Origin of the sequence: Nocardia sp. NPDC051911 (genome assembly GCF_040681035.1) — a bacterium.
Taxonomy (GTDB): Bacteria; Actinomycetota; Actinomycetes; order Mycobacteriales; family Mycobacteriaceae; genus Nocardia; species Nocardia sichangensis.
The window spans coordinates 1-56,633 of the sequence record NZ_JBFAXY010000019.1; the positions used below are offsets into that span (position 1 = coordinate 1).

At 68.4% G+C, this 56,633-nt stretch carries 55 protein-coding genes and 1 pseudogene (1 of these 56 running past the window's edge); 33 read left to right on the forward strand and 23 right to left on the reverse strand.

The features are described 5' to 3' along the window. Positions 1-149 precede the first annotated feature (149 nt). Positions 150-1,070 carry a DUF5926 family protein gene (locus tag AB0L97_RS22740; protein ID WP_355073295.1) on the forward strand — a complete coding sequence of 307 codons (921 nt, stop codon included), beginning with the start codon at positions 150-152 and terminating at the stop codon, positions 1,068-1,070. 230 nt (positions 1,071-1,300) lie between these two features. Here the strand turns inward: AB0L97_RS22740 and AB0L97_RS22745 are convergent, their stop codons facing one another. The 4 genes from AB0L97_RS22745 to AB0L97_RS22760 form a co-directional block, all read right to left on the reverse strand. Further along, complete coding sequence (locus tag AB0L97_RS22745) at positions 1,301-1,849, reverse strand: ferritin (RefSeq protein WP_355073293.1); 549 nt, start codon at positions 1,847-1,849, stop codon at positions 1,301-1,303. Positions 1,850-1,920: 71 nt separating this feature from the next. Further along, complete coding sequence (locus AB0L97_RS22750; RefSeq protein ID WP_355073291.1) at positions 1,921-2,472, reverse strand: ferritin-like domain-containing protein; 552 nt, start codon at positions 2,470-2,472, stop codon at positions 1,921-1,923. Between the two features lie 10 nt (positions 2,473-2,482). Continuing rightward, a complete protein-coding gene (locus AB0L97_RS22755) occupies positions 2,483-3,850 on the reverse strand; it encodes an LCP family protein (protein ID WP_364432720.1) in 1,368 nt (455 codons plus the stop codon). 127 nt (positions 3,851-3,977) lie between these two features. Then, positions 3,978-4,772, reverse strand: coding sequence for a CPBP family intramembrane glutamic endopeptidase (locus AB0L97_RS22760; RefSeq protein ID WP_355073288.1), 795 nt, complete (start codon positions 4,770-4,772; stop codon positions 3,978-3,980). A 458-nt stretch (positions 4,773-5,230) separates the two neighbouring features. On the opposite strand from AB0L97_RS22760, the pseudogene AB0L97_RS22765 reads away from it, so the two are divergent. Next, positions 5,231-5,335 (forward strand): annotated as a pseudogene (locus AB0L97_RS22765) (3-hydroxyacyl-CoA dehydrogenase); the annotation flags it as partial. A 136-nt stretch (positions 5,336-5,471) separates the two neighbouring features. Here AB0L97_RS22765 and AB0L97_RS22770 read toward each other — a convergent pair. Continuing rightward, entirely contained in the window at positions 5,472-6,239 is a 768-nt protein-coding gene (locus AB0L97_RS22770) for a DUF2470 domain-containing protein (protein WP_355073287.1), read from the reverse strand. A gap of 147 nt (positions 6,240-6,386) precedes the next feature. On the opposite strand from AB0L97_RS22770, the gene AB0L97_RS22775 reads away from it, so the two are divergent. The 3 genes from AB0L97_RS22775 (at position 6,387) to AB0L97_RS22785 (ending at position 8,474) form a co-directional block, all read left to right on the forward strand. Further along, positions 6,387-6,800 (forward strand): hypothetical protein, encoded by a 414-nt coding sequence (locus AB0L97_RS22775; RefSeq protein ID WP_364432725.1) that lies wholly within the window; start codon positions 6,387-6,389, stop codon positions 6,798-6,800. Positions 6,801-6,894: 94 nt separating this feature from the next. After that, positions 6,895-7,809 (forward strand): prephenate dehydratase, encoded by a 915-nt coding sequence (pheA, locus tag AB0L97_RS22780; RefSeq protein WP_355073283.1) that lies wholly within the window; start codon positions 6,895-6,897, stop codon positions 7,807-7,809. Continuing rightward, entirely contained in the window at positions 7,806-8,474 is a 669-nt protein-coding gene (locus tag AB0L97_RS22785; protein ID WP_364432729.1) for a histidine phosphatase family protein, read from the forward strand. Before pheA ends, AB0L97_RS22785 begins: the two co-directional genes overlap by 4 nt. A gap of 18 nt (positions 8,475-8,492) precedes the next feature. On the opposite strand, the gene AB0L97_RS22790 is transcribed toward AB0L97_RS22785, so the two are convergent. The 6 genes from AB0L97_RS22790 to AB0L97_RS22815 form a co-directional block, all read right to left on the reverse strand. After that, complete coding sequence (locus tag AB0L97_RS22790) at positions 8,493-9,320, reverse strand: ESX secretion-associated protein EspG (protein WP_364432732.1); 828 nt, start codon at positions 9,318-9,320, stop codon at positions 8,493-8,495. Continuing rightward, the gene (locus AB0L97_RS22795; protein ID WP_355073278.1) at positions 9,317-10,489 is read right to left on the reverse strand and encodes a PPE family protein; all 1,173 of its coding nucleotides are present in this window, start codon (positions 10,487-10,489) and stop codon (positions 9,317-9,319) included. The genes AB0L97_RS22790 and AB0L97_RS22795 overlap by 4 nt, the downstream gene beginning before the upstream one ends. Before the next feature lie 52 nt (positions 10,490-10,541). Next, positions 10,542-10,853: a PE domain-containing protein gene (locus AB0L97_RS22800; RefSeq protein WP_159849106.1), complete on the reverse strand. Its 312-nt coding sequence runs from the start codon at positions 10,851-10,853 to the stop codon at positions 10,542-10,544. A 164-nt stretch (positions 10,854-11,017) separates the two neighbouring features. Further along, positions 11,018-11,368, reverse strand: a complete 351-nt coding sequence (locus tag AB0L97_RS22805) for a metallopeptidase family protein (RefSeq protein WP_355073276.1) — start codon at positions 11,366-11,368, stop codon at positions 11,018-11,020. Between the two features lie 10 nt (positions 11,369-11,378). Further along, positions 11,379-12,518 carry a septum formation family protein gene (locus tag AB0L97_RS22810; protein WP_364432738.1) on the reverse strand — a complete coding sequence of 380 codons (1,140 nt, stop codon included), beginning with the start codon at positions 12,516-12,518 and terminating at the stop codon, positions 11,379-11,381. A 76-nt stretch (positions 12,519-12,594) separates the two neighbouring features. Beyond that, entirely contained in the window at positions 12,595-14,295 is a 1,701-nt protein-coding gene (locus AB0L97_RS22815; RefSeq protein ID WP_364432741.1) for an aldehyde dehydrogenase family protein, read from the reverse strand. Between the two features lie 92 nt (positions 14,296-14,387). On the opposite strand from AB0L97_RS22815, the gene serS reads away from it, so the two are divergent. The 6 genes from serS to AB0L97_RS22845 all read left to right on the forward strand — a co-directional run bounded on the left by serS (position 14,388) and on the right by AB0L97_RS22845 (position 21,751). Next, entirely contained in the window at positions 14,388-15,650 is a 1,263-nt protein-coding gene (gene serS, locus AB0L97_RS22820) for a serine--tRNA ligase (RefSeq protein WP_355073272.1), read from the forward strand. A gap of 175 nt (positions 15,651-15,825) precedes the next feature. Continuing rightward, positions 15,826-17,613 (forward strand): bifunctional diguanylate cyclase/phosphodiesterase, encoded by a 1,788-nt coding sequence (locus tag AB0L97_RS22825; protein ID WP_355073270.1) that lies wholly within the window; start codon positions 15,826-15,828, stop codon positions 17,611-17,613. Between the two features lie 185 nt (positions 17,614-17,798). Next, entirely contained in the window at positions 17,799-19,142 is a 1,344-nt protein-coding gene (locus tag AB0L97_RS22830) for an MFS transporter (protein ID WP_364432746.1), read from the forward strand. Between the two features lie 81 nt (positions 19,143-19,223). After that, positions 19,224-20,165, forward strand: coding sequence for a DMT family transporter (locus tag AB0L97_RS22835; protein ID WP_355073267.1), 942 nt, complete (start codon positions 19,224-19,226; stop codon positions 20,163-20,165). 54 nt (positions 20,166-20,219) lie between these two features. After that, positions 20,220-21,245, forward strand: coding sequence for a MauE/DoxX family redox-associated membrane protein (locus AB0L97_RS22840; RefSeq protein ID WP_364432750.1), 1,026 nt, complete (start codon positions 20,220-20,222; stop codon positions 21,243-21,245). A gap of 164 nt (positions 21,246-21,409) precedes the next feature. Next, a complete protein-coding gene (locus tag AB0L97_RS22845; protein WP_039794242.1) occupies positions 21,410-21,751 on the forward strand; it encodes a hypothetical protein in 342 nt (113 codons plus the stop codon). Between the two features lie 54 nt (positions 21,752-21,805). Here AB0L97_RS22845 and AB0L97_RS22850 read toward each other — a convergent pair whose 3' ends face one another. Next, positions 21,806-23,344 carry a Rieske 2Fe-2S domain-containing protein gene (locus AB0L97_RS22850; protein WP_364432754.1) on the reverse strand — a complete coding sequence of 513 codons (1,539 nt, stop codon included), beginning with the start codon at positions 23,342-23,344 and terminating at the stop codon, positions 21,806-21,808. A 42-nt stretch (positions 23,345-23,386) separates the two neighbouring features. Beyond that, on the reverse strand, positions 23,387-24,349 hold the full coding sequence (locus tag AB0L97_RS22855; protein WP_364432757.1) for a hypothetical protein: 963 nt from the start codon (positions 24,347-24,349) through the stop codon (positions 23,387-23,389). A 76-nt stretch (positions 24,350-24,425) separates the two neighbouring features. On the opposite strand from AB0L97_RS22855, the gene AB0L97_RS22860 reads away from it, so the two are divergent. After that, positions 24,426-25,175: a lysophospholipid acyltransferase family protein gene (locus AB0L97_RS22860; RefSeq protein ID WP_364432980.1), complete on the forward strand. Its 750-nt coding sequence runs from the start codon at positions 24,426-24,428 to the stop codon at positions 25,173-25,175. Positions 25,176-25,186: 11 nt separating this feature from the next. Continuing rightward, positions 25,187-25,930 (forward strand): lysophospholipid acyltransferase family protein, encoded by a 744-nt coding sequence (locus AB0L97_RS22865; RefSeq protein WP_364432760.1) that lies wholly within the window; start codon positions 25,187-25,189, stop codon positions 25,928-25,930. A gap of 31 nt (positions 25,931-25,961) precedes the next feature. Here AB0L97_RS22865 and AB0L97_RS22870 read toward each other — a convergent pair whose 3' ends face one another. The 3 genes from AB0L97_RS22870 to AB0L97_RS22880 all read right to left on the reverse strand — a co-directional run bounded on the left by AB0L97_RS22870 (position 25,962) and on the right by AB0L97_RS22880 (position 28,926). After that, the gene (locus tag AB0L97_RS22870) at positions 25,962-26,369 is read right to left on the reverse strand and encodes a hypothetical protein (protein ID WP_364432763.1); all 408 of its coding nucleotides are present in this window, start codon (positions 26,367-26,369) and stop codon (positions 25,962-25,964) included. A 41-nt stretch (positions 26,370-26,410) separates the two neighbouring features. Then, the gene (locus tag AB0L97_RS22875; RefSeq protein WP_364432766.1) at positions 26,411-27,238 is read right to left on the reverse strand and encodes an alpha/beta hydrolase; all 828 of its coding nucleotides are present in this window, start codon (positions 27,236-27,238) and stop codon (positions 26,411-26,413) included. 170 nt (positions 27,239-27,408) lie between these two features. Beyond that, positions 27,409-28,926 (reverse strand): sugar transferase, encoded by a 1,518-nt coding sequence (locus AB0L97_RS22880; RefSeq protein ID WP_355073254.1) that lies wholly within the window; start codon positions 28,924-28,926, stop codon positions 27,409-27,411. Positions 28,927-29,377: 451 nt separating this feature from the next. Here AB0L97_RS22880 and AB0L97_RS22885 point away from each other — a divergent pair, with 451 nt between their 5' ends. From AB0L97_RS22885 to AB0L97_RS22900, 4 genes are read left to right on the forward strand one after another with little or no spacing between them, the layout of a single operon-like run. Next, positions 29,378-30,661 (forward strand): class I SAM-dependent methyltransferase, encoded by a 1,284-nt coding sequence (locus tag AB0L97_RS22885; protein WP_364432770.1) that lies wholly within the window; start codon positions 29,378-29,380, stop codon positions 30,659-30,661. Continuing rightward, a complete protein-coding gene (locus tag AB0L97_RS22890; RefSeq protein WP_355073250.1) occupies positions 30,658-31,431 on the forward strand; it encodes a glucose-1-phosphate cytidylyltransferase in 774 nt (257 codons plus the stop codon). Before AB0L97_RS22885 ends, AB0L97_RS22890 begins: the two co-directional genes overlap by 4 nt. After that, positions 31,410-32,078: a PIG-L family deacetylase gene (locus tag AB0L97_RS22895; protein WP_364432774.1), complete on the forward strand. Its 669-nt coding sequence runs from the start codon at positions 31,410-31,412 to the stop codon at positions 32,076-32,078. Before AB0L97_RS22890 ends, AB0L97_RS22895 begins: the two co-directional genes overlap by 22 nt. 5 nt (positions 32,079-32,083) lie before the next feature. Then, positions 32,084-33,118: an SDR family oxidoreductase gene (locus AB0L97_RS22900; RefSeq protein ID WP_364432983.1), complete on the forward strand. Its 1,035-nt coding sequence runs from the start codon at positions 32,084-32,086 to the stop codon at positions 33,116-33,118. On the opposite strand, the gene rfbC is transcribed toward AB0L97_RS22900, so the two are convergent. After that, positions 33,096-33,659: a dTDP-4-dehydrorhamnose 3,5-epimerase gene (gene rfbC / locus AB0L97_RS22905; protein ID WP_364432777.1), complete on the reverse strand. Its 564-nt coding sequence runs from the start codon at positions 33,657-33,659 to the stop codon at positions 33,096-33,098. The two genes, AB0L97_RS22900 and rfbC, sit on opposite strands and share 23 nt — an antisense overlap. A 14-nt stretch (positions 33,660-33,673) precedes the next feature. Here rfbC and AB0L97_RS22910 point away from each other — a divergent pair, with 14 nt between their 5' ends. Continuing rightward, positions 33,674-34,840: a class I SAM-dependent methyltransferase gene (locus AB0L97_RS22910; protein WP_364432780.1), complete on the forward strand. Its 1,167-nt coding sequence runs from the start codon at positions 33,674-33,676 to the stop codon at positions 34,838-34,840. 182 nt (positions 34,841-35,022) lie between these two features. Here AB0L97_RS22910 and AB0L97_RS22915 read toward each other — a convergent pair whose 3' ends face one another. Continuing rightward, complete coding sequence (locus AB0L97_RS22915; protein ID WP_355073243.1) at positions 35,023-35,841, reverse strand: glycosyltransferase family 2 protein; 819 nt, start codon at positions 35,839-35,841, stop codon at positions 35,023-35,025. Between the two features lie 260 nt (positions 35,842-36,101). Between AB0L97_RS22915 and AB0L97_RS22920 the strand changes: the two genes are divergently transcribed. From AB0L97_RS22920 to AB0L97_RS22975, 12 genes are all read left to right on the forward strand, one after another. Then, the gene (locus AB0L97_RS22920; RefSeq protein ID WP_364432986.1) at positions 36,102-37,178 is read left to right on the forward strand and encodes a glycosyltransferase family 4 protein; all 1,077 of its coding nucleotides are present in this window, start codon (positions 36,102-36,104) and stop codon (positions 37,176-37,178) included. Continuing rightward, positions 37,175-38,305: a glycosyltransferase family 4 protein gene (locus AB0L97_RS22925; RefSeq protein ID WP_364432784.1), complete on the forward strand. Its 1,131-nt coding sequence runs from the start codon at positions 37,175-37,177 to the stop codon at positions 38,303-38,305. Before AB0L97_RS22920 ends, AB0L97_RS22925 begins: the two co-directional genes overlap by 4 nt. A 146-nt stretch (positions 38,306-38,451) precedes the next feature. Further along, positions 38,452-39,723 carry a lipopolysaccharide biosynthesis protein gene (locus tag AB0L97_RS22930; RefSeq protein ID WP_356963501.1) on the forward strand — a complete coding sequence of 424 codons (1,272 nt, stop codon included), beginning with the start codon at positions 38,452-38,454 and terminating at the stop codon, positions 39,721-39,723. Further along, a complete protein-coding gene (locus AB0L97_RS22935) occupies positions 39,720-40,736 on the forward strand; it encodes a glycosyltransferase (RefSeq protein ID WP_364432787.1) in 1,017 nt (338 codons plus the stop codon). Before AB0L97_RS22930 ends, AB0L97_RS22935 begins: the two co-directional genes overlap by 4 nt. A gap of 83 nt (positions 40,737-40,819) precedes the next feature. After that, complete coding sequence (locus AB0L97_RS22940; RefSeq protein WP_364432790.1) at positions 40,820-42,085, forward strand: hypothetical protein; 1,266 nt, start codon at positions 40,820-40,822, stop codon at positions 42,083-42,085. Positions 42,086-42,096: 11 nt separating this feature from the next. Further along, positions 42,097-43,362, forward strand: a complete 1,266-nt coding sequence (locus AB0L97_RS22945) for a Wzz/FepE/Etk N-terminal domain-containing protein (protein ID WP_356963309.1) — start codon at positions 42,097-42,099, stop codon at positions 43,360-43,362. Next, complete coding sequence (locus AB0L97_RS22950) at positions 43,359-44,717, forward strand: glycosyl hydrolase family 28-related protein (RefSeq protein ID WP_364432793.1); 1,359 nt, start codon at positions 43,359-43,361, stop codon at positions 44,715-44,717. Before AB0L97_RS22945 ends, AB0L97_RS22950 begins: the two co-directional genes overlap by 4 nt. Continuing rightward, on the forward strand, positions 44,714-46,078 hold the full coding sequence (locus AB0L97_RS22955) for a GNAT family protein (protein WP_364432796.1): 1,365 nt from the start codon (positions 44,714-44,716) through the stop codon (positions 46,076-46,078). The genes AB0L97_RS22950 and AB0L97_RS22955 overlap by 4 nt, the downstream gene beginning before the upstream one ends. Next, positions 46,075-46,242, forward strand: a complete 168-nt coding sequence (locus tag AB0L97_RS22960; RefSeq protein WP_364432799.1) for a hypothetical protein — start codon at positions 46,075-46,077, stop codon at positions 46,240-46,242. Before AB0L97_RS22955 ends, AB0L97_RS22960 begins: the two co-directional genes overlap by 4 nt. Next, complete coding sequence (locus tag AB0L97_RS22965) at positions 46,239-47,606, forward strand: glutamate-1-semialdehyde 2,1-aminomutase (protein ID WP_364432802.1); 1,368 nt, start codon at positions 46,239-46,241, stop codon at positions 47,604-47,606. Before AB0L97_RS22960 ends, AB0L97_RS22965 begins: the two co-directional genes overlap by 4 nt. Beyond that, complete coding sequence (locus tag AB0L97_RS22970; protein ID WP_355073231.1) at positions 47,603-48,697, forward strand: glycosyltransferase; 1,095 nt, start codon at positions 47,603-47,605, stop codon at positions 48,695-48,697. Before AB0L97_RS22965 ends, AB0L97_RS22970 begins: the two co-directional genes overlap by 4 nt. Before the next feature lie 541 nt (positions 48,698-49,238). Beyond that, positions 49,239-50,150, forward strand: a complete 912-nt coding sequence (locus AB0L97_RS22975) for a nucleotide disphospho-sugar-binding domain-containing protein (RefSeq protein ID WP_364432807.1) — start codon at positions 49,239-49,241, stop codon at positions 50,148-50,150. A gap of 39 nt (positions 50,151-50,189) precedes the next feature. Here the strand turns inward: AB0L97_RS22975 and AB0L97_RS22980 are convergent, their stop codons facing one another. Beyond that, entirely contained in the window at positions 50,190-51,302 is a 1,113-nt protein-coding gene (locus AB0L97_RS22980; protein WP_364432810.1) for a helix-turn-helix transcriptional regulator, read from the reverse strand. Between the two features lie 157 nt (positions 51,303-51,459). On the opposite strand from AB0L97_RS22980, the gene AB0L97_RS22985 reads away from it, so the two are divergent. Beyond that, on the forward strand, positions 51,460-51,924 hold the full coding sequence (locus AB0L97_RS22985; protein ID WP_364432813.1) for a DNA-directed RNA polymerase subunit beta: 465 nt from the start codon (positions 51,460-51,462) through the stop codon (positions 51,922-51,924). A gap of 520 nt (positions 51,925-52,444) precedes the next feature. On the opposite strand, the gene AB0L97_RS22990 is transcribed toward AB0L97_RS22985, so the two are convergent. The 3 genes from AB0L97_RS22990 to AB0L97_RS23000 form a co-directional block, all read right to left on the reverse strand. Next, positions 52,445-53,017, reverse strand: a complete 573-nt coding sequence (locus tag AB0L97_RS22990; RefSeq protein WP_364432816.1) for a PIN domain-containing protein — start codon at positions 53,015-53,017, stop codon at positions 52,445-52,447. A 12-nt stretch (positions 53,018-53,029) separates the two neighbouring features. Then, the gene (locus AB0L97_RS22995) at positions 53,030-53,554 is read right to left on the reverse strand and encodes a helix-turn-helix domain-containing protein (protein ID WP_364432819.1); all 525 of its coding nucleotides are present in this window, start codon (positions 53,552-53,554) and stop codon (positions 53,030-53,032) included. A gap of 150 nt (positions 53,555-53,704) precedes the next feature. Continuing rightward, positions 53,705-54,526: a helix-turn-helix domain-containing protein gene (locus AB0L97_RS23000; protein ID WP_364432822.1), complete on the reverse strand. Its 822-nt coding sequence runs from the start codon at positions 54,524-54,526 to the stop codon at positions 53,705-53,707. Between the two features lie 85 nt (positions 54,527-54,611). On the opposite strand from AB0L97_RS23000, the gene AB0L97_RS23005 reads away from it, so the two are divergent. Together AB0L97_RS23005 and AB0L97_RS23010 are read left to right on the forward strand one after the other, a co-directional pair. Further along, complete coding sequence (locus AB0L97_RS23005) at positions 54,612-55,475, forward strand: NAD(P)H-binding protein (RefSeq protein WP_364432825.1); 864 nt, start codon at positions 54,612-54,614, stop codon at positions 55,473-55,475. Positions 55,476-55,580: 105 nt separating this feature from the next. Further along, positions 55,581-55,925 (forward strand): hypothetical protein, encoded by a 345-nt coding sequence (locus AB0L97_RS23010; protein WP_355073219.1) that lies wholly within the window; start codon positions 55,581-55,583, stop codon positions 55,923-55,925. A gap of 124 nt (positions 55,926-56,049) precedes the next feature. Here the strand turns inward: AB0L97_RS23010 and AB0L97_RS23015 are convergent, their stop codons facing one another. Further along, a protein-coding gene (locus AB0L97_RS23015; protein WP_364432830.1) for a low specificity L-threonine aldolase crosses the window boundary here: on the reverse strand, positions 56,050-56,633 show its 3' portion. 523 nt of this gene lie beyond the right edge of the window; only the last 584 of its 1,107 coding nucleotides appear in the window; the start codon falls outside the window, past its right edge; it ends in the stop codon at positions 56,050-56,052.

Sequence of the window (56,633 nt, forward strand, 5' to 3'; positions counted from 1 at the left end):
GGGAGGCCGGTCCGGCGGAGCTGGCCGCACTGCCCTACCTCGATGCCGTCTGCCAGCTCGGACGCGAGCCATAAAGGGGCCGCGAACACCCAGCGCCGCAGGCGCTGGAAAAACAAACACAGCCAAGAAACACGGTAGGTTGACCCCTCGTGGGTAAAAGCAAGCGCAACAGTCCTAAGCCCGGTGGGAACCGGGCGCAGCGTCTCGCCGAGCGGCGAGCGGCGCAGGAGCAGGCGGCACAAGTCGTCACCCGTCCGTTCGAGGGCCTGGCCGCGGAGTGCGATCTGGTCGCGCTGCGCGAATTCGTTCCTTCGGCCACCGCCCGGTTGACGCTGGCGGCCGAGGTCGCGGCGGAGCGGCCGGTCGTGCTCGCAACGGTGCTGCCCGGCGCGGTGGCCGCGTTGGTGCGCGCCGGTGACGAGCCCAGCGGTTACGTCGGCGCGCAGGTGCAGTTCCAGGGCGCGGATCCGGCCGCCGATCTGGCCGCGGCGATCCTATGGACCCAGTCCGCCGAGCCCGGTGATTCGCTGACCTCGGTGGAAAGCGTCGCGGGAGGCCCGCGGCTGGCCGATGTCATCGATCCCGCCGCGAGCCTGGACTTGACCGTGCACCAGGACTTCGACTGGTGGGTGCCCGCAGGGGTCGAGCCCGACCCGCAGGTCGCCGCCACCATCGAGCAGGCCAAGCAGGCGATCATGCCCTCGGCGCGGCTCGGGCTCGCCGCCGACACGATCGGTGCCGCCTGGTGGGTGGACGCGGGCGAGAAGGCGCACATCCGCTGGGTGCGGCCGGAGGACGAGGACGCGCTCATGCTGGCGCTGGCCCGGGTGCACGCCTCCGGCGGTCTGCACCTCGGCGAGGGTTCCCGGTTCGCGGGGTCGTTCCGCACGCACGGAGTGCTGGTCCCGGTCTTCGACCTGGACCGCGAGCGACACCCCGACGAATGGGTCGAGCCCGCAGCCGAATTCGGCGCTCGGCTGTCCGAGGCGCTGGCCGTCGACGCCCCGTTGACCTCCGACGAGCGGCGCTCCCGCGACGGCCTGCGGTCGCGTCAGGTCACCTTGCGCTGAGCCCGGATATCGCGAGACTTGGGCAGAAACGGCCTTTGTCGGCGGCGGTGTTTTCCGGTTGCCGCCGGTGCGGCTCGAAATATAGGAAAGACTCGCCAAACCACTGCGAAATGTGGTGGAACCGTCGTTTACGCCGACATTCCGACTCGCCGTCCGATAGAACGTCCAACAGCGACAGGCCCGGTTCCTGATACGGAACCGGGCCTGTTTCACCTATTCGGCGAACGCCGTCAGACGGAGCCGCCCGCCGCCGAAGGCGCGCCGGAGGCGTCGCTCGGGCCGCTCATTTCCCGGGCGACGAATTCCTCCAGGTCGAACAGGTTCGACCCGGCGCGATCGGCGATGGTGAGCAGGGTGGTCATGTTCGCGACTTCCTCGACCTGCTCCTTGAGGAACCACTGCATGAACTGTTCGCCCAGGTAGTCACCCTCTTCGCGGGCGGTGCTCGCCAGCTGGATGATCTGCTCGGTGACCGTCTTCTCCTGGGTCAGTGCGAGCGCGATCGGCTCCCTGGCGTTCTCGAACCGCGATTTCGCGGCATCGATGCCGGAAATATCGACGCTGATATCCCGGTCCAGGAAGTACTGCACGATCATCATCGCGTGATTGCGCTCTTCGACGGCCTGCTTGTAGAACCGCTTGGCCAGCTGCGGGAGATCGGCATTGTCGAACCACACCGCAATCGCGATGTACTGATGCTCGGCATTGAATTCGTGCCGGATCTGATCGTGCAACAGGCTGTGAAATTTGCTGCGGGGTGATTCCGGATGGCTTGACATGGCATCGACATTAGCGCTGGTCAAGACCCGTGTCATCCAAGTGCAGCCTTATTGAGGCTAGTGTTGCCTAATTAATTCTTCGCCGCTCCAGCCATTTTCGGCGCCGGAATATCGGTGCGCGGCCGCGGCCGTGTCTCCCGGGCGACGAACTCCTCGACGTCGAACAACTGCCCGTCGGCACGGTCGATCACGGCCAGCAACGTGCTCATCCCGGCGACGTTCTTCACCTGATCGGCGAGGAACCACCCGATGAAGCGTTCGCCGAGATAATCGCCGGAGGTGCGGGCAGTGTGGGCCAGATCGCTGATCCGGGCGCTGCGGACCTGCTCGATCTCCAGCAGCGAAGCGACCGCGCCGCGCGGGCTTTCGAAGGTGGACTCGATCTCGTCCAAGCCGCCGATCTGCACCGGGAGATCCCGGTCCAGCAGGTACTGCACCATGCGCAGCGAATTGCCGTAGTGCTCGCGTGACCGGTCGTAGGCGTGTCCGGCCAACTGCGGCAGTCTGCGTGAGTCGAAGTACACGGCGGCCGCGAGATACTGCTGGGCAGTGGTGAATCCGTGACGGATCTGGGTGCGCAGCAAGTCGGGAAAGGACTCGTCGGCCTCGTCGATGTCCGGCATGGCATCGACGCTACCGCGTCAGCAGGTCCTCCGGGATCGGACGGTCGCCGGCGAGCGCGTCGAAGAACCGGCTCGCTTTGGCCTTGTCCCACAGCAGGACGTTGCCGCTGTCGGTGTCCTCGAATCCGCCGACCGGTACCGCCGTGGCGATGGTGTCGCCACGCAGCGCCCAGCCCAGGCCGCCCAGATCCCAGATGTGGTCGCCGTTGTCGACCTTCAGCGACTTGGCGGTGTCGGTCGCCAGCGGCCAGAGCTTGAACGGATTGGCCAGCGTGGCTCCACTGGTCGCCTTCTTCAGCAGGGCGGCCATGAAGATCCGCTGGTTGTTCATCCGGTCCAGGTCGGCGAGCGCGGTCGCGCGACTGCGGACGAAACCCAACGCCTGTGGTCCGTTGAGTCGCTGGCAGCCCGCGGGCAGGTCGATGCCGGCGAGCGGGTCGTCGATCGGTTTGGGCACGCACACGTCGATGCCGCCGAGCGTATCGACCACGCTGGCGAAGCCGCCGAAGCCGATCTGCGCGTAGTGGTCGATCCGCAGGCCGGTGGCGATCTCCACGGTCTGGACCAGCAGCGCGGGGCCGCCGATGGCGAACGCGGCGTTCAGTTTGTCCTTGCCCTGGCCCGGGATGCTGACGTACGAGTCGCGCGGCAGGCTGACCAGCGTGGTCTTCCCCGACTGCGGCACGTGCACGAGCATGATCGTGTCGGTGCGCTCGGGGCCCACCTCACCGCCGGTGGCGAGTTCCCGCTCCTGCTCGGCAGTCAGTCCGCCACGGCCGTCGGACCCGACCAACAGCCAGTTCGTGCCGGGTGTGTCGCCGACGCGCTTGGCGTAGTTCGCCAGCGCGGGGATGCGGTTGAGCGAGTTGTCCAACTTGATGACGGCGCCGACGGCGGCGAGCACCAGGACCAGCAGGATCACCAGGAACCAGCGGAAAGGGTGGCGCTTGCGGCGCGGTCGTGGAGCCCGCGGCGGACGCTCGCCGCGTGGCGGCACCGGTGGGGGGCCTTCGCGGAACGGCCTCGGTTTCCGGGGCGGCGTGTGCGGCGGACCTTCGTGATACGGAACCGGCCGCTGTGTCGGCGCGTGCGACGGAACTTCGTGATGCGGCACCGGGCGCTGCGTGGGGGCGTGCCTGCGGGCCGGGGGAGGCGGCGGCATTCGCCGCGCCTGTTCGGGCGGGACCTGCGAATACGCCAGCGGCTGTGCGTGGGGGTCGGCGGTTCCATCACGGCGCACGACCTGCGTGGGCTCGATCGGCGGCGGACCGCCGGACCCCGGAGGCGGCATGCGACGGCGCATCGGAGGTTCACCGGGTCTGCCGGGCGGCGGCATCCGGCGCGTATGCGCGTTGCGCTGGGGGTCGTCGCCGTTCATCACTGGAACTCTACTTATCGGGCGGTTGTGACGTGCCGCATGTGGACGCGGGCGCACGCGGAAGCGGCGCTGTTCCGTATTTCGCAGGCGGCACCGGGTTGTTAGCGCTGCCGAGGGCACAGTTGCGTCACGGCAGCCACGAAACATGGCCGCGCAGAACGGTGTAGCCGATGTAGGCGACCGCATCGATGGTCGCATGGGCGAGGACCAGCGGCCACAGCCGATTCGTGCGCTGCCAATAGCGGCCGAATATGACGCCCATCACAAAGTTTCCGAGCCCGCCGCCGATTCCTTGGTACAAGTGATAGCTGCCCCGCAGCACAGCCGAGGCCAGCAGAGCCGAGTTCGCCGACCATCCGAGCCTGCGCAGCCGGGTGAGCAGGAACGCGACCACGATGACCTCTTCGGCCAAGGCGTTCGCGCAGGCCGAGAGGACGAGCGCGGGCAGTCGCCACCAGTAGTCGCCGAGCGAGGCGGGGACTATCGTCACGCTGACGCCGAGTGCGTGCGCGGCGAGATACAGCCCGAGTCCCGGCAACCCGATGATCGCGGCCAGCGTCAAGCCGGGTAGCACGTCGGCGCGCCAACGGAGCCGGTTCGCCAGCCCGATCAGTCGCGGGCCGATGCCCCCGCGCCACAGCAGATAGAGGCCGAGCGCGGCCCAGCCGAGCAGCCGCAGCACGCTGAGCAGCTGGAACAGCAGGTCGATGGTGGACTGCGTGGCTCGCGACGGATTCAGCGCGACGGTCCGTCCGCCGATCCCGCCCGGGGCGAGCGCGCTCTCCACCAGCGAGAGCGCGGCGCTGAGCCCGCTGAGCCCGAACGTGACCAGCAGCACCACGGCGATCTCGAGTTTGATCGCCAGCCGCTCCCGATCGGTCGGCTCGGCCTCGTCCCACTCGGCTCTGGACTCCGCACGCATGGGTCGAATCTATTGCGCTCGTCCGCCGCGGCGCGCGGCGCGTCGGCATGTGAACTGCCTGGTGCGTCGTCGGCGTCTCCGCTGCGGCGCATGCTTCCGGGCCTGGTGGCCCAACCCGGCCCGCCACTCGGTCGAGCTCGGACATCGGGTCTGCGCGCGCTGCGGCGAGCAGCCGCCACTCCGGCTCACCGGAGCATCCCTCTAAACGACGGTTCACCGAAGGAGTGTGCGACCAAGCGGCGCTGGATCAGCCCGGGCACGATGCGCTCGAGGCAGCCGGACCGCTCACCGCGGATTCGCCACAGGTCGGGATCGAACGAATCGGTGTGGTTGACGTCCGTCGTCCGCCCGCGTTGAACGAATCGGTGCGATTGCCATTCGCCGCGTCGGTGTGCATGTCAGCCGAGCAGCCAACCGCGTCGGGAGTGCGTGCGCCCCAGCCGATGCGCCGTCCGCCTCTCACCCTCATTCCCGCCGATGTCACCAGCAACGACGAGGTCAGCGCGGCCGTCGCGCGGGTCGCCGAGTCCGGCGCTCCACGCATCGTGGTCAACTGCGCCGGTTGTCCACAACCTCTGCGGGCAGGGGCCATGGAACGCTATCTCGTCCGTCTTCTCGGGCCGGTCATCCCGTTCTTCGCCTTGGTACTTCCGTTCGCCGGCCCGATGCCGCTGAAGATCGGCTTGATCGGGCGGCGGGTCAGATCCGGCGCAATCCATTGAGGAACGGGCAGCCCGCCAGTGTGCGCACGGCGCGGCTGAGCCCCTCGATGTCGTGCGCCGGTGCGCTGAACGGCAAGCGGAAGTCGTGGTCGCCGTCGTGTCCTTCCACCCGCAGCGTGAGCCCGTACCGGTCGATGGCCAGCGGGTGCACGATGCCGCGCCGCAGGTGTGGCGGCAGATGCCTGGCCAGCTGGGCGACGACATCGGCGTGATCGGCCTGCATGTGCTGCAGCCACGCGGATTCCATGGCGCAGAACGGATCCGGCTGCGCCAGGCGCAGTTCGTCGCTGCGCACCGATTCCGCGCCGGTCGAGTCGGCCACCACCGCGGAGTCGATCACCAGCCGCAGCAGGGTGGCGCCGAAGCCGATGTCGAGCAGGCCCGGATGCGGGTAATCCTTGGCCACCTCGGTGGCCAGCGCGCGCTGCGCCTGGGTGGGCACCGCCCGTACCCAACCGCGCAGCCAGACCAACGCGCGCACCGGCTCGCGCAGCGGTAGCGGGGCGTGGTCGGTGAGCTCCAGCACCGCGGGCGCGCCGTGGTCTCCGGAGTTGCCTGCCAGGATCGCGGCGACCGAGGCCGTCGGCACCGCGATCACGGCATCGCCGCACTGCCGTACGTGGTGCACGGACGCGGGCGTCGGATCGATGCCCGGCATGGCCAGCACCGCTTGCTCCGCGTGCGCGCATGCGCTGCGCACTCGCTCGGCGGTGGACGGTGCGAAGGTCGAGGACGGACGCGGCATACAAACCTCCGTGGAGCGTGGCGCGCTTGACTATTGATTAGGTTACCCTAAGCTAAGTGACGAGGCGGGGTTCCGCAAGCGTTCCGATCCGGCTGATTGCAGCGAACTGGATCGGTTCCGGTCGAACCGGGTTGTTACGGTGAGGGCGTGTCGGAAGGGTCGGAATCCGCAGAACCGGTGCTGGTGACGTTGTCGACGCCGCCGCGGCGCAGTCTGGTCGACGGGCTGGTCCGCAACATCGGCGCAAGTCCCGCCGCGCCGACGCTGGAGCTGGACGCGCCCGACACCGGGATCGCCGACTTCCTCGCGCACGTGGCCCACTCCGATACCGGCTTCGTCGCGCGCACTTCCTCGGGAGAACGGGCGCTGGCCATCGTCGCCGCCACAGCCGCTGCCCTGTGCGGCGAGGACATCGGCGCGGCCCTGCGCGACCCCGACATCGCCTTCCTGACCTCGCTGAAACCGCCGGCCGTCGAGGCGGTCCGTTCGGTCCTGCTCGCCATCGAAACCGAGGCCGCGGACCGGGTGAACGCCGCGTTGCGCGTGCTCAACGGAGGTTGAACACCGCTGAGGCGGTCGTGGAACAGATGACCCGGACCGGTAGGCCCTTCGCAATTGGTGGGAGCCGAACGAGCGCGCAAGTAATCTCGTAACCGTGCCGCGAATCGCGTACTTCGGGCCGTCCGGAACTTTCACCGAGATGGCCCTCGCTCAATTGGAATCCTCGGGAACCTTCGCCGGGCCCGTCGAGCGGATCGCCGCGCCCAGCCAAGGCGCCGCGCTCGACCTGATCCGTTCCGGTGAAGTGGATGGCGCGGTGGTGCCGATCGAGAGTTCCGTGGAGGGGTCGATCTCGGCGACGCTCGACTCCCTGGCAATCGGTCCGCGCCTGCAGATCGTCGCCGAGACCGAACTCGAAGTGAGTTTCACGATCCTCGGCAAGCCGGGCACGGCGTTACCCGACGTGCGCACTCTCGCCGCTTACCCCGTGGCCGCCGCGCAGGTCCGGTTGTGGGTGGCGCGGCATCTGCCGCAGGCGCAGCCCTACACCTCGGCGTCCAACGCCGCCGCCGCCGAGGACGTGGTGGCGGGCCACGCGGACGCCGCCGTGTCGACCGCCCTGGCCGGAGAGCGGCTGGGATTGATCGCGCTGGCCTCCGGGGTCGCCGATCACGAGCAGGCGATCACGCGGTTCGTGCTGTGCACCCGGCCCACCGCGGCGCCGCCCGCCACCGGCGCCGACCGCACCTCGATCGTGCTCGAGCTGCCGAACGTACCGGGCTCGCTGATGCGCGCCTTCGCCGAGTTCGCCACGCGCGGTATCGATCTGACCAGGATCGAGTCCCGGCCCACCCGAACGGGCATGGGCACCTACCGTTTCTATCTGGACTGCGTCGGGCACATCGACGACACCGCGGTGGCCGAGGCGCTCAAGGCGCTGCACCGCACCGCGCGGATCCGCTTTCTCGGATCTTGGCCGGCGACTTCCGCGACCGGTACGCCACCACCGTCGGACGAAGCGTCCGCGGAGTGGTTGATCCAGCTGAGAAAGGGGATGGCCGACCTATGACCGGGAGGTTGATTCTGGTCCGGCACGGCGAGACCGAGGGCAATGTCGCCAAGCTGCTGGACACCCGGATTCCCGGGTTGCCCCTGACCGAACGCGGTGCGGCACAAGCGAAGACGTTCGGTGAGGGCCTGCTCCGCCCGCCGCAGGTGCTGTTCTCCTCGGCGGCGCTGCGCGCGCGCCAGACCGCGAGCTACATCGAGGCGGCGACCGGTGTCGCCGCCATGGTGCTCGACGGACTGCACGAGGTACAGGCCGGCGACCTGGAGGGAGAACACAGCGAGGAGGCGCACCAGACCTTCCAGCGGATCTACCGTGCCTGGCACGAGGGCGACCTCACGCTGCGGGTGCCCGGCGGCGAATCCGCTCAGGATGTGCTGGATCGGTTCCTGCCCGCGATCGAGGAGCTGCGGAATACGTATCTGACACCGGACGTTGCCGCGCCCGGGGACGTGATGGTGGTCAGTCACGGTGCGGCCATGCGGCTCGTCGGCCGCACGCTTTCGGATGTGCGTCCGCCGTTCACCACGAACAACCACTTGGACAACACCGAGACCATCGAGCTGGTACCGATGCCGGACGGCGGGTGGGAGTGCATTCGGTGGGGACGATTCACGCCGCCGTTCGGCTACGAGGTCGCACCGACCTCTGACGATCCCATGGGTTAGCGACGCTCGTTCGGTGCTTCAGGACAGCTTCGGATTCCGCGGGAACTCTTCTCGTTCCGGTAGGAAGTTGATCAGATCCTGCACGGCCGTGCGCAGTCGCGCGGGAGTCCCGCTGCTGAGCGAGGTCCACTTCACGCCGTCGTCGGACGTGCTCGCGGTCGCGATGAATCGGCCCGCGCGCGTGTTGAAGACGGCGATGTGGTTGTCGGCCGCGTCTCGGGTGCCATCGCCGTAGATCACACCGACGATCTCGGCATACGAGTGGATCTCGACCAGAGCCGCGGCCAAGGTCTTCGCGTCCTGGGCCGGGTTGCCCACCTTCGCCAGCCGTTCCGCGGTGGCCGCCGCGTCGCCGGTGTCGCCGAAGATCGTGGCCAGCTCTTCGGTCGGGGCGTTCATGCCGTACAGCTCGAGCGGCTCGGCATAGCCGAGTGCCGCGAGAACCGTTCCGGGCAAGTCGTTTCCCGCCTCATCGATGACGTAGGAGTCCTGTCCCCGAAGGGCGACGACCGGGAGGTCGACGCCCTTCGCCAGACAGAAGCGGCTCACCCAACCATCGACGACCAACCGCAGCGCGATGATCCAGTGGGGCCGGTGCAGCGCGCGCAGCCGATTCTCCAGATCACGATGCAGCACATCGTCGATCAGGAGTTCCCGCTGGGCGAGCGACTCGGCGGCCGCGTCCATCGCCGCTTTGTGGTCGGTCAGATTGTCGTACCGTGCCCTCGCGTTCAGGACGACGGGAACCTCGATCTGCAGTTTCTCTACGAGGAACTGCATTTCGTCGAGCGACAGGACGACCGCGTCGAGCGTCGACGGGCTGCGGCCCGCACCGAGTACGGTCACCTAACCGTCCCGCTGAGGTCACCGCCGATGACCCCATCGGCGGTGAAGCGGCCGTCGTTGAAGTGCTCGGTCGACCGCAGGTAGTCCCGGCCGTCGTGTTCGGTCTCGTCGTCCTCGTCGCTGCGCGCCTGGTTACCGAGCAAGGGGTTGCCGTTGCCGGTGTTGGCGGGCCGGACCGGCGCCGCCTCGACGCCCTTGACCGCGACGCTCTCCTGCACCGGAGCCGTGCTGCCACCGATCGTGCCGTTGGAGCCCCAGCCTTCCGGAAGCTTGAGCGAGCCGCTGCTGATGCCCGCCGCCGATCCGAGACCGGAGAACGACACGGCACGCGTCGCCGCACCGGTAGCGGTGGCTGCCGCACCGATACCCATGGCCATGGGAGCCATGCCGGAGAAGGAGGGCGCGGAGCTGGTGGTGGCGGCCGCGATCGCGCTGCCCGCGACATTTCCGACGGTGGAGACACCGGTGGTGGCGATCGAGCCGACGGCCTGAGCGGCCTGGGTGGCAGCGCTCGCCACCCCAGGGTTGCTCAGGAACGCCTGGGTGGCGGCCACGGCAGCCTGGATCGGATCGGCCGGGACCTCGGTGGTCGTGTCCGCCGCTTGCTCGGGACTTGCCGTCCCCGCGCCCTTGGCGATCGCCGGCGGTAACAGGAATTCGGCGGGCGTGGCGACCATGGCGCTGGTCGCGGCCTCATAGGTCTCCATGACCAGCGCGGCACGGATGTCCATCGCGTTCCTGGCGACTTCGGCGGCTTCGAACGCACCGCTCAACACGCCGGGCGGGTTCGCCGACGCGGCCAAAGCGGTGTTGACGGCCGCGATCTCGGGCGGGCTCGGCATCGCCAGCGCGGCGACGGTGTAGGCGGTGGCGTTCGCCGCGGCCTTGGCGCCCATCGCGGCCGCCTGCACGCCCTGCTGCTCGGACCAGCCGAGGAAGCCGGTGAGCTTGCCCAGCGCGGCGATGCCGTTGATGCCCTGCATTCCGACGCCGAGTTCGGCCATAACCCTGGCGACCGTCGTCGTCGCGTCGATCCAGGCGGCGGTGAGCCCGCCCCATGCGGTGGCGGCGGCCGAGATCGGAATCGCGTGCGCGCCCGCGTGAAGTGTGGCCGAATTGATCTCCGACGGGCGCGCCGCCCAGATCACCCCGGTGACTCCTGCAACCATGTCTGACTTCTCCCCTGCTTAAAAGCGTTGCTGATGGATCTCGCTTGCGGAACTACACCTGGATGGCGCTGATGCCGGCGGCGCGGACCACGTCGCCCGCGACATGCTGGGCCAGCTGCATGCGCAGCGTCGCCGCGGCGTGGTGGCACTCCAGAATCGCCTGCGCGATCGCGCGATCGTGCGACATCGCCCCCTGATTGAAATGGCTCGCGCTGAGGAAGGAGACTTCCTCCGCCCCGGAGGGCAGCACGTGCGTCGCGGGCGCGGTGATCGCCGCGGCGGCGGCCAGACGTTCGGCGACGAGGTCGAGTTCGGCCGCGGCGGCGAGAATGGCTTCGGGTGCGATCAGTACATGTCCAACCATGACTCGACTCCTTCTAGTGGCTGTGGGGCGGAACCACGAGAATTCCCCCTTCGAGTGATAGGACGCGACAGCAACGCGATCGGTTCCATCGAATCCCCAATTTTTCGATCTCCGTGCCGATTACACACCCACCGCTGGTGGTGCGCAATACAGCTCGGTTCAGACTATCCCCATCCCAGCTGATGCAGGCGGTCTTCGTCAATGCCGAAATAGTGTGCGATCTCGTGGATCACGGTGATCGCCACCTCTTCCACCACTTCGGATTCGTCGGCGCAGTGTTCGAGGATCGCCTCGCGGTAGATGGTCACGGTGTCGGGAAGCGCTCCGCCGTAATGACTGTCACGCTCGGTGAGGGCGATGCCGTGATACAGACCGAGCAGGTGTGGATTCTCCGGATCGCGCGGCTCGATCAGTACGACCACGTTGTCGATCGCGCGGGTCAGCTCGGGCGGGATGAGATCCAGTGCGTCGCCGACCAATTCCTCGAACCGGTCGGCGGACATCGTCACGGGCATCGGCGCTCGGCTACCTGGGCTGAGGCTGCGGCGGCAGGGGCGCGGCGCCCGGCAGCGGTGCGGGCGTGGAACGTCCGTTGTTCGGCGGCGGCACCGGAGCCTGGCCGTTGATCAGGATCTCGCCCTTGGCCGACCCGGTGATCGGCGCGAAGCCCTCCCGATCGGCTCCCTTGCCGATCATGCAGTCCAGCTTGCGGCTGCCCGCCATCCAACTGCGGGCATCGATGTAGTCGAAGAACAGCGTGAGCGTCTTGTTCCGGATGACGTCCGGCCCGCCCAGGTAGTCGGTCGACGTGCGGGTGCACTCCTCCTCGACGAACTTGTCCTGGTCGTCCTTCGCGGGCGGGCCTCCGTTGAAGTGGGCGGCCAGATCGACGGTGGAGACGATCTCCACGGCGTGCGGCTGGGCGCAGTCCACCGGATCGGTGGGCAGGTTCTGGTTGATGCCGAGGCACACGCCCGCCTCGTACACCTTGGACTGATCGTGCTCGGTGGCGCTGCCGACCGACGGCGGGGTGCCGACGCTGGCCGCGATCTGCAGGCCGCAGCGCAGGGTGCGGTCACCGTGCTGCCAGCCGTCCGGGCTCGGATACATCAGCCCGACGATGTACTTGCCGCGCGGATCGAACCGGCCCGACATGTACTTCTGCACCGCGGGCACGCAGTGCTCCTCTTTCAACTCGGTCAGGCGCAGCGAGTCCGGGAACCGCGAGCCGGGACCGAACTCCTTGCCCGGATACCTGCTCATGTCGATGTCGGCCGCGACCTCGAACATGTGCTTGCTCGAGCAGTTCACCTTGGCCAGGTCCGATCGGTCCGGCTTGGTCCAGCTCAGGCAGTCGCCCTTCGCCGCGGTGCCGAACTCCTTCTCCAGCACCGGCTGCGCCGGGGCGCCGGGATTGTGCGCCTCCAGGCCCTTCTCGTTGTCGAAGCCGGTGACGAACAGCGTCACCAGGGCCGCCACCACGGCGCCGACGGCCACCGCGAGCAGGCCCCAGCGCAAGGTGTGGGCCGACAGATGCAGATCGCGCAGCTCGCCGTCGGCGAGGGCGGCTCTGGCCGAGTCGAACGAGCGCCGTACCGAGTCGGCGCGCGACGAAGCGCCGCGCTTGGGCGCCTGCGGGGACCGGGACATGCGTGCGGAGGACATCGCGGTCCATCATGGCAGTGTCGGTGCCGCGGTGCCACGACCTGCCCCGATCGGCGCGGCACGGGCCACGAGCGATTCAGCCGCGCAGGGCCGAGAGGAAGACGCCGGGCAATCGGGCGGGGTTGGCGTCGGCGTAGAACTCGGTGAGCCTGCGCCCGGTGGTCGCTGCGGTGGCGTTGCCGACGAACCACGGCGGCTTCGGAGAGAGGGCGAGTTCGCCGCCCAGCAGCGAGCGCGGCACCGGCCGGAACGGGCCGTGCACCACGGTGCGCTCCACATCGTCGAGCAGCAGGGCGTTGTGCACCACGCCGATACCGCTCTGCACGTCGTCGAGGGTGTGCCCAGGGAAGGCTCCCCAGGCGGCACGCGGCGCGAGGAAGGCCAGACCGGTCCAGCTGTTCACCGCGATCGCGCCGTAGCGCAGCCGTTCGATCGCGCGGTCGAAGGCGACACCGAGCCTGCGGATGGTCGTCGGATCGGCGATCACGTTCGCGCCGAGCGTGCCGGTCAGCTCGGCGTTGGCGAAGTCCACCGCGCGTTGCAAGAACTCGCCGCCCGTGTAGGGCAACTCCACCACGCCGAGCACGGGGGAGAAGTACTCCGTGCGCAGCAGCGGCGAGCCGGTGCGCGGCAGTCCGCCGACCAGCACCCGCCCCGCGCCGAGACGCTCGGCCTCCGGGTACGAGGCCAGCGCGTCGGCGACCCGCGCGTCGCTGCCCGGGTAGTAGGCCGTGCGCTGTGGCGCCCGCTCCATGGCCAGGCGGAGTTCGGCGAGGAACTCGTCCTTGCGGTCCCACTCGGCGCCGATCACCACCGCCTGCGCGGCCACGCAGTTGTAGCCGCCGTTGTGCAGCCGTTGGGTGGCCACGTGCTCGGCCTGGTAGCGCAGATCGGCGTCGGACCAGTCGCCGGGCACCACGATGGTCGGCGAGACGCCGCCCAGTTCGCTGCTGATCGGCTTGTCCAGCAGCGGCCGGTTGTGCTGCTTGCGTTCCGCGCCCTCGGCGCCGGGACCCCACACGATGGCGTCGTGGGTCTGCGCGCTGCCGGTCATGTGCACGTGCGCGACGTCCGGATGACGCACCAGGTAGCCGCCCTGCTGCGCGCCGCCGGTGAGAATTCGCAGCGCGCCGATCTCCAGCAGCGGTTCGAACACCATCTCGAACACGGTGAACAGCGGGTCGGTGATCGGGTTGAGCTTCAGCGCGACCACCCGGTTGTGCGCGAACAGCTCGTACAGCGCGTCCAGCGGCGGAATCGAGGTGATGTTGCCCGCGCCGAGCACGGCGCCGATCCCGCCGGTCGCGGTGGGATCGAGCTGGGCGAGTCCGGCTCGCCGACGGGCGGCGTCGGCGTCGACGCCGGGACGCAGCCACACCTCGCCGCGGAAACCGTTGAGCAGCAAGCGATCGTAGACGCCGAACGGGAATACCGGCACCGCCAGCCGCCCGCCCGGCGCCTCCCGCAGCGTGATGCCCGCCAGTGGGCTTCGCCCGGTCTCCAGCGCGGCCAGGGTCGCCGACAGCGCGGCCGTGGCTTGCAGCAGCGTGAGCGGCCCGGACATCCACTCCTCACCGACCAGCGCGGAGTGCTCGCCGAGATCCTTGACGACGCACGCCGCGCGCACCCAGTCCTCCGCGAGGCGGCCGGTCCTGGCGTGGATCTCGTCGAGCAGCAAGCGGCGGCGGCGCAGCGACGTCGCGGCCCACACTTTCTCGCCCGCCGCGAGATCGGCCAGCGCGTTGTCGATGGCCGTCTCGTCGAATGGGGTGCCCACAAACCCACTATGCGCGCGATCCGGGGTGGATGGTCCGCATCCTGGGATATCGGCGTGAAAGCGCAACACACCGACTACTAGGCTGGTGGCCCATGATCGACCTCCGATTCCTGCGGGACAACCCGGACGCGGTCCGCGCCTCGCAGCGCGCCCGCGGCGAAGACCCCGTTCTCGTCGACGCGCTGCTCGAGGCGGACGCGGCGCGGCGTGCCGCGGTGGCCACCGCGGACAACCTGCGCGCCGAGCACAAGGCGATGGGCAAGCTGATCGGTAAGGCGAGCAAGGACGAGCGGTCCGCGCTGCTGGCGCAGGCGTCGGAGATGTCGGTCAAGGTCAAAGAGGCCGAGGCCGCCCAGCACGCCGCCGACGTGGATCTGGACACCGCGCACCGCGCCATCTCCAATGTGGTGCAGGACGGCGCGCCCGCGGGTGGCGAGGCCGATTTCGTCGTGCTGCAAACGGTCGGCACGCCGCGGGAGTTCGACTTCGAGCCGAAGGACCACCTGGAACTCGGCGAGTCGCTCGGCCTGATCGACATGGAGCGCGGCGCGAAGGTCTCCGGCGCCCGGTTCTACTTCCTGACCGGCTACGGCGCGCTGCTCCAGCTGGGAATGCTGCAGCTGGCCGCGCAGAAGGCGGTGGCCAACGGCTTCACCATGATGATTCCGCCGGTGCTGGTACGCCCGGAGGTCATGGCGGGCACGGGGTTCCTCGGCCAGCACGCGGCGGAGGTCTACCACCTCGCCGACGACGACCTCTACTTGGTCGGCACCTCGGAGGTGCCGCTGGCGGGTTACCACTCGGACGAGATCCTCGACTTGAGCGACGGCCCCAAGCGCTATGCGGGCTGGTCGTCGTGTTTCCGCCGGGAGGCGGGCAGCTACGGCAAGGACACCCGCGGCATCATCCGGGTGCACCAGTTCGACAAGGTGGAGATGTTCGTCTTCACCACGCCCGACCAGGCCGACGCCGAACATCAGCGTCTGCTCGCCTGGGAACAGGAGATGCTCGCGGCGATCGAGGTGCCCTACCGGGTGATCGACGTCGCGGCCGGTGATCTCGGCAGCTCCGCCGCGCGCAAGTTCGACTGCGAGGCGTGGGTGCCCACGCAGCAGACCTACCGGGAGCTCACCTCGACCTCCAACTGCACCACCTACCAGGCGCGGCGGCTGGCCGTCCGCTATCGAGACGAGAACGGAAGGCCGCAGATCGCCGCGACCTTGAACGGCACGCTCGCCACCACCCGCTGGATCGTGGCCATTCTGGAGAACCACCAGCAAGCCGACGGGTCGGTCCGGGTGCCGTCCGCCCTGGTCCCGTTCGTCGGTACCGACGTGCTCCGACCGACGAATTGACAACGGACGAATGACGTTCAGGTAAATAGCTACTGGTTCGCCATGCCGTATTCCCGGGATGTGGCAACCAGGGGGATTCCTTATGTCTAGGCTATTCGTCGTGCGAGGAATCGGGTCTCGCGGCGATACCCGAACCCGGGTGCGGGCCGCGTCTGCGTTGGCGACGGCTATGGTCATGGCTCGGACCACCGGGGCGTTCTACGTCATGGGCGGGGTGCTCGGTCTGCTGATCACCGCCATCGCCCCTGGTGAAGAGGGTAATCGTCCGCTGGTAGGCGGGGCGGCAGCGGTGGCGCTGGTGCTCGGTCTCACGCTGCTCGCATGGGGCCCGCGGCTGCCGCATTCGATCCATCACGTCTATGTCGCGATCGCGACGGTGTTGGTGACGATCGCGGTGCATTCGTTCCCGAACACGGTGGGCGCGATCAGCCTCGCGGCGTTCTACGTCTTCATCGCGTGCGACGCCGCCCTGTTCTTCGCCTGGTCGCAGGCCGCCGCCCATATCGCGTTCGCCTTGGCGCTGTGCCTGTGGGTGCTGCCCGCGCGGCCGGTGACGCCCGGGTTGCCGTGGTGGTCGGGCCTGATCCCGGCCGGCGTGACCTTCGGTGTCGGCGTCGTCGTCGGGATCCTGACCAGGATGGCGTCCGAAGCCGACATCGACGTGCTCACCGGCCTGCTCAACCGGCGCGGCTTCGACCGGGCGCTGAACACCGCGATCCAGCAGGCCACCAGGTCCGGGCACGGACTCGCGCTGGTGCTGGTCGACCTGGACCGTTTCCAGAAGATCAACGACCATCTCGGGCACCGCGCCGGTGACGCCGTCCTGCAGCGGGTGGCCGACACCTGGTCGAAACTTCTGGCTCCCGATCAGCGCCTGGCGCGTTACGGCGGGGACGCGTTCGCCTTGCTGCTGCCGAACACCACCGAGCAGGCCGCGATCCTGCTCACCGAACAGCTGCGCGCCGCGGTGACGACCGGCTGCTCGGCCGGCGTGACCTCCTGGCAGCCGGGCGAATCGGGGTCGCTGCTGGTCAGCCGCGCTGACGTCGGCCTATACCGGGCCAAGCAGGCCGGACGCAACCGGACGGTGCTGGAGTCCTCGCGGCAGCTGCCGCTGGCGGTGGAACTGCGCGAGGCGATCGACCGGGGCGCCCTCGACGTGCACTACCAGCCGATCGTCAGCCTGACCGAAGGCGGCGGCAAGGCGGTCGGTGTGGAGGCGCTGCTGCGCTGGTCGTCGAGCGCGCAACCGGATGTCACCACCGAGGGCTTGATCCGCGTCGCCGAGGAATACGACCTCATCGCCGATCTGGACGAACTGGTGCTGCGCCGGGCCTGCGCGGACGCCGCCCGATTGCAGGAAACCTTCGCCCAGCTGGATCTCACACTGAACGTGAACGTCAGCGGGCTGGAGCTGGCCGAGACCGGTTACGCCGACCGGGTGGCGGGCATCCTCGCCGCCACGGGGTGGCCCGCCGACCAGTTGGTGCTCGAAGTGACCGAGAGTGAGCTAGCCGCCGAATCCCAGACCGCGATCGAGAATCTGCACACCCTGCGCGACCGTGGCGTGCGCATCGCCATCGACGACTTCGGCACGGGATACTCCTCGCTCAGCCGACTGGCCACGCTGCCGAGCGACATTCTCAAGGTCGATCAGTCCTTCGTCGCCGCGATCCGCTCGGATTCGCCCGCGCCGCCCTTGCTCGGCGTGATCGCCGCGCTCTCCAACGCGCTGGACCTGCAGGTCATCGCCGAGGGCGTGGAGACCGAATATCAGGCCGCCGTGCTCACCGAACTGGGCTTCGCGCTCGCGCAGGGGTATCACTACAGCGATTCGCATCCGGTCTCGGAGCTGATCAGCGACCTCAACGAGAACAAGGGCCGGATCGGCCAAGGCGTCACCGACCGGGAGCTGGGCGACGGAGATTCGGTTCCGGCGAACGGCTGGGTGCCGTTGCCCTGATTCGCGTGGCGGCCGATTCCCTTCGACGCGCCCGAGCGGTAATTCCCTTGCGCCGCGAGGCAGGGATGGCCATGCTGATCGGCATGCGGTTGCTCGTCTACGCCTATTGATTCGCTGGATCGCCGCGCGCCCGTCGAACGGGTAGCGCGCGTACTTTCAGTCTGCGCTCGCTGACGGTTCGGGCGGTGCTCTTCAAGAGCACCGGTGAACTGATTCCGCTGTACGCGCTGTATGCCCTGCTGTTCGCCGACCATGGCATGAGCACCGGGCAGATCTCCTTGCTGTTCGCCATCTGGTCGATGACCTCGTTCCTGCTCGAAGTGCCCTCCGGTGCGTGGGCCGACACGGTTTCGCGGCGCGGACTGCTCGTGCTCAGCGGTGTCCTGCTGACGGCGGGCTTCGCGCTGTGGACGGCGGCGCCCTCCTTCACGGGCTTCGCCGCCGGGTTCGTGCTGTGGGGTACCTCGGGCGCTCTGGCCTCCGGCACCTTCGAAGCGTTGCTGTACGACGATCTCGCCGCCCGCGGTGCGTCGTCGACATATCCGCGCATCCTCGGTTACACCCGGGCCGGTGCGGAAACCGCCGTCGTCATCGCGATCGTCGCCGCGACGCCGCTGTATCTCATCGGTGGCTATGCCCTGGTCGGCTGGGCCAGTGTCGGTCTGGCCGCCGTGCACACGCTGGTCGCGCTCTCGCTGCCTACCGCGCCGAAGGCGGTGTCCGCGGCGAACGTCGATGATCTCGAAGAGGACGAGTCGGCATCTTTCGCGCCACCTTCCGTGGTGGCCGGTGAGACGGGCGGCTCCGCGGGTTCGAATGCGGATGTACGCGGGTCGGTCTCGGTGATCGAGGGCTATGACGAGACTCGGGATGATCAGGCGGACGTCACGAGGAGATCGGGAACGTTCGCGCGCTACCTCACCATGCTGAAGGCCGGTGTGGGCGAGGCCCTTCGCGTGCGGATGGTGCGCTACGGCGTGCTGCTGGAGGCGCTTCTGTTCGGGATCACGGCGTTCGACGAGTATTTCGCCTTGCTGGCGGAGGAGGCGGGCGTATCGACGGCCGTCGTGCCACTGCTGGTGGGCCTCACTGTGCTCGGTTCGCTGACCGGGTCGGTGCTGGCGGGGCGCACCGAAGGAATGTCGGGCCGGACGATGTCGATCGCGGTGGGTGTCGCGGGCGTGCTCTTCCTCGGCGGCGCGCTGATAGCCGGTCTCGCGACCGGTCGTCCGAACGCGGTGTACTTGCTGACCACCCTCGGCTTCGCGTCGATCGGAATCTCCTACGGCATCGTCTACAACGCGGGCATCGTGGCGGCCGCCCGCCTCCAAGACGCCATCGAGGGTCCCGCCCGAGCGACCGTCACCTCGGTCTCCGGTCTCCTGGGCGAGGTGATCGCCCTAGCGGTCTTCGGATTCGCCGCCCTCCTGACCCTCCACGCCGCCATGTCCACCCTCTTGGCCATCCTCGGCGCCTCCATCCTCGCCATCGCCGCCCTCATTCCCGGCTGGCTCCCACCCCGCCACTGACCACGGGCGGCACACGATCGAGAGCGCTTCTCGCGAAATGCCGCGGTGATGTGCCGCTCGACGATTGGGTAGCGTGCGGGAGTGCGGTTGGGGCTGTTTGCGGGGTTCGGGATCGGTGCCGGGGTGGCGGTGCAGGGGCGGATCAATGGCGCGTTGGGGGCGCGGTTGGAGGATGGGATCGCCGCGGCCACGATCAGTTTCGGGGTGGGACTGGTTGTGTTGGGGGTGGCGTTCGCGGTGAGCGGGCGGCTGCGGGACGGTGGGCGGCGGGTGCGGCTGGCTCTGGCCGAGGGTGGGCTGCGGCCGTGGCAGTTGCTCGGCGGGCTGTGCGGCGCGTTCTTCGTCGCGTGCCAGGGGCTGACGGTCGCCGCGATCGGCGTCACCGCGTTCACCGTCGCGACCGTCGCGGGGCAGTTGCTCAGCAGCCTGGCCGTCGACCGGCTCGGGCTCGGTCCGAGTGGGCGGACGCCCGTCACCGTGGTGCGTCTCGTGGGTGCGGCGCTCGGGGTGGCGGCGGTGCTGGTAGCCGGATTCGGGCACCACCGCGCTACCGGTGGTCTCTCCGTGCCCGACGCGCTGCGCGGCACGCCGACCGTGTTGTTGATCGCGCTGCCCGCGCTGGCGGGCATCGGCCTGGCCTGGCAGCAAGCGGTGAACGGCAAGGTGGGCGCGGTCGGCGGAGCCATGTCGGCGGCGATGGTCAATTTCTGCGTCGGCCTGGCCGCGCTGCTCGTCATCGAGGCCGTGGTCATCGCGACTTCGGGCGGCCCGGCCGCATTCCCGACCGAGCCTTGGCTCTACACCGGCGGTTTCATCGGCGTCGCCTTCATCGCCCTCGCCGCCATGGCGGTGCGGTGGATCGGCGTGCTGCTGCTCGGGCTCACCTCGGTGGCGGGACAGTTGCTGGCCTCCGTTGTCCTCGACGTGCTCACGCCGACCAGCGCGGGCTTGTCCGCCACCGCGATCGTCGGCTGTGTGCTGACGTTGGTCGCCGTCGCCATCGCGACTCGGTCGCAGTCCTGAGGACACTCGCCCGACATTCAGGTTCGAAGTGCATGAATGTGGGAGGGTGCGCTCATGCTGATCGAATACGGGGTGTGGGTTTCGCGGCTGGGACTGACTGTCGTCTTCGCGCTGTCGGCCTGGGGCAAGCTGACGGATCGCGGCGCGGCACGGCAGGCGGTGAGCGATTTCGGGGTGCCGCTGCGCTGGGTGCCCGCGGTGGCCTGGGGGTTGCCGATCGCCGAGGCGATGATCGCGGTCGGTGTGCTGTTTCCATGGGTTTGCGGCCCGGCGGCGCTGGCGGCGCTGCTGCTGCTCGCCGTGTTCACCGTGGCGATCACGCGCTTGCTGCGGCGAGGCGAGCATCCTTCCTGTTCCTGTTTCGGTGCTGCGAGCGCGGCGCCGATCGGACCGAGGACGCTGGTGCGCAATGCTCTTCTCGCGGCGCTCGCCGTGGTTGTCGGCATCGGCGCGCAGACACATCCGCGCGTTCCGATGGGCCTGCCCGCCGACAACGCGGTCGGCTGCGCGGTTGTCGCCGCAGTGGTCGCGGTGCTGGCCTGGTTGACCGGCCAGCTGCGTGTCCTGCGCCGCCGAGTGGACGAGCAGGCGTTGTCCACGCTGGGCGCTGAGGGCTTGCCCGTCGGTGCGGTGGCGCCGGAGTTCGAACTGTTCGGCCCCGAGGGAACGAAGACCACGCTCGAGGATCTCTTGGCCTCGGCGAGGTCGGTGCTGCTGGTCTTCGTGCACCCCGGCTGCGAGCTGTGCGCGGCGCTGGCACGGGAACTGCCCCGCTGGCGTGCGCGAACCGGAGACGCCCTCGCGATCGTCGCGGTCGGCAACGGCGATGCCGCCGAGCAGGCCGCGTGGGGAGCCGAGCACGGGTTGGGCGACATTCCCTCGCTCGTGCAGCAGGGCAACGAGGCGGCCCTGCGTTACCGGGTGCGCGGTACGCCGTCCGCCGTGCTGATCGATCCCGAGGGACGTGTCGCCGCGCCGGTGGCCAGAGGGGGCATCGCGATCCGCGAGTTGATCAGCACGGTGCGGGCAGCGCCGCGCAAGCCGGCGCGCGACAAGATCCCGGCCGGGGCCGCGCGTTAGTTTCGGGGCGTACCTCTTTTCTGCCGCCGAGACCGACCCGAGCCCGGTTATCTACTGGTTAGCAAATTTCTAGCAAATCTACGGTGATGCGCCGATAGGATCGAACCGCACCGGTGCGGAATTCGCCATCCAACCAACACGACCCATCGACAAGAGGGGAAGACATGGCGCTCTTCGCATTCACCGACTACTCCGGCAAAGAGTTCATCATCCAGCTCACCAACGAGCAGCGGATCGCCGAAGCACGCCGCATCCTGTCGGGTGACGAGCAGATGTCCGTCCACGTCATGGGCCGGATCCGGAAGATGCCCGCCCCCTACAACCCGGGTTGGGACTTCCATCTGGACCCCGACACCATCACCTTCTTCACCATGGCGATCGAAGTCTGCGACGCCAGCATCATGTACGTGAACGATCACCTGGACGAGGCGTGCGGCGCGTTTCTGCCGGGCTGCTTCTGGTGTCCGTGGTCGTCGAAGCTGACCCGCGAGGTCGCCGACCGGTAATCGGTTGGCAAACGCTTCCGGCCGGCGTGTGAACGCCGGCCGGAAGTCTCGGATTCAGTCCAACTTGCGCGAGCGCAATTCGTGGCCCTTGGACGTCTTGCACCGTCCCGACTCCAGGTCCCACTGCCAGCCGTGCAGGTTGCAGGTCAGCGTGTTGCCTTCGACCACACCGAACTTCGACAGGTCCGCCTTCAGGTGCGGGCACCGCCGCTGCACCTCCCAGCCGCTGAGTTCGGTGGAGGCGGAGTCGTCGTGCGCCTCGGAGAACCAGCCGTCGGCGTAGGCGATCCGCTCGTCGGTGAGGCACTTGAAGAAGGTGTAGAGGAACTCGTTGTATCCGCCGATGCGCCAGGCCTGGAAGCGGGTGGACAGGAAGATGGTGTTCACCCAGTCGGGCTCCCGGTCGCGCAGCACCGTGCGCACCAGCTCCGGCGCGATGCGGAAGCCGTAGCGGTAGCGCCCCTCGCCTTCGATCGGCTCGCGCACCGTGCGCTTGGGGAAGTCCAGCACGACGGTTTCCTCGCCGATCACCAAGCCGACCGCGTAGCCGATGCCGTCGCAGATCACGTCGCTCTGGGCCATGATCGGCTCGAACACTTTGCGCAGCGGCTCCAGCAGCGAGCCATCGCCGCGCTCCCAGGTCGCCTTCTCGGCCTCCAGTACCGGGGCGAGGCGCTGGGCCATCCGTTCGATGTACTCGGCCTTGTTGTCGTAGATCTCGGCGGGGTCGCTCGGGTGGGTCAGGGTCAGCTCGGCGCCGCGCACGTCGGCGACCGAGCCGGGGATCATCAGGATCCCGCCCCCGTTGCCGTGGATCTCCATCTGCTCCAGGAACACCTTCTGGTCGGGGAAGATGTTGCCTTCGTCACCGCGATCGTCGTTGAGGTAGCGCAACTCGTCGTCCAGGAACACCGGCGGACCCGCCGACGGCACCACCCAAGTCGCGCCGACCTGCTCGATGTAGCTGCGGGCGCGGTCCATGCCGCGCTGACGCTTCTGCTTGCCGAAGTTCGACTTGGTGCGGGCCGGGATGTCGTAGACCATCGGGTACCAGATCGCGCCCGAGTACTGCAGCAGGTGGATGTCGACATGGCCGAAGGCGTCCTGCAGCACGTCCATGTCGACCGGGCGGGCGTCGTTCATGTTGAAGCAGGTGGTCTCGCCGTCGGAGACCACGAGCCCGGAGTCGCCGATCGGGCCGTCGGCGGGCGCGCGCAGCGCGATGATCATGACGTCCAGGTCCCCGCCGGGGCCGGTCACCGTGTGCTTGACCGAGTCCTCGGTCTCGAAGAACTTGTGGAAGCCCAGCTGCTCGAGTTCCCGGCGCAGATCCGGCACGGGATAGTCCGGCAGCAGCACGGTCGCGTCCTTGTTCACGTGCTCGGCCAGCGTCTTCGCGTCGAAATGGTCGCGGTGCAGGTGCGAGACGTAGAGGAAGTCGCATGCGCCCAGCTCGTCCCAGTCCAGCTGGGTGTTGTCGGGGAACGGGAACCAGGAACCGAAGTACGCGGGGTTCACCCAGGGATCGCAAAGGATCGACCCGGCCGCGGTGCGGATGTGGAATCCGGCGTGTCCGACGCTGGTGATCTGCACTAGCTGCTCCTCCTGCTGTTTACCAGCCAACCAGGGTAGTAGTTACGGCGAGACATCGCCGATGCAGTAGCCGTCCGTCCCGGAGCGCAAGGTGAAGGTGCGGGTCTGCGTCACACCGGAGGAGTTGGTCACCGGCACGAGCACCGCGATGTAGTCGGTGTTCACCTGCTCCGACCGGATCTGCTGGTCGGCGAACTCGGCGGCCCCGGTGAGCACGCCCTGGTTGTTCGCCAGCGGCGCGGGGCTCGGACGCCCGGTGCCCTTGGGATCCCAGGACGCCGGGGACGCCTTACAGATCAGAGGGTAGTCGCCTTCTTTGTCGGCGGGGTCGAGCGGAGTGCCGACGAAGCGGGAGAGGTACCGGCGCACGGTGTGCCGGGCGTCGGCGTCGTTGTAGGCGATCTCCGCACCGGCCGTCGCGACGCGCGGGCAGGCGTAGCCGGTCTCGATCTCGGCGCGCTGGACGGCGACGGTGGTGGTCGGGCTCTTCCAGACGACGGCGTCCTCGCCCGCCGTGCCGGGCTGGGCCAACGCGGTGAGGACGGCCTGCTGGTCTCCGTACATCTCGGCGACGTTCCTGGGCGCGATGGTCCAGCACTTGTCCTGCATCTCGGCGATGGTGTGCGAGCGCAGGTCGGCCGCCCAGCGCCGCATCGCCGGGGCGGCGGCAGGCACCCCCGCGACCGCGCCGACCGGCGGAGCGTCGGCGGGAACCGGCGGAAGCGCGGAGGTGCTCGGCGGGGGCGTGGCCGGGACGGCGGCCGGCGGTGTCGTGCGAACGGCCGCCTGCGGCGGGGTCTCCTCCGGAATGCCGACGACGGAATCGCATCCGGTCAGCGCGATCGCAGCGATCAGGGCGGAGCCGCAGGCCAGCGCGGCGCGGGTCGCTCGCCCGGCCCGGTTCCGCTCGCGTGCTGCACTGCGGTCGTACTCGCGCGGTACCGATCGGGCGCGTTCCACTTCGACGATCCTCTTCTCTCCGGACGTGCGGTCGGGGCTGCTCATGCGTCCTCGCTCCGGCGCGGCGCGCGGCGGCGGCGAACTGCCGATGGGGACGAGCAGCGACTACGCTAGCGGACTTGTGGAACCCGTCTACCGGACGATCATCGGCCTCGCCCGTACCGTCTTCTTCATCGAAGGTCTGAAGTTCACCGTCAAGGGCGATGAACACATTCCCGCCCGAGGTGGCGCCGTGCTGGCGGTGAACCACACCGGCTACATGGACTTCACCTACGCGGGCCTGCCGGTGCGTACCCCGAAGCGCTACATCCGGTTCATGGCCAAGAAGGAGGTCTTCGACGACAAGATCTCCGGCCCGATCATGCGCGCGCTCAAGCACATCCCCGTCGACCGTTCGGCGGGCGCGGATTCCTACAAGGCCGCTGTGGACTATCTGCGCCGTGGCGAGCTGGTCGGGGTGTACCCCGAGGCGACGATCAGCCGCAGTTTCGAGATCAAGGAATTCAAGTCCGGCGCGGCGCGCATGGCCATCGAGGCGGAGGTGCCGATCATTCCGATCGTCATCTGGGGCGCGCAGCGGGTCTGGACGAAGGGATTCCCGAAGCGGCTGGGCCGCACCAACACGCCCATCTCGATCGCGGTCGGCGAGCCGATCCAGCCGTTCGAGCCCGCCGCCGAACTCACCGCCAAGCTCCGCTCGACCATGCGGGAAATGCTGGCCGACCTGCAGAAGGACTATGTGCACGAGCCCGGCGCGTACTGGGTTCCGGCCCGGCTCGGCGGCAGCGCTCCTACCCTGGAAGAGGCGGACGCGATGGACGCCGCCGAAGCCGAGGCGAAGGCCGCGCGCAAGAACGCGGCGGGGCAGTAGCGGGAGGCGTGATGGCGCGCGAACCGGTTTACGACATTCTCACCGGATTGGCCCGCGCCATCTTCTTCGCGCAGGGTCTGCGCCTCGATATCCAGGGCAGGCAGCACATTCCGCGTTCCGGCGGCGCGGTGCTGGCGGTGAATCACACGGCTTATCTGGATTTCATGGAAGTCGGACTGGTCGGGCGCAAGTCCGGCCGCAACGTCCGGTTCATGATGAAGGCCGAACTGGAACACGGCATCGTCGGCTTTCTCATGAAGCACTGCAAGGCGATCGGCGTCGATCGCACGGCCGGAGCCGAGTCGTACGCCCGCGCGGTGACCGCTTTGCGCGAGGGCGAGGTGGTCGTGGTCTATCCCGAGGCGACGATCAGCCGCAGCTTCGAGTTGAAGGAATTCAAATCCGGTGCGGCGCGCATGGCGGTCGAAGCCGGGGTCCCGATCGTGCCCCTGGTCATCTGGGGCGCTCATCGGATCTGGACCAAGGACATCCCCAAGCAGTTGGGCCGCCATAATTTTCCGGTCACCATCCGGATCGGCGCACCGATCCCACCCGATGAACCGGCCGAGAAACTCACCGCCACCTTGCGGACGCGGATGGGTGAGCTTTTGGACCTCGCTCAACGCGACTATCCGATGGTGGAAGGCGCCAGCTGGGTCCCCGCACGGCTCGGTGGAACCGCCCCGACTCTCGCGGAGGCGGCTGTGCTGGAACGCGAGGAGATGGAGAGGCGGCGGCGCGCGAAGGCGCGGTGACGGCGCCGCCACGTCGTAGGGCGGCACTCGATCAGGCCGCGTCGAGCGCTGCGGTGATCTTGCGGACCATCTCGGCCGGGACGGGGCTGGGCGCGCCCTTGTGGGATCCGGCGGCTGCGTCGATGGCGACGAGGACGGTGCTGCGGAAGTTGTCGGCCTCGGCCGGGTCCTGATTCGCGAGCAGCCTCATCGCCGCGGTCAGGGCAGGCAGCACATGGTCGGCGAGTTCGGCGACGTTCTTGCCGTTCAGGGTGATGTCCTTGGACTTCGCGGCGAGTACGTGCCCGACCAGGCCGGTTGCCGACGACAGGGCGATGCTGCCGTGCGTGGCGGCCTTGTGGGGCGAGCCGGTGGCGTCGGCGGCGGCCATGAGCGATACGGCGCCGTAGGCGGCGGTGCGGACGGTGGCCTTGTCCTGGTCGGTCAGGGTGATGGACATGGTGGTGTGCTCCTTCGAAATGTGGGGGGTCGGCGGGCCGGTCAGTGGCTCGGCGAGCCGTGCTGGTCTCCGGCCGGTGCGGTCTGGCGGACGGCATCGGCGATGGCGCGAAAGTCCTTGCGCAGGATCGCGCCGTGGTTGCCGGCGACCTTCGCGCCGATCCGGATGTTCGGATTGCGGGCGCACACGCCGTCCAGGCTGGTGCGGATTCGCTCTTGCTCGTCGCCACGGCTTCCGAACGACGTCCCCGAAGCAACCACATACCGCACCGGAACAGTGCTGCGGTCCAGCAGGGGACCCAATTCACGCTCGCGGGAGAGCTTGCCGAGCTCGATGTTGCTCTCGGCCATCTGTTCGGCGGTCATCCGCGGGGTCAGACCGGTCGGGCGCAGCAGCGGCGTGAACCAGCTCAGCCGCTTGAACAGCTTGCGGATCCGCTGCTCCATGGCCTCGTCGAGCCAGTCGTACGGGAACGCGCCGTCGACCAGCACCGCGCCCATCGCACGGTCCGGATTCCGGTCGGCCCAGTGCGCCGCGACGACTGCCCCATAGGACCAGCCCACCAACAGCGCCCGGTGCACCCCTCTGGCCGCCGAGACCGCATCGACGTCCCGGACGGCGGCGTCGAAGGAATAGTCCGCCGAACGCCGGGATTTGCCGCGGGCGCGCTCGTCGAAGGTGATGTGCCGGTAGGCGGGGCCGAGTTCGGCGATGACCCGCCGCCAGTAGCCCTGAGTGGCGAACTGGCCATTGCAGTAGATCACGGGGATACCGGGACCGCCGGTGTCGGTGACCGCCAGGGCGGTATCGTCCACCGGCACCGTGCCGGTCCACTTCGAAGCGGGGGCCTGGTTGCTGTTCTTCGTCATGGCAACGACTCTCGGTGTCCGGCCTGACACCACCCTGACACCCGCCTGATACGGCCACTGACACCGTGTTTCGCGGCGGCGGTTGTGCTCAGCCCAGATCGGGCGCGTTCTCGACCGCCCTACGCGAGCGGCGGTCGGAACATCCGACTACCGCCCGGTCCGCAGGGCCTTCAGTACGCTCCGTCACCCCGGGCCACCACACCGACCGTGCGCGCGATCAGCCGCAGGTCCATCCGCATGGACACGTTCTCCACGTAGGACAGATCGAGTCGCACGGCGTCTTCGAGCGGAAGGTCCGACCGGCCACTGACCTGCCACAAGCCGGTCAGCCCCGGCTTCACGAGCAGGCGTCGGCGCATCATGTGGTCGTAGGTGTCGACTTCCCGCCGCACCTGCGGTCGCGGCCCGACCACGCTCATGTCGCCGCGCAGCACGTTGAGGAACTGCGGCAGCTCGTCGAGACTGTACTTGCGCAGGAATCGTCCGACCGGCGTGACGCGGGGATCGATCTTCATCTTGAAGAAGACCGGATTTGCACCCTGCTGTGCGATCAAAGCTTCGGCATATCGGTCGGCATCGTCGTGCATACTGCGAAACTTGATCATGCGGAAGGGCAGGCCGTATCGGCCGATGCGTTCGGACAGGTAGAAGACCGGGCCGCGGCTGGTGGTCTTCACCGCGATCGCGATCACGAGGAACACCGGCAGCAGCAGTAGCAGGCACATCGTCGCGAAGACGATGTCGAAGGCCGTTTTGCTGACCGACCGAGCCCGCTCGTACTGCGGTTCGGCGATGTGCATCATCGGCATTCCCGCGACCTGCCGATTGGTGAGCCGGGATATGGCGATGTCGACCGCCCCTGGCGCCAGCATGAACTCGACTCCCAGCGCATCCAGTTCCCAGGCGAGCCTGCGCAACTCGGTCGGACCGAGATGCCGGGTCGGACCGATGGCGACGGTGTCGGCGTGGGTGTGCAGGACCGCCCGCAGTACGGCGCTGTCGTCGCCGACGACCGCGACCGTGCCGCCGGTGAACGCCAGCGGCGCATCTCCTGATTGCCCACCCGGCACGCAGGCGCCGACAACGTTGTACCCGGCGCCCGGGTCTGTGGCGAACGCCGCGGATATCGCCGCGGCCGCTTCGGCCGTACCGACCACGAGTACGGCCGAACGATAGCGTCCCCGGCGGCGTGCCCTGGCAAGCTGGTGGCGCCACCACAGTCGTCCGCCGACCACCGCGAGTACGCCCGCCGGAAAGGCGATCGCGAGATACCCTCGGGCGAACTTGATTTCGAGTGCCAGTGACGTGAATGCCAGTACGCCGAACAGGTGCATCGTCGCCGACATCAGCCGCCGGAATTCCTCGACACCGCTGCCGACCAGCTGCGGCGCACGGCTGCCCGCACTACCGAGGATCGCGAACCAGCCCGCGACCAGCGCCCCGGATACCATCGTGTAGCCGACCCGGTACGGCCCTTCCCAAGCCAGCGGCGGAGCGCCGCCCTCATTGAAACGGATCAGTTGCGCACTCCCCACAGCGATGGATACGGCGGCGAAATCGGTGATGGCGAGGCGGCGTACGTACTCCGATCGCCAGGCCTTACGGGTCGAGACGGTAACCGGGGTAACCGTGAAGGATCGTGGGATTTCGGCGGTCCCATGCCATTCCGGGACAGCCTTGGATTTCATCAAGAGAACACCCCTCCTGGGGCAACGGTGGAATTGCTACCCGATCCGAGGATCGGCTGTCCCGGCAGCGTCCCGACCGCCTCTACCGAGCGCTTCCTCGGCACTTGATCGGCAAGTGTCACAACATTTCTCGCCGGTCAGAAGGTGTGCGCGAGGCAGCGTGATCGGGATGTTAACTGATGCGAATCCGCCCAGCGACCCATTGTGATGCGCGTTTGGAATAACACCACGAGTGCGAATATGAAATGTGCCCTATATCACAGTTAGTAACGCGGATGTGTAACCCGGCCGATATTGCCGTCGGTACGCTGAAGGTCGCAACAGGTGCGGTCGGTACCACGAATGACGTTCTCGTCGCGCGCATCTCGTGATACGCCGGGCAGCTTCTGCTTCCGTGTGCCGCGACAGGCGTTCCGGCGGGCCGGGGCGTTTCGAGCAAAGGATCGGATCTGTGCGCTGTCGACTCTGTGACTCCGACAGGCTGTCCAGCATTCTGGACCTCGGCGCCACACCGCCGTGCGAATCGTTCCTCACCGCCGATCAACTCGACCTGCCCGAGCCGACCTATCCCTTGCACCTCCGGGTGTGCGCCGACTGCCTGCTACTGCAGATTCCGGCGCTGATCACGCCGGAGGACACCTTCACCGAATACGCCTACTTCTCCTCCTACTCCGACAGCTGGGTCCGGCACGCGGGCGAGTTCGTCGACACCGCGACCGCACGGCTGGGGCTGGGCAGGAACTCCTTCGTGGTAGAGGTCGCCAGCAACGACGGCTACCTATTGCGCCACGTCGTCGACCGCGACATCCGATGCCTGGGCATCGAGCCATCGGCCAACGTCGGAGCGGCGGCTCGCGAGTCGGGCGTGCCCACCGAAACCGTCTTCCTCGACGAGGATTCCGCACGCCGCGTCCGTGCCGAACACGGCCCCGCGGATCTGGTGATCGCGAACAACGTCTACGCCCACATCCCGGATCTGCGCGGGTTCACTCGTGCGCTGCGCATCCTGCTGGCGGATGACGGCATGCTGACCATCGAAGTCCACCATGCGCTGAACTTGGTCGAGTTCGGTCAGTTCGACACCATCTACCACGAGCATTTCCAGTACTACACCGTGCTGTCGGCGCAGCGTGCGCTCGCTGTCGCCGGATTGACCGTGGTAGATGTCGATCGGCTACCGACGCACGGCGGTTCGATCCGGCTGTGGGTGCGCCCCGATGCCGCCGCGGAGGCGGTGAGCGACCGGGTGCGGGTGGTGCTCGACCTCGAGCGCGCCGCCGGACTGCACTCGGTGGTCGGCTACACATCGCTGCGGGAGCGTGCCGAGTCGGTGCGGCACGAGTTGCTTCGGTTCCTGCTCGACTGCAGGCGCCAGCGCAAACGCGTCGCCGGATACGGTGCACCGGGCAAGGGCAACACACTGCTCAACTACTGCGGGATCCGACCTGACCTGCTCGAGTACACCGTCGACCGCAACCCCTACAAACAAGGCAGATTCACACCGGGAACGCGAATCCCGATCCACCCGCCGGCCCGGCTCGACGCCGATCGCCCGGACGTGATCGTGGTGCTGCCTTGGAATCTCGAGTCCGAGATCACCGCACAGTTGCGGCATGTCGCCGAGTGGGGCGGTCGGCTCGCCTATCCCTTGCCCGAGCTGCACGTGATCGACCCGGCGTTCCCGGCCCGCACGGTGCAGGCCGGAGCCGAGTCGAAAGGAAACCGGCGCCGATGAAAGTCGTCTTGTTCTGCGGTGGCTACGGCATGCGCATGCGCGGAGGTAGCGATGACATGGTGCCCAAGCCGCTGCAACTCGTCGGCCCGCGCCCCTTGCTCTGGCATGTGATGCGGTACTACGCGCACTACGGCCACACCGAATTCATTTTGTGCCTCGGATACGGCGCCGAACACATCAAGAATTTCTTCCTCACCTACCGGGAGTCGGCGTCCAACGACTTCGTGATCCGCAACGGCCGGGTCGAGTTGCTCGGCAGCGACATCGATGACTGGACGATCACCTTGGTCGATACCGGCGTGGAGTCGGCCATCGGGGAGCGCCTGCGCCGGGTGCGCGAGCATCTCGGCGACGACGAGCACTTCCTGGCCAACTACGCCGACGTCCTCACCGACGCTCCCCTGGACGAGATGATCACCCAGTTCCACGCTTCGGGGGCGGCGGCATCTCTCATGGTGGTGCCGCCGCAATCGTCGTTCCACTGCGTGGACCTCAGCCCTACCGGTGAGGTCAAGGACATCGTTCCCGTGGCGAATATGCCATTGTGGGAGAACGGCGGCTATTTCGTGCTCGGCCGGGAGATCTTCGACCTGCTGCCACCCGGCGGAGATCTGGTGGAGGACGCTTGCGGAGCGCTCGCAGGCCAGGGCCGGTTGTTCGGTTACCGCCACGACGGATTCTGGAAGCCGGCGGATACATTCAAGGAGCGCGCCGAACTCGACGCGGCCTACCGCAGCGGACACCGGCCATGGATGGTGTGGGAGCCGTGATCGCGCTGCTTCCCCCGCGGCCCGCCGAGATCGCCCTGCTCGGCGCGCACTGCGACGACATCCCGATCGGCATGGGCGCCACGCTGTTGTCGCTGACCCGCGACCATCCGGGTATGCGGGTGCGCGCGCTGGTCCTCTCCGGTGCGGGCACCGAGCGCGAAGAGGAGGAACGGGCGGCGCTCACCGCCTTCTGCGCCGGACGGACACCGGAGTTGACGGTGCTCGACGTCCCGGACGGACGAGCACCGGCGCACTGGGATCGGATCAAGACGGCCGTAGCGGAGTTTCGCCGGGCGGGTGAACCGGACCTGGTGTTCGCCCCGCAACCGGGCGACGCGCACCAAGATCACCGCACGCTCGCGGAGCTGGTGCCGACCGAGTTCCGCGACCACCTGATCCTCGGCTACGAGATCCTCAAGGCGGAGGTCGACACACCGGCGCCGACCGTGTTCCACCCGGTCGACGCGGAGCTGGTCCAGCGGAAATCGCAACTGCTGCACCGGCATTACCCGTCCCAGACCGGTCGCGACTGGTTCGACGAAACCGCGTTCCTCGCCTCCGCGCGGATCCGCGGCGTGCAGTGCCGCACCGAGTACGCCGAAGCCTTCGTGGTGGACAAGGCCGTCATTCGATGGGAGAAGCAGTGACAACGATGCGAGTCCTGGTCACCGGGCATCAGGGATACCTGGGCACCGTCATGGTCCCGATACTGCGGGCCGCCGGGCACGAGGTCATCGGGCTCGACACCGGGTGGTTCGCCGACTGCCTGCTCGGCGAGTTCGCCGGTGACCCGGTGGGCCTGCGCCTCGATCTGCGATCGGTGGGGATCGAAGACCTTCGCGGCATCGATGCGGTCGTCCATCTCGCCGCGCTGTCCAATGATCCTTTGGGCGCGCTCGCGCCGGAAGTCACCCACGAGATCAACCATCGCGCCTCGGTGCGTCTGGCTCGGCTCGCGAAAGAAGCCGGTGTGTCACGGTTCCTGTACGCCTCCACCTGCTCGGTGTACGGGGCCGCCGGAGACGAGCTGGTGACCGAGTCGGCGCCGCTGCGGCCGATCACCCCGTACGCCGAGTCGAAGGTGCGGGTCGAAGACGACGTCGCGGCGCTGGCCGACGACCACTTCGTTCCGGTGTTCCTGCGCAACGCCACCGCGTTCGGATTCTCGCCTCGCCCCCGCGCTGACATCGTGCTCAACAATCTCGTCGGTCACGCCGTCCTCACCGGTGTGGTCAAGGTGCTCTCCGACGGCACGCCCTGGCGGCCGCTGGTCCACGCCCGCGACATCGCGGCAGCCTTCGAACGCTGCCTCACCGCACCGGCGTCGGCCGTCGCCGGCCGGGCGTTCAACATCGGGACCGAGCGAAACAACCTCACCGTTGCCGAGATCGCCGAGTCGGTGGTGGCCACCGTGCCGGGGTCGCGGCTGCTGGTCACCGGTGAGACCGGGGCCGACCCACGCTCCTACCGGGTCGACTTCTCCGCCGCTCGCGCGGTGCTCGGGTTCGAGGCGCGGTGGTCGGTGCCCGACGGCGCCGCCGAACTCTACCGTGAGTACACCGAACGCGGCCTCACCCAGGACGCCTTCTTCCAGCGATTCACGCGACTCACGTGGCTCCAGCGGCTGCGCGCGTCCGGCGCGCTGGACCCGCGGCTGTGTGCGGTCACCGCGCCGGCGACAGGGTAGCCCGCAGATGCTCCCATCGTCCCGCGTTCGCGTCGCGATCCGACATCACCGTCACCGGCAGCGGCCAGGCGATCGCCAAGTCCGGATCATCGAAGGCGACGCCGAGATCTTCGGCGGGATCGTGCGGCCGATCGATGCGGTAGCACACGTCGGCGGTGTCGGTGAGTGCTTGGAATCCGTGCAGGAATCCCGGCGGCACGTACAGGTGCCGGAACTCCTCGTCGTCGAGCCGGAACGCCTGCGTCCGGCCGAACGTCGGCGACGACGGCCGGATATCGACCAGCACGTCGTGCACCGCGCCGTGTGCGCAGCGGACCAGCTTGGCCTCGCCGCGCCCGGATCGGCCGTGCATGCCGCGCACCACCCCCCGGCGCGACCGGGACTGCGAGTCCTGCACAAAACTGGCGGAAATTCCTGGAATCCCCAGGTGAGAGTCGAATTCGTCGGCATCGAAGGTCCGGGTGAAAAGGCCCCGGTCGTCCCGGACGGGCGCTGGGATCAGCACCACCACGTCGGCCAGGTCGGTCTGCTCGATACGCACACCGGCATCGTGTCATGACCGGTCGCTGCCGCGCCTGCTCCGGCGCCGTTCTGCACACCGTCCTGGATCTCGGGACGGTGCCCGCGGCCGATGATTTCCCGCCCGCGGCACGACCGGTGACGCCGGCGGAGACCACGCATCAGCTGCGGATGGTGCGGTGTGCGCGATGCGAGCTGGCACAACTCGCCGAAGACGACACCGTGGGGTCCGAACCCCGCGGAGTGGAGCCGCAGGCTCTCCGTGATCAGGCCGCTGACGCGATTGCGCGGGTCGACGCGGCCGGCCTGCTGCGCGGCAACACGGTCATCGAATTCGGCAGCCCGCACGGTGGTTCGTGGCTGCCGTTGCTGGCCGAGCGTGGTTGCGCGGAAGCCGACGCCGCGCAGGCGGAGCTGGTCCTGGACTGTTTCGGCATCATGCACGAACCCGACCAGCGTGCAGCCTTCGCCGCCCGCGCCGCGGCCGTCGCCCCGGGCGGATTGTTGCTGTTGCAGTACCACTCGCTCGCCGCCATCGTGGCACAGCGGCAGTGGAACGCGTTGCGCCACGGGCATTTCGCGTACTACTCCCTGCATGCGCTGAGCCTGGCGCTCACCGGCGCGGGCATGAGCGTGACCACCGCGTGGGAGTTCGACCTCTACGGCGGGACGGTGCTGGTGGCAGCTCGACGCGGGCCCGCAGCGCCCGACCGCACCGTGCGCGAGATCCTGTCCCGCGAACGCGAGATCATCACCCCGGAATCGCTGCGCCTGCTACAGCGGTTCGTGGACGATCACGTGCGCGCGCTGCGGACCTGGCTGATCGATGCGGCCGCGGCCGGGCAGCGAGTCTATGCCTACGGGGCAGCGTCCCGGGCGGTTGCCCTGCTGTCGCTGGCTGGTGCGCACCAGGGGCTTGTCGCAGGCGTCGCCGACGTCGCGCCCGCCAAGCAGGGACGCCGAATGCCCGGCACCGACATCCCGATCATCAGCCCACGGGAGCTGATCGAGGCAGCACCCGACCGGGTGCTGTTGACGCTGCCCGACCTGCTGGGTGAAGTGTCGTCCGGACTTCCGGAACTCGACGGTCGCTGGTTCCTCGACGATCCCCGCGGACCCAGAAAAGGAGGTGTGGACGACCGCCACACCCCCTGGGCCGCCCCCGGCCAGCAGTTCACGAGCGAAGGACAGCCGTACCGATGAACACCACCCCTCGGATGCGCCGACACCGGCTGCACTGGCCGGCTGACTCGGTCGCACCGGCCACTGCGCTGATGATCGTGGCTGACTTGCCGATGTGCGGCGGCACCGCCGCTGTCGACGGCACGAGCTCGACGGTGTGATCGACAGTGGACCCTACCGGACAGAAGCGACCGCGATCGTGCTCAGCGGCCTACCGTGGCCCGCGCTCGCACCCGCAGCCGCGTCCCCAACGCCCGGACCAGACGCAGATCACCGGCCAGCACGTCGGCCGGACGCACGAGATCCGGGTGATCGGCGCCCAGGCGATGATGGAATCGCAGCTGCTCGGTGAGCTTGCTACGGGTCGAGGTGCGACTGCACAGGTTGAACGAGGAGTTCCGCCACGCGGCAACGATGTCGCCGAGCCCGACGAAAGCGCCGCGGCTGCCGACGCGGGCGAACAGGTCCACATCCATCGGAAACACCAGGTCGCCGCGCAGTCCGCCGACGGCGTCGTAGTCGGTACGCCGGAACATGGCGGCCGCGGTCGGGCCGAAGTCGGCCGGTCCGCGACGCACGATCATCCGGGCCAGATGGCGGCTGCCGTGCCTGCCGACCAGCTGCGGCAGCCCAAGCCCCGTCTCGAGCATGTCGCCGGACTCGTCGATCACGTCGAACCTGCCCGCGCACAACGCGATCGCGTCGTCGTCGAACTCCGCCGACTGCGCGGTGAGGGCGCCGGGACGCAGGATGTCGTCGGCGCAGACCACCTTCACGAGGTCCCCGGTGGATTCCCGGATCGCCCGGTCCCAATTGGCGCCGATCGGCAGTACCCGATCGTTGCGCAGCACACGCACGCGCGGATCGCGCCGCGCTCGCGCGATGTCACCGGTGCGGTCGGTGCTCGCGTTGTCGAGGATCACGACTTCGAAATCGAGATCTTGGGCCAGCACCGAGTCCAGGGTCGCGGACAGAGTTCGTTCCGCGTTGTAGGCCGGCACGCACACCGACAGTTTCCGCATCCCAAGCCGCCCCTTTGCCAGAATCGCGATCGGACATTGCCTCGTAATTGCCGAAACTATGCCACATTTCACCGCGAGTTGGCATCTGCATTCGGAATTCCCAGTGCTGGATATCAGTTACCGCACCTCTGCGCGACCAGGATGAATCCGGCGTGCAGCCTTATACTTTCCGGCCGTGAACGAGTTCGGCAGACGACTTCACGGTGCGGCGAACGGGACGAAGGGATCGGGTCATGACGAGTGCGTCCGGCGCGGTGAAGGTGCACATGACCGGATCGGAATGGTTCGGCGCCGCGCCCGGCGGCCTGGGCCGATATTTCACGGACTTGCACGGCGCTTTATCGGAGGTACCAGGGATTTCGATGTCGGCCGCCGCATTCGGCCTGCCTGACCGGACGCATGCCGGGGCCCGATCCTGGGGGCCGGTCGGCGGGTCGACCCTGCGCCGCGCCCGCACCGCGTTCTGCGCTCGCGACGCATTGGACCCCGGCACGATCGTGGATCGCCACTTCTGCCTCTACGGCCCGGCCGCCAGGGACCGGCGTGGTCGCCGGCTACCACTCGTCGTGCATTTTCACGGCCCGTGGGCGGCGGAAAGTCGAATGCACGGACAACATCCCGTCGCGGCCTTCGCCAAATACTTCATCGAACGTATGCGATACGTTTGCGCGGATCGTTTCGTTGTGCTCTCGGAACACTTCCGCAACGTGCTGTGTGACGATTACCGCATCGCGCCCGATCGCATCGAGGTGATCGCGCCCGGGGTCGATCTCACCCGGTTCCGCCCCGCCCCGGTCCCCGCGTCTGCGCCGGTCGTGCTCTGTGTGCGGCGGCTGGAGCGCCGGATGGGGATCGATGTGTTGCTGCGCGCCTGGCCCAGGGTGCTCGCCGAACACCCGGAGGCTCGTCTGGTCATCGTCGGAACCGGCAGCGCCGAGGCGGATCTCCGGCGCGGAGCCACCGAGGGTGGGCTCGACGGCAGCGTCGAGTTCACCGGCCGGATTCCCGACCATGAACTGGCCGCCCGCTACACCTCCGCCGCACTCACGGTGGTGCCGACCGTAGCCCTGGAGGGATTCGGCCTGATCGCCCTCGAGTCGCTCGCCGCGGGCCGGGCGCCGGTGGTCACCCGGTGCGGTGGTTTGCCCGACGCCGTGCAGGGCCTGGATCCGTCGCTGATCGTGCCGCCCGGCGACCCCACCGCGCTCGCGGCTCGGATCAGCGCGGCGATCGCGGGCTGTCGGCCCACACCGGCGCAATGCCGCGCCCACGCGGAGACTTTCAGCTGGCATGTCGCCGCCCGGCGGCACGCGGCGCTGTACCGGGAGCTCGTATGAGCGGACCCGCCGTCTTCCTCGGCCATACCGCCGCGCCCTCCGGAGCCGAATTGGCCACCCTGCGGCTGCTGCGCACCCTGCGGGCACAGGGCACCGAAGTGGCGCTGGTGTGCACCGAGGACGGCCCGGTGATGGCTCGTGCCCGCGACGCGGGGATCGAGACTCGTGTCGTGACAGGCCGATTCGACAGCCGGGCGATGACCACCGCATCCGGCCCGTTGCGGCTGATCACCGGGTTTCTCGCGCTGCTGCGGCTGGGCTGGACGGTCGGTGGCGCGGTCCGCGAGCTGCGCGCTCGGGTATTGGTCGCGGAGAGCAGCAAAGCGCTCGTGCTGGGGGCGGTCGCGGCCCGCCGCGCGCGGGTGCCGCTCGTCTGGCAGGTCCACGACCGGGTGTCCCGGGACTACTTCGGCTTGCTCCCGGCCACCACGATCCGGCTGCTGGCCGCCCTGGTCTGCCGGGGACTGCTCGCCAACAGTCACGGCACCCGTGCCACGCTGCCCGCGCGTATCTCGGCGGCCGTCGCCTATCCGGGCGTCGCCCTGCCTGCAGCGCCGCCGTCGCCGCGCGGACGCGCGGCCGCCGACGCGGTCGTAGTCGTCGTGGGACGGTTGAGCCCCTGGAAAGGCCAGGACGTATTCCTGCGAGCCCTGGCGGCGGTGCCGACCCGGCCTGCTGCGGTGTACCTCGTCGGCGGCACGTTCTTCGATGAACAGCCGTTTCGGCAGTACTTGGAACGACTCGCCGACGAACTCGGTCTGGCCGTGACCTTCACCGGTCACGTCGACGACCCCGACCGGTACCTCGCCGAGGCCGACGTGCTCGTGCACTGCTCGGTGCTGCCCGAGCCGTTCGGGCAGGTGGTCGTGGAGGGTATGGCCGCGGGCTGCGCGGTGATCGCGACGGTGCCCGGCGGCCCGGCCGAGATCATCGACGACGGGCGTACCGGCCGATTGGTTCCTGCCGGTGACGAAGCCGCCCTCACCGCCGCTCTCACCGAACTGCTCGGCGATCCGGCCGCACGCGCCCGGATCGCCGCCGCGGGCGCCGACCGCGCGCGCGACTTCGACATCCGCGCCACGGCACATGTGGTCACCCGCTTCCTCGACGAGGTGGCGCCGCCGTGACCGAACCCGATTACCTGGCCACGCTCACCACCGACGTCTTCCCCCGCGTCGAACTGCCCCCGCGCCCCCGCGGGGTGCACCGGCGCGCCGACGGGGCGCGCGGGCCGGGAGGTGGTGGCGCGCACAGCAAGCCGAGCCGGTTCGAGGTGCTCGGCGATATCGCCCTGGTGAGTTTCGGCAGATACGGTCAGTACATCGTCACGGTCGTGACCGTGCCGTTGATCGCCCGGGTGCTCGGCGCCAACGGCCTCGGCCTGCTCGCCATCGGCATGTCGGCCTACTTCATCGGTTCGCTCGTCGTGGATCTGGGAGTCACGCAGTTCCTGTCCGCCCGCGTGCCGGAAATCAACGCGCGCAAAGACACCCGCTTGCGGGAGATCAACCAGCTGCGCGGCGACTATCTGGCCATCCGGCTCACCACGGCGACGCTGTTCGGTGCCGCGCTCGCCGTAGCCTCGGCGGTGCGCGTGCCGGAAGCAGCGCAGATGGTGCTGCTCGGGCTGTTCGTCGGTGGCTTCTGGTCCCTGTCGGAGGACTGGCTGCTGATCGGTGAGGGACGATTCGGCACCTCCACCGCGTATCAGACCATCGGCCGACTGTGCTATCTCGGGCTGCTGGTCGGCTTGCTTCCCCAGCTGCCGAACTCGCACATCGCCCTGCTGTGCTTACTGCTGTCCTCCGTGCCGACGGTGGCGTTGACATGGTGGGACGCCTGGCGCCGGTACGGGTCGCCTGCTCGTCCTCGCTACTACGGCGTCGTGCTGCGCCGCAGCGTTCCGGTGTTCGTCTCCCGGTTGCTGGTCACCGGCTACGGCCAGGGCGCGGCGACGCTGTATTCGACCGTGCTCGACGCCATCTCGCTGGGGCTGTACTCGGCGGGCGACCGCCTGGTGCGCGCGGTCCAATCCCTGCTCGACGCCATCGGCTTCGCGCTGCTGCCACGGATGGCCCGGCGCGGCGACGACCACGGGTTCTGGCGGCACAGCCTGCAAGCGCTGGCCGTGACCGTCGCCGTCGCCGCACTCGCTTCGGTCGGCATCTGGCTGGCCGCGCCACTGCTCATCCGGCTGGTCTTCGGTACCGAGTTCGCCGCGTCCACCGGCCTGTTGCGGATCGAGGTGCTGATTCTGCCCGCCACGACGGTCACCTCCTTCATCACCACGGCCATCCTGCCGGTGCGCCAGGACACCACCGGCGTCCTGATCGGCGCGCTGCTGGGGACTCTCGTCGCCGCGGGCGCACTGGTGCTGACCGTGCGGACCCGCTCGGTGCACACCCTGGTCTACGGCCTGCTGGTGGCCGAAATCACCGTCGCCACCTGGCATTTGCTGCGGGTGCGCTTCCTGACGCGCCGGGATCGGGCCGAAGCCGACACCGTGCCGCTGCCGATCGTGCCCCGGAAGGAAATCCGACCATGAGAATTCTGTTCGTCGGCGACGACTGGCTCGGCAGCAACGCGCGTTCGCTGGCCGACGGCTTCCGTCAGGCCGGCCACGACGTGCTCGTGGTCGACTCCACACCGGTGACTCTTCCGGCCAGGCTGTCGCCGCCGTGGGTGTACGCGAAGGCGACCGGCCGACGCGACCGGCGCACAGTCGAACGGGTACACGCCGAGATCGAACGAAACGCTGCCACCTTCCGGCCCGAGATGCTGTTCGTGTTCAAGGGAATCCATCTGGACCAGCAGCGACTGCTCGACGTGCCCGCCGCGTTGCATGTGCACTACAGCCCTGACGACGTGTCCAATCCCGAGAACCTGACCGATGCCTACCTGGCCGCCGAACCCGGCTGGGACCTCATCGTCACCACCAAACAGCACAACGTGCCGGAGTTACTGGCGCGTGGCGCCCGTGCCGCGGGCTTCGTGCTCAGCGCCTACGACCCGGCCTGGCATCATCCGGCGGCGCGCCGAGGCACAGGTGATCATCTGGTCGGTTTCATCGGAGTCTGCCGACCCGACCGACGCGCCGAACTGGTGTCGCTGGCACGCCGCTACGGACCGCGCCTGCTGGTCCGCGGCCCCGGCTGGCGCCGGGTTCCTGAGTTGCGCGCCACCCGCGCCGTCGTCGGCGGCGCGGTGTACGGTCCGGAATACTCCGCGGCGGTCGCCGAGGTGACAGCCAATCTGGTGCTGCTCAACTCCGGCAACCGCGACACCCACACCTGCCGTACCTTCGAGGTGCCCGCGGCCGGTGGATTGTTCGTCGGTGAACGCACCGGCGAACACGCCGAGCTGTTGCGCGACACCGTCGAGTGCTTCCTGTTCGACGGCACCGACGAACTGGTCTCGATTCTCGATTGGGTGGCCGCCCACCCGGAGCGCGCGGCCGAGGTCGCGGCGGCCGGGCACCGGCGGATCACCGCCGAGGGGCATCGTTACGTGGATCGCGCCCGGCAGATCATCGGGCTCGCCGCGGAGGTCGGGAACTGAACGCCTACACCGATATAGCCGCCGTCGCGGCTGCACTGGTCACGGTTGCGGCGGCCGCGCTGTGGGTTCCCGGCATCGCCCGCGTGTTCTTCATCGCGCAGGCCCTGTTCTGGTCGCTGTCCTACGTGGCGCGGCCGCTGGTGCTGCTCGCGGTGCTGCCCGATCCGCACTACGGCGACAACATCTCCGACCCCCGGCTGGCCGGACTGGGATACGACCGCGGGATCGGTCTGGTGCTCGACCACGTGGTGTTCGGCTTGTGGTGTTACGCGCTACTGGTGATCGGTTACGCGCTCTGGCGGCGGCGGCACCCCCGGAGCACCGTCCCGGCCGCGGTCGAAGACCCCGACGTGATGCCCACGCTGATCGTGCTCTACGGGCTCGGACTGTTGGGCCGGGCGGCATCGGTGGCCACCGGATCGCTGGGCGCGGCCGGTGAGGTCAGCAGCGGCAACCCCCTGCTCAGCTTCGTCGCCACGTTCGCAGGGATCGCGGCGCTCGGAATGATCGTCTTCCTCCGGCCTGCACGGCCGCAGACCACGGCGCTGGCGCTCGGCGCGCTGTTCGCGGGCGAGCTGTACTGGTCGTCGGCCGTGCAGTCCAAGACACCGATCCTCGCCGCCGCACTCGCGCTGGCCGTGCGGTTTTCGATGCTCGGCTGGAACCGGCGCACCACGATCGGCGTGGTGCTGATCGGCGTGCTCGGCGTCGCCGGATTCGGCTGGCTGCAGTCGTTCAAGAACTCCGGCACGGCCGCGCTCGACGCGGCCCTCGTCGACTCCCGCTACCCGGAGAACGTCCGGCCGTTCCTGAGTATCCTGCGGCGCTTCGACCTGCTCGAAGCCGCCACCGACGCGTACTTCGTCGGTCCAGGGGGCTGGCTGTCGCCCGGCGAGGTTCTCCACCACGCGAGCCTGAGCCTGATCCCGGCGCAGGTACTCGGTATCGAGAAGCTCCAATCCGGTACGGCCTGGGCGATCGACGTGCGTGGCGCGTCGGTGGATATGAGCACCGTGTCGGTGTCCCTCGCGGAGGGCAACGTGAACGAAGGCTATCTGCTCGGCGGTGAGGTCGGCGTGCTCGTCGCCGTCGTGTTCACCTTCGGGCTGTTGCTCGCGTGGGAGCGCTCACTGTATTCGCGGTTCTTCCCGGTCCTGGTGCTGGGGCTCGCGATCACCGGCGCCTCCACCCTGTTCGAACGCGGGATTCTCGGCAGTTTCGAGAATCTCGGCAAGTTCGCCCAGTCGGCCGTGCTCGCCTGGTTCGTCCATCTGATCGTCACGGAATTCCGCCGCCGCCCGACGCCGCTCCCGTCACCGGCGCACGCTTCAGCAGTTACCAAGACATGAGGTCGCAGTTCATGGGTTTGATCGATATCTGGCATATCGTCCGGCGGCGGTGGATGCTGATCGCCGCCATCGCGCTGACCGTCACGGTGGCCGGCGTCTGGTACGCCTCCTCCCGCGCCGTGACGTACGTGGCCAGCAGCACGATGTACGTCTCGATGGCCACCGGCACCTCGGTCAACGACTCCTACCAGGGCGGTCTGGCGGCCCAGCAGCGCGTGCGGTCCTATCTCGAACTGGCCACCAGCGCCGCGGTAGCTGAGCGGGTCGTCCACGACCAAGGGCTGACGGAATCGCCGGACGAGTTCCGCGGCCGGATCACCGCCTCGTCGCCGCCCGCGAGCACGATCCTGGAGATCGCGGTCTCCGCGCCCACCGCGCAGCGGGCCCGTGATCTCACCGACGCCACGGTCGCTCAGTTCCGGGCTCTGGTCGACAGTCTCGAATCGATCGAATCAGGCGCTGCTCCCGCCGCCCGCGTCTCGGTCGTCGACCGTGCCCGGCTACCGGCCGCTCCGGCAGGCCCCGGCACGAGCCGGTTCGTCGCCATGGGCTTGTTCGGTGGACTGCTGCTCGGCTTCGCGGCCGCATTTCTGCGCGAACGCACCGACCGGCGTATTCGCACCAGTAGCAACCTCGCCGAGGTCGCGCCGGTCCCGGTGGTCGCCGCCTTCGACCACGGAGAATCCACCTCCGAGGCGGCCCGGCGACTGCGTAATCACCTGCGGGGCGCCCAGATCATCGAATGCACCAGCCTCACCGACCGATCACTATCAAAGGTGGCGAACACCCTGGCGCTGGCCTTCGCCGATGCCGGTCATCCGGTGATCCTCGTCGACGCCGACACCTCCGGCGACGGAAGCTCCGGCACGGTGCCCGGTCCAGGCCTGACGACGCTGCTGCGCGGCGGTGTACCGCTGGACCGGGCGATCACCGAGGACTGGGGCGGGACCGGGGTCGCGGTGCTGCCGATCGGGCACATCGAGCCGGATACGTCCGACCTGATCGCCTCGGAACACTTCGCCCATCTCATCGCCGATCTGCGCGAGCGCTATTACCGCGTGATCATCGAGACCGCACCGGTCAGTCGTGCCGCCGACGCGGTCGCCGTCGCGCCGTTGTCCGATGCCATTCTCGGCGTCGCCGATCTCGGCAGACTCACCGAACCGCGGCTGCGTACCGCCCTGACCGCGTTCGGCACGTCCGGGCCGACCGGCGTGGTCGGCTACCACGCGCCCGGATCGGCGGCGGACCGACTGGTGGGATGGTTGAGGGTATGAGCGACGACATTCTCCGGCGACGCCGCTTGCTCGCCGCGACTTTGGGTGCGGCGGCGGTACTTCCGATCACCGCCGCCTGCACCACAGCCGAGCCGGACGACCCGCAGTTCCGGTCGCCGACCACCGATGCGCCCGCGGCACGTAACGTCCGGGACTTCGGAGCCGTCGGAGACGGTATCGCCGACGACACCAAGGCTTTGGCCGCAGCCGTGGCCAAGGACCCGGACGAGCCGCTGGTGCTCTACCTGCCCGCCGGGCACTACCGGGTCGAGTCGATGCCCGATCTTCCGGACTACGCCACGATTCTCGGTGACGGCGCCGACGTCACCACGATCGTCTACGCGGGCGAGGGCACTCTGGTGCGGCTGCGCAAGCGCAGCCGGGTGCGTTTCGCCAGGCTGGGCATCTACACGACAGGTTCCGGCTCGACGGCGGTCGACCTGTCGGAATGCTTTCGCTGCTCGTTCGACGCGGTGGTACTGCGCGGCAACCACCTCAGCGACAACCATCCCCGATACCTGACCCAGCGCGGAGTCGTGTTGCGCGACAACACCGGCGGCACCGCCTTCATCAACTGCGACATCAACAACTTCGGGATCGGACTGACCACATCCTGTATCCAGAACTACGTCACCTCCTCGAAGTTCACCAGTAATCACACCGGCGTCCTCGGCACCGGCAACGACCACAACGCCGGGCTGGCGCTCACCAACGTCGAATTCGTCTCCGACCAGCACCCGCTCACCACCCACCGGCACCTGCGGGTCGACGGCGCCGCCAACGACTGGTGGCTGACCAACGTGTGGTTCGAAGGAGCCGACGTCGCCGTGTCGGTCGGCGAGAACGGGCGCGGCGGGCCCGCGCAGTTCGGCATGGTCAACGCGAAGGTCGCGGCCCGTTCGGTCGGGCTGGAACTGAACTACTGCCGACAGCCGTATCTGGCGAACGTGATCTTCGACGCGGAGTCGCAGCCGCCGGGCATCCCGGTGCGCGTGGATCCGGTCGGCTGTCCGGAAGGCACTGCGCTCGGATTGATCTCGGGGATCACCGACGACATTCCCGTCGAGACGTTTCCGGGCGGCTGGAATGTCATCGGCCGCAAGGGCATGCGCACTCCGCGGTTCACCGGCACCGTGGTGTCCCAAGCGGGACCGCACGGCGCGGACGTGTTCCAGGCACAGAGCAGCGACGGGGCCGTCCGCGCCGCGGTGACCGCCGACGGAACCTGGGTTTGCGAGCACGCCGACAACGGTCCAGTGCTCAAGGCGCCCGACGGCGGCTACTGGCGGCTCACGGTCTCCGACGACGGAAAGCTGGGCACGGTCGCGCTCGGCAGGAAGCGCCCCGGCGGATGACCCGACGACAGTACCGCCGTATCGAAGCGCAGCCGACCATCACCGGTCCACCCGGATCGCCGGTGCGGTTGCGGCCGCCGCGCTTCGACGATTTCGCTGAGTGGCGGCGGATCCGGCTCCATGATCGCGCGATCATGGAGCGCTACTGGGTCAGCTCGGAGCAGGACTGGCCCGACCGCCACACTGCCCGCCATTGGGTGCGGGAATGCCTGGACAACTGGGCCGAGGCACGCGCTGGGCGGCGGGTGAGCATGGTCATCGAGGTGGCCGGGCGGTTCGCCGGACAGATCGAACTGGCCTCCATCGATGCGGCGGCGGGCAGCGCCGAACTCGGCATCTGGATCAGCTCCGCCGTCGCGCGCGGCGGTATCGGCGCTCTTGCCTTGACCATGATGACGGACTTCGGTTTCGACAGTCTCGGCCTCATGCGAATCACCGCACCGATCGCACCCGGCAACGTCGCCGCGGCCAAGGTCGCGGCCACGGCGGGCCTGCGGTACGAAGCCCGGATGACCACCTATTTCGATGCCGGTGGCGCACGCCGCGACCACGAGCTGTGGGCGGTGACCCGCCCCGATCGGCCCGACCTCGGGTTCACCGCCGTCTACCTGGCCCGGCAGCGCCTCCACCCGACGACGACGCAACTGCCCGCCGCCCCCGCTGTCCCGCACGGGCCGCCCCGCGTGAGCATCGCAGCCGCGCGTCTGCGGTACCAGCTTTCCCGATTGCGCCGGGTGTTCAGGTGGTTGCGGGGCAGCGCCGCCGTCGCCCTCACCGACTCCGATGACCGCGGCGGGGTGCTGGTGCGGTCACGCCGTGTCTCCGATTTCCGGCAGCGCCGCGCGGCCCGTATCCGCAACCGGGCGACGCTGGCACGCGATCCGCACATGTCACCCGCCGCGTGGCTGCGCCGACAATCCCTGCGCCACTGGCTGGCCGAACTCGCCGAAGCCAGGGCAGGCCTGCGTTCCGGGCCTGGGCTGACGCTGACGATTCTCGACGACGGCCGATTCGTCGGGGAAGCCCGGCTGCACGGGCTGGACATGTTCGATCGCAATGTCCGGCTCAGCGTCTGGACCGACGCGTCGGCTCGCCCGGAAACCCGCGCGAGCGTGCTCCGCCTACTGGTGCGCCATGCGACCGAACGGCTCGAGATTCTCCGCGTCGCCATCGCGATCCCCGTGTCCGACGTCGCCGCAGCGGCTGCGGTCGCCGCGGCCGGGTTCGCCGAGGAGGGGCGGATGCGCGGGCACCTCGATGTCTTCGGACCTCGCGGCGATCACGACCTCTGGGCGTACAGTCATCCGGCCCGCACGGCTGTCCCGGATGACGCGCCGGTCCGTGAGGAGCCGGTCCCGTGAGTTCGGCGACCGGGCGCGCCCCGGCGCACGACCACAACACCTCCGGCCGTCCCGCGACCTCCTCGCCGCCGGAGCGTATCCCCGTCCGGCACTTCACCGGCACCGCTCTGCTGTACCGGCTTCCGCCGGTATCCTGCCCGCACCGCATACGGAGCACCAGATGACTCTGCCCCCCGACCTCCCACCGCACCACGGGTTCGCCCGCAGCAATGCGCTGCAGCGTCGGCTGCACGAGCTGGTGCCGGGCGGCGCGCACACCTACGCCCGCGGAGCCGATCAATACCCCGAGCAGATGGCGCCGATATTGGTGCGCGGCAACGGATGCCGAGTCTGGGATGCCGACGGCAACCAGTACGTCGAATACGGGATGGGACTGCGTTCGGTCACCCTCGGCCATGCTTGTGCACCGGTTCTCGACGCCGTGACGACCACGATCGCCGACGGAGTGAACTTCAGCAGGCCGACCGAACTGGAACTGCTCGCGGCCGAGGACTTCCTGGACCTGGTCCCCGGTGCGGACATGGTCAAGTTCGCCAAGAACGGCTCCGATGCCACCACCGCCGCCGTCCGGCTGGCCAGGGCCGTGTCCGGTCGCCAGCGGCTCGCCGTCTGCGAGCAGCCGTTCTTCTCGGTCGACGACTGGTTCATCGCGACGACACCGATGTCGGCGGGCATCCCCGCTCAGGTCGGCGCCGAAACCGTCCGGTTTCCCTACAACGACGTCGACGCCCTCGCCGCGGTCCTGGCGGGCGACACCGTGGCCGCGGTCGTCATGGAGGCGGCCACCGCGACCGCGGAACCCGAGCCAGGCTATCTCCAAGCCGTGCGCGCCCTGTGCGATCGGCACGGCACCCTGCTGGTGTTCGACGAGATGATCACCGGATTTCGCTGGGCCGCAGGCGGCGCACAGTCCGTCTACGGCGTAACTCCCGACCTGTCCTGCTGGGGCAAGGCCATGGGTAACGGATTCCCCATATCGGCCCTCGCCGGACGGCGCGAGTACCTGGAACGGGGCGGTCTGCGCACCGACGCCGACCGCGTGTTTCTGCTGTCCACCACGCATGGGCCGGAAACCAGCGGGCTGGCGGCCTTCCGCGCGGTCGCCGCGGCCTACCGGACCGGCGATCCGATCGCTCGAATGGAAGCGGCCGGCGCCGCACTGGCGACCGGGTTCACCGCGCTGGCAACCGAACTCGGGATCGGCGACCACCTCCGGGTCCGCGGTCGCTCCTCCTGCCTGATCTTCGAAACCCTCGATTCCCACGGGAACCCATGCCAGGCGTTCCGCACGTTGTTCCTGCAAGAACTGCTGCAACGCGGAGTACTCGGGCAATCCTTCGTCACCTCGGCGGCACACGACCACGACGCGATCGCCGCCACCCTGTCGGCTTGCGCGGCCGCGGCCGAGGTGTACCGGACCGCCCTCGAACGCGGCACCGTCGATGGACTGCTGCGCGGACGATCGGTCGCTCCCGCGATTCGCCGCACCGCCGCGCCGCGGCAGATCGAAACGAGCACATCTCGATGACCACACCCCGCATCGCCATCGTCCACGAACGGTTCACCGAATTCGGCGGATCCGAAGCCGTCGTGGGCGAATTCGCCCGCACCTGGCCCGGTGCGGACATCTACGCCCCGATCGTCACGCCGGACGGAATCCGCCTGCCCGTCCGGCATGTCCACGACACCTGGCTCTCTCGCGCCCACACAGTGACCCGCGGTCGGCACGCCCCTCTGCTGCCGTTCGTCCCCCGTTCCCTGCGTCGTATGCCGTTGCGGGGCTATGACGCCGTGGTCGTCAGCCACCACTCGTTCGCCACTCAGGCCGCGTTGGCCACCGACGCGCCCGTGATCGCCTATGTGCACAGCCCCGCGCGATGGGCCTGGGATCGAGAGTTCCGCATCCGCGAAGCCGGCGGACGGACCGGCCAGTTCGCCCTCGGCGCCCTGGGCGCACTGGCCCGCCGCACCGAACTGCGAGCCGCGCCGCGCCTGACCCAGGTGATCGCCAACTCGACCGCCGTCGCCGACCGGATCCGCGACTGGTGGGGCCTGACCGCCACCGTGATCAATCCCCCCGTCGATGTCGACCGTTTCACCCCCGATCCCACACGTGCCCGGGAGGACTTCTTTCTCTGCGCCGGTCGCCTCGTTCCCTACAAACGCGCTGATCTCGCCATACGAGCCGCGCAACTCGCCGGCGTGCGGCTGGTCGTGCTGGGCGCCGGTCGTTTCCGGCCTCAGCTCGAAGCCCTCGCCGGACCCGAGACAACTTTTCTGGGCGCCACCTCTACCGACGTCCTGCGGGACATGTACCAACGCTGCCGCGCCCTGCTCATGCCCGGCGTGGAAGACTTCGGCATCGTCCCGGTCGAAGCCATGGCCTGCGGTACCCCGGTGATCGCCATCGGCGCGGGCGGCGCGCTCGACACGGTACGACCGGGCACGACCGGCGAACACATCGCTCCGGGCGCCGATCCCGACGTCGTCACCCGCCTGGCCGCGGCGATGGCCGACTTCGACGCCGCCCGCTACGACCCGCGCATCGTCCGCGCCCACGCGGAAACGTTCGCACCAACCGCGTTTCGGGCACGGATGGCCGCGTGCGTCGCTCAGTAAGCGGCCGCCCAGCGAAGTGCCGAACGCTGTTTGCTCGGCGAGCGTGATCTGCCTGGCCGCATGGTCGAGCGCGTCTGCTCACTCGTCGAGCCGGTCGTAGCAACGGCTGCCGTGACGTATCACAGGTTCTCCGGGATGGGAACGGAAGCGCAGGGGGGCAACGTGTTCCGGGTCGATGATGGTCGGTATGGGCGGCATCGTCGACTTCGTTCGGGCCAGGCGCATCAGTGTGCATCCAGCTGTAGAGCGTCGGTGACCCGTGCGGGTGCTGTTGACGGCGAGTGGGTCGCGCGGCGACAGCGAGCCGATGTTGGGGCTCGCGCTGTGGTTGCGGGAATTCGGAGCGCGGGTGCGGGTGTGCGCGCCACCGGATATCGCCCCGCGTTGCGCTGACCTGGGGGTGCCGATAGTGCCGCTGGGGCCGCTGAAGGCCGGTTCCCGAGCCGGGAGACCGTCGCGGGCTGAGCTGTCGCGATTTGTGACGGACTGGCCCAGAATCCAATTCGACACGATCGCCACAGCGGCCGCAGGATGCGACGTTGTGGTCGCGGCCGGCGTGACCCAGGTCGCGGCCCGGTCCGTCGCCGAGAAACTCGGCATCCACTACCAGTATGTGAGCTACCAGCCGACCAGTCTGCCCTCGCCACATCACCCGCCGATGCCGCTGCCGGGCGATCGACCCGCGCCCGAGGCGATCGCGAACCAGTTGCTGTGGGAAATCGACAGCCACGGTTGGAACGCACAGTTCGGCCACGCGCTCGATACCGGCCGGGCGGCGCTCGGGCTAGGGCCGGTCACCGACGTACGCGACCACGTCATCACCGAGAGTCCGTGGCTGGCCGCGGACCCGGTGCTGGGTCCATGGCCGCAATCGCCGCAACTGAACGTGGTGCAGACGGGTGCCTGGATCGTCCCCGACGAACGCGCCTTGCCCACCGACTTGTCGGCGTTCCTGGACGCGGGCACACCCCCGGTGTATGTCGGGTTCGGCAGTATGCCGATGCGCGGCGGGATCGCGCGGGCCGCGATCGAAGCGATCCGCGCCCACGACCGCCGAGTCCTCCTTTCCAGTGGCTGGGCCGAGCTGGCCCTGATCGATGACCTGCCCGACTGCATGGCCATCGACGAGGTCAACCATCAAGCGCTGTTCGGCCGGGTCGCCGCCGTCATCCACCACGGCGGCGCGGGCACGACGACCGCCGCCGCCCGGGCGGGCGTCCCGCAAGTGGTGGTACCCCAGATGATGGACCAGCCGTACTGGGCACGCAGGGTGGTCGACCTCGGCATCGGAGCGGCGTGTGCGGAAGCCGACCCCAGCGCAGCCGCATTGTCCGCCGCTCTCGACATCGCATTGGCGTCTACCACCCGAGCGCGCGCGAACGAAGTGGGCGGCATGATCCGCTCGGACGGGGCGGCGGTGGCTGCGAAACTGCTGATCGACGGGATCAATTGAGTTTCGGCTCGTAGCCAGCGCGATTCCGCGAGTGCTCATTCAGGTCAGCATTCCCCGCACTTCGGCAATCCGCCGATCCAGCCGTGCCGAGTGCGCGGTGGCGGCAGCCTTCTCCGCCTGCCGGATGGTTGCGCGCGCTGCGTCCAGTTCACGCTTCCTCAGGAAAGACTCCGCGAGCCAGGTGCGGTAGAGGGCCACTTCGCGGGTTCGGTCGGCCGAGAGTTGCCCGATCGCGCGGGACAACAGTGGGCTCGCTTTGGCTGGTTCGCCCAGCTCGACGAAGCACCTGCCTGCCATCACGTCTATCTCGGTACGGTCCATCCAATACACCCACTCCGGCTCAGGAATGTCCGATGACCTGCGCTCATACGACTCGTCGACCGCATCGAGCGCTCGTTCGGCTCCTTCGCGATCACGCGACCGTGCGCATGCCCACGCCAAGCGATCGGTCAGCAAGGACCGGACCACCGGAGGTGCATCTATCGCTCCCTTGACGGCGGTACGTGCGAGCAGCGCGGCCTCACTGGGATTGCCGATATTGGCGATCTGATAGCTGAGGCTGGATAAAAGTTGCGCCGTCAATACGCGGTCTCCGGCATCATCGGCGGCCGATGCGCCGCTCAGGTACAGCCGCTGGGCGTCGTCATATCTACCTGCGTCGCCGGCCACCCACCCGGCGAGTTGTGCGAGCTCACCCGCGACTGTCAACAGCCGCTTGCCCACTCGTTCGGAATAGCTGCATTCCGTGATGACTTCCCGTGCGCTTTCGAACTCCTGCAATACCAAGGGGAACAAGTCCTCGCCACCGACACTGTCGTCCAGATGCCGAAGCTGGACCACACGGTGTTCCATTTCGGTCGCCAGCGATTCTCCGACGCGCCGACCAGTCGAGGCACGCGCCTTGGGTACAGGATCCGCCACCAGCCATTCGTGCGCGACTCGGATCGGGTCCGGTGATGGCGTCATGAGGGCACCAATCGGAATATTCAGCGCCCGTGAGTAGCCAATGATGTGCTCTTGCTTCACATCGCGCTGCCCGTTCTCCAACATGCCGAGCAGCGACTTGCTGTAGTTGGTCTTCGCCGCGAGCGCGGCCAGGCTGACCCCCCGGCTCAGCCGCGCAGTGCGGAGCAAAAATCCAGGATTCTCCATGGAGCCGACGCACCCCCGATTCTGTGGACTCTTGTGGACTGTAAATCGATTCCGCGCCCCACCGATCGATCCGAGACTACTACGTACCGCCTGGTAGAGGCGGGTCCGAATCGTATGGGAGTGGGGGTACCGAATGGAAACGCGCGGAGATACACCGTTGTCGCGATGCTTGTTCTATCGGCAGGAGTGCGGTCTGCCCGCTGTGGTCGACCCGCCGGAACTCGGGCGGATCGTGATGCGGGCCGGGTCGGTGTGGGCGATGACGATGCCCACTCGCCTGGGGCAGGCGGTGAAGGCGCACATGCACAACAGAAGCGTCCCGTTGGGACCGATTGTGGGACATCCGCGTTCGGGGCGCTGGACCTTCCTCATCCAGCCCGATCTGCCCGATGACGTGCGGTTGTTCGCCGAACTGTTCCGGCTGGACGTGGCGGTCGCGCGGACGGGAGCGACGATCGCGCTGCCTTCGCCAACCGCTGCGGTAGGCGCGATCCGGCACTGGATAGTGCCGCCGCGCACCGCCTTCCGCCCGTCAGGCAGGTTCGTAGTCGAAGCCGTCCGGGCCTGGGCGGACCAGATGCCGCGTACTCGGCACAGGTCGGGGACAACTCATGTCGGATGACGAATTGCGCACGAGGCGGCTCCTCCGCGTCGATGAGTCGCGGTTCCGGCACGCACATGACAACCCACACTGGCCGGTATCCAGTCCCGCGAATGCCAGAAAGGCGCTGGAACTGCACTACGAATGCGACTACTCATCGTGCGCGACGCTCGTCGCGGCGGTGATAGCCAGCCGCGAGGACTACCGATACTTCCGCCGCACCGAAACGAACGCAGCCGGAGTCGTGAGCGATTGCGCGACGTCCACACCGGGACCAGGTGCGTGATGTGTGGCGATTCATCCATGAACCCATCGAACGACGTTCACGTGAGCGTATTCCTACACGGACTGCGAATGGATTTCGCCGCATGCGCCACGGCGGCGATCACCTTCGCACGGGAATGGCGGCACACCCATTATCCCGACGCGGTGGAGATCCTCCCGGACGGCGCACACGGCTTGCCCCGCCTCCCTTGTGAACGCTTGTATTGCGATCGTTCGTGCCCTGCTAGCGGCAACGAGTGAGCGCGAGCCGGTGAGATCAGCCGACGTAGCGCATCATTTCCACAGCTTCGGTCATGTCGTAGCGTTTCTCGAGAATGTTCAGCAGCTCATCGATCGATTGGGGCGGGTTGCGGTAACGGCGGCTCAGGCTCGTCAATGCGCGAAGTGCTGTCTCGGGAGCAGTCGAGACTGTGTTTGCCGCGAAGAGCGCTGGTTCGATCACCTGGATATGCCTGGGCACCCGCGTATCCGGGAAATCCTTCACATTGCTGGTGACGATCGCGCCCGCTCCACCGACCAGGGCGGCGGCGAGCACGTGCTCGTCGTCGGGATCGGGAAGCCCGAAGGTTCCCTCATGGGGTTCCCAGTTCCGCACCAAGGCATCGTCGAACGCTGCTCGCATCGTTTCGACGAGACGCTGTGCCCGCCGCTCGGCTTCGCCTTGAACCTCGCCCCGCTCAACAAGTTTGGCCGTTTCGGTGTACTCGACCTCTTCGAGGATCCGATCCGACCATAGCGGCCGGTACAAGCTCTCCACGGCGAGCGACAGCAGGAAGTCCCGCTGCAAGCTGGGATAGAGCACACAGGTGTCGAGCACTACCGCGAACACACGGTGATTCTCTCAGCTCTGCGCTCGTCGCCGCGCCGCCACAGCACGGCGTGCCTCCTTCAGCCGCGCTCGCACCGCGTCGGGATCGTCCTCGGCGTCGATATCGACGGTGCTCGCTGCGATCGCCTCGTACTGCCGTACCTTGCGCGCTTCCTGGTACTCCAGTACGTCGTCCAGCCGCAGACGGTGACGGGAACCGATGCGCTCGGCAGGCAGTTCACCGCGCTCGATCAGCTTGATGACCGTCGGCCGGCTGACGCCCAGCAGGTCGGCTGCTTGCTGCGAGGTCAGTGTCATGCTGCGCGGCGCGACAGTTACGGCTTTACCCGCCTGCATCGCCGTGACCACCTGCACCAGTGCCTCGTGTACTTCGGGTGGGAGTTCTATCCGATCGCTTTCGCTCGCACCGACCAGTGCATAGCGCACCGAGGGATCCGGACCCTGCGAGATGGCGTGCGCGATCAGGAAGTCCAGCAGCGAAGGCAATGTTTCAGTGTGTTCCGGCACGAACGTCCGCGCTTCGATCGCCGTAGTCATGTCTGTGCCTCCATTCGCACATCAAGCGAAAATTCCGCAAGATGTTTCGAATCTTTCGAATAAGCATCGCACGGCTTCCGTGCGATGTCGAGAGAGGTGGTGGACACAGTTCGGCAACTGCGCGTGTTGCGCCGTGCTCGGTCGCCTCGGTCAACGCAAGCGTGTGAGTGCGCGGCACGGAGAAGGGGCGGGCACGTCTCCTCGGAGGAACGACGTCGGCGGCACGCCCATCAGGCTGCGGAAATCGGCTGTCATGTGGGACTGGTCGTAGTAGCCGGTGCCTGCCGCGAGGTCGGCCCACGGTGTGTCTTCGGCTCGGGACAAGACGCGCCGGACGCGGTCGATGCGGGCGAAGTGTTTCGGGGAGACGCCGATTCCGGTGGTGAACAGGTTGCGGAGCTGGCGTTCGCTGACGGAGAGGCGTGTGGCGAGTTCCGGGACGGGGAGCGGGTGGGCGGCGGCGATGGTTGCTACGGCGGTGGCGAGCAGTCGGCGGTGGGCGCGCTGGGCCGGATCGTCGGGAATGCGGCGCGGCAGTGCGTTCTCCAGGTACGGCACGACCTCGTCGTGCTCGAGTTCGATCAGCTCGGCGGCGAGGTGCGCGACCGGGCCGGGTAGGTCGTCCAGTCGCGCTACGCGATCGGTGAGGTCCGCCGCAGGGACTCCGAGCAGGGCGGGGACGGCACCGGGCGCGAGTCGTAGGCGCACGCAACCTGCGGGTTTGCTCGCGCGCGAGTAGCTGGCTTTCGTCTGCGGGCCGACGACGAGCGCGGCGCGGGTGGCTCCGGCATCTCCGTGTTCGGCGCGCAGCACGATCGTGGTGGCCGTCTGCGGAATGTGCGCGAACGGCTCGGAGAGGTCGAGCACGGTGGGGATGCGGCCGAGTTCGACCAGCCACGGCCGCAGCGACTCCGGTGCGGGTTCGGACGTCTCGACCAGATCGGCGGTCACGACGCGCGGCAGGGTGATCACCGGATCCACTGTAGGCAGTCGCTGCCGCGCCAGGTGTGCCGGAATTTCCTAGAGACCTGCGCGAACGCCCGGCACGGTGGTCCACATGATCGTGATCACGGGTGCGACCGGCACCATCGGCAGTGAAATCGTCCGGCAGTTGAGCGAGCGAGGGATATCGGTCCGGGCCGTCACCCGAAACCCGGACCGGGCGGAGGTACCCGCCGGGGTAGAAGTGGTGCGCGGCGATTACACCGACCTCGCGTCCATGGCGAAGGCGATGGTCGGTGCGGAGGCCGCGTTCGTCGTCGGCGTGCTGGGCCCGGAATATGTGGATGCCGACCGGGCACTCATCGCCACCGCGCGGGACGCGAAAGTTGCCAGGATCGTCAAACTTTCCGCCATCGGCACCGGAGATGCCGGACTAGGCCGGGTCGGAACCTGGCATTTGCCCGGTGAGCAAGCCGCACGCGAGAGCGGAGTCGACTGGACTATTCTGCGCCCCAGCGCTTTTGCCTCCAACACCCTGAGCTGGGCCGCCGCGATTCGTGCCGGGCAGCCGGTGCCGAATATGACCGGCTCCGCCGCACAGGGTGTGATCGATCCTCGTGACGTCGCCGGTGTCGCCGCCGAAGCGCTGGTTTCCGCCGAGCACGCGGGCCGGATCTACACCCTCACCGGGCCGGAATTGCTCACCACGCACGATTTGGCCGCCACTTTGGCTACCGTGACCGGCCGAACGGTGGAGGTTGCCGACATTCCGGAAACCGAAGCGCGGCAACACATGCTCGCGTCCGGAATGTCCGCCGAATTCGCGGACGGTGCGCTTGCGGGGCAAGCGTATGTGCGTGCGGGACATAACGCGATCGTCACCGACGACGTGCGGCGGATACTCGGGCGTGCGCGAACTTTCGCCGAATGGGCTGCCGACAATGTGCGGGCATTCGATGCCGCGGTGCGCACGTCATAGGGTATATGTGATTGGCCTCACATCGAATTGCCGAACGCTGCCTGCTCGGCAAGGGTGACATGACTGGCCGCGTGGTCAGTGCGTTTACACGAAAAGGGGATTCGGATGCGTCGACGGGTCATGACGGTCTTGGTCGCGCTCGTAGCGGGAGGTTCGGCAGCGGCGTTCGGCGGGGCGAGTGCCTCGGCGGTCGCGGTGAATCCGTTCCCCGGTGGCACGGAGGTCTACTTCGACAACGGTGAATCCGCGGCGATCGCGAACCTGAACCTCGGACCGGTGCTGAGCCAGGTGGCCGTCGCATGGTCGCCCGGAGCAAAAGCGCTTCTCGGCGAAGGGATCACCGAGCACGCCCAATGGGCCGCCGAAACCCCGACCGGTGGGGTGTCGATCGAGGTCTACGGGGCATTCATCCAACCGTCGCTGGTCACGGTCACCACGCTGCGCGGCTGAGCTTTTTTCGTTTCGGAATTCGGTGTGCCAGAGGTATGCTCGCCCATGGCGTTATGCGCATGAGACCTCCTGGCGGATGCCCGGACGGGACGACACTACGTGTGCCGTCCCGTCCGGTGTTTCATCATCGTGCTCGGTTGCCCGCGGTTTCCGGGAACGCGTCCTGAGCGGCCATTTCCTGGGCGATCGCCGTCGCGAAGGCGTCCACGTCGGCCTCGGTGGTGTCGAACGAGCACATCCAACGGACCTCGCCGGTGCGCTCGTCCCAGGTGTGGAAGCGGAAGCGTTTCCGCAGCCGCTCGGTGACCTCCCGAGGCAGTATGGCGAAGACGGCGTTGGCCTGGACCGGCCGTACGATCTCGACGCCGGGGACCCGGGCGACGGCCGTGGCCAGCCGGGCCGCCATCGCGTTGGCGTGCCGCGCGTTGCGTAGCCACAGGTCACCTTCCAGCAGCGCGACGAACTGCGCCGACACGTACCGCATCTTCGAGGCCAGCTGCAACGCGGCCTTGCGCAGGTACTGCACGCCGCGAACCGCGTCCGGGTCGAGCACCACGATCGCCTCACCGAGCATCAGGCCGTTCTTGGTGCCGCCGAACGACAGCACGTCCACCCCGGCGTCAGTGGTGAACGCGCGCGGCGGCAGGTCGAGCGCGGCGGCCGCGTTGGCCAGCCGGGCGCCGTCCACGTGCAGCAGCATGCCGCGCT

Bases quoted from the DNA above. Each gene is read 5' to 3' on its own strand.
- AB0L97_RS22770 (WP_355073287.1), bottom strand. From the start codon at position 6,239: ATGCCGCGTCCGTCCTCGACCTTCGCACCGTCCACCGCCGAGCGAGTG.
- AB0L97_RS22840 (WP_364432750.1), top strand. From the start codon at position 20,220: ATGCTGATCGAATACGGGGTGTGGGTTTCGCGGCTGGGACTGACTGTC.
- AB0L97_RS22760 (WP_355073288.1), bottom strand. From the start codon at position 4,772: ATGCGTGCGGAGTCCAGAGCCGAGTGGGACGAGGCCGAGCCGACCGAT.
- AB0L97_RS22870 (WP_364432763.1), bottom strand. From the start codon at position 26,369: ATGTCCATCACCCTGACCGACCAGGACAAGGCCACCGTCCGCACCGCC.
- AB0L97_RS22805 (WP_355073276.1), bottom strand. From the start codon at position 11,368: ATGCCCGTGACGATGTCCGCCGACCGGTTCGAGGAATTGGTCGGCGAC.
- AB0L97_RS22855 (WP_364432757.1), bottom strand. From the start codon at position 24,349: ATGAGCAGCCCCGACCGCACGTCCGGAGAGAAGAGGATCGTCGAAGTG.
- AB0L97_RS22970 (WP_355073231.1), top strand. From the start codon at position 47,603: ATGACCACACCCCGCATCGCCATCGTCCACGAACGGTTCACCGAATTC.
- AB0L97_RS22935 (WP_364432787.1), top strand. From the start codon at position 39,720: ATGAGAATTCTGTTCGTCGGCGACGACTGGCTCGGCAGCAACGCGCGT.
- AB0L97_RS22745 (WP_355073293.1), bottom strand. From the start codon at position 1,849: ATGTCAAGCCATCCGGAATCACCCCGCAGCAAATTTCACAGCCTGTTG.
- AB0L97_RS22910 (WP_364432780.1), top strand. From the start codon at position 33,674: ATGACCGGTCGCTGCCGCGCCTGCTCCGGCGCCGTTCTGCACACCGTC.
- AB0L97_RS22925 (WP_364432784.1), top strand. From the start codon at position 37,175: ATGAGCGGACCCGCCGTCTTCCTCGGCCATACCGCCGCGCCCTCCGGA.
- AB0L97_RS22875 (WP_364432766.1), bottom strand. From the start codon at position 27,238: ATGACGAAGAACAGCAACCAGGCCCCCGCTTCGAAGTGGACCGGCACG.
- AB0L97_RS22915 (WP_355073243.1), bottom strand. From the start codon at position 35,841: ATGCGGAAACTGTCGGTGTGCGTGCCGGCCTACAACGCGGAACGAACT.
- serS (WP_355073272.1), top strand. From the start codon at position 14,388: ATGATCGACCTCCGATTCCTGCGGGACAACCCGGACGCGGTCCGCGCC.
- AB0L97_RS22810 (WP_364432738.1), bottom strand. From the start codon at position 12,518: ATGTCCTCCGCACGCATGTCCCGGTCCCCGCAGGCGCCCAAGCGCGGC.
- AB0L97_RS22995 (WP_364432819.1), bottom strand. From the start codon at position 53,554: ATGACTACGGCGATCGAAGCGCGGACGTTCGTGCCGGAACACACTGAA.
- AB0L97_RS22945 (WP_356963309.1), top strand. From the start codon at position 42,097: ATGGGTTTGATCGATATCTGGCATATCGTCCGGCGGCGGTGGATGCTG.
- AB0L97_RS23010 (WP_355073219.1), top strand. From the start codon at position 55,581: ATGCGTCGACGGGTCATGACGGTCTTGGTCGCGCTCGTAGCGGGAGGT.
- AB0L97_RS22845 (WP_039794242.1), top strand. From the start codon at position 21,410: ATGGCGCTCTTCGCATTCACCGACTACTCCGGCAAAGAGTTCATCATC.
- AB0L97_RS22865 (WP_364432760.1), top strand. From the start codon at position 25,187: ATGGCGCGCGAACCGGTTTACGACATTCTCACCGGATTGGCCCGCGCC.
- AB0L97_RS22890 (WP_355073250.1), top strand. From the start codon at position 30,658: ATGAAAGTCGTCTTGTTCTGCGGTGGCTACGGCATGCGCATGCGCGGA.
- AB0L97_RS22800 (WP_159849106.1), bottom strand. From the start codon at position 10,853: ATGGTTGGACATGTACTGATCGCACCCGAAGCCATTCTCGCCGCCGCG.
- AB0L97_RS22785 (WP_364432729.1), top strand. From the start codon at position 7,806: ATGACCGGGAGGTTGATTCTGGTCCGGCACGGCGAGACCGAGGGCAAT.
- AB0L97_RS22955 (WP_364432796.1), top strand. From the start codon at position 44,714: ATGACCCGACGACAGTACCGCCGTATCGAAGCGCAGCCGACCATCACC.
- AB0L97_RS22880 (WP_355073254.1), bottom strand. From the start codon at position 28,926: ATGAAATCCAAGGCTGTCCCGGAATGGCATGGGACCGCCGAAATCCCA.
- AB0L97_RS22900 (WP_364432983.1), top strand. From the start codon at position 32,084: ATGCGAGTCCTGGTCACCGGGCATCAGGGATACCTGGGCACCGTCATG.
- AB0L97_RS22895 (WP_364432774.1), top strand. From the start codon at position 31,410: ATGGATGGTGTGGGAGCCGTGATCGCGCTGCTTCCCCCGCGGCCCGCC.
- AB0L97_RS22980 (WP_364432810.1), bottom strand. From the start codon at position 51,302: ATGGAGAATCCTGGATTTTTGCTCCGCACTGCGCGGCTGAGCCGGGGG.
- AB0L97_RS22755 (WP_364432720.1), bottom strand. From the start codon at position 3,850: ATGAACGGCGACGACCCCCAGCGCAACGCGCATACGCGCCGGATGCCG.
- AB0L97_RS22825 (WP_355073270.1), top strand. From the start codon at position 15,826: ATGGCTCGGACCACCGGGGCGTTCTACGTCATGGGCGGGGTGCTCGGT.
- AB0L97_RS22965 (WP_364432802.1), top strand. From the start codon at position 46,239: ATGACTCTGCCCCCCGACCTCCCACCGCACCACGGGTTCGCCCGCAGC.
- AB0L97_RS22950 (WP_364432793.1), top strand. From the start codon at position 43,359: ATGAGCGACGACATTCTCCGGCGACGCCGCTTGCTCGCCGCGACTTTG.
- AB0L97_RS22795 (WP_355073278.1), bottom strand. From the start codon at position 10,489: ATGGTTGCAGGAGTCACCGGGGTGATCTGGGCGGCGCGCCCGTCGGAG.
- AB0L97_RS22750 (WP_355073291.1), bottom strand. From the start codon at position 2,472: ATGCCGGACATCGACGAGGCCGACGAGTCCTTTCCCGACTTGCTGCGC.
- AB0L97_RS23005 (WP_364432825.1), top strand. From the start codon at position 54,612: ATGATCGTGATCACGGGTGCGACCGGCACCATCGGCAGTGAAATCGTC.